Raw genomic sequence first — 57,671 nt, 5'->3', positions numbered from 1 at the left:
TCTTGAAGAAGGTCAAGAAGTTGAATTTGAAATCGTTGAAGGTAACCGCGGACCACAAGCAGCTAACGTTACTAAACTATAATTAAAACAAACACAAAGGCTTATCTCGGTTGAGATAAGCCTTTTTATACATTTTAGGGAAGTTTTTCATCATAAAACAAATGGTGGTGTATAGTATGAGCTCATTTGATTGGGGAATGAAATCAAAAAAAGAATGGGATAGTCGTGCTGCATTTTGGAACAGTAAAAGTCAGGGGATGTGGGAAACAGGAAGTAGGAAAGATATTATTCCTTTTATACATCAATATCTTGAGGCGGGTTCTAATGTGTTAGATGTGGGCTGTGGTGATGGCTATGGTACAGCCAAATTACATAAACTAGGTCATGATGTAATGGGCATAGATATTTCGGATGAAATGATTACGAATGCAAAAGCAAATGCAGAAAATATTTCCTTCTCTACTGGAGATGTTTGCGCGATTCCAATGGAAGAGTCGTCTTTTGATGGTGTAATGTGTATTAATGTACTAGAATGGGTGGAGATACCAGAACAAGCCCTTCGGGAATTGAAACGAGTATTAAAACCAAATGGTGTGCTCTGTGTGGGGATATTAGGACCAACGGCTGGTCCAAGAGCGAGTGGGTTTCCAAAAGTATATGGGAAACCAACGATATGTAATCATATGATGCCATGGGAGTTTTTCAAGCTATCTAGAGAGCTAGGATTTGAACCAGTTGATGAGTTTGGGGTATATAAAGAGGGTGTGACAGAGAGAAATTATCAAGATTTATCCATTGTATTAAAACAAGCATTAAGTTTTATGTGGGTATTCTTACTCCGAAAAGTTGGTGATGAAGATGAATAAAGAAATGGAAGACTATATCATAGAAAAATATCAAAAAGATGAGAAGTTAATGGTACTAATCTTTGCTCAATGGTGCATTAATCATGAGTTGAATCCGATGGAATTATATCAATTAGCATATCCGTCTCAACCAAATAATCAAGCATTAGAAGAGGCAATAGAATTAACTGTTCCCAAAAATGAGTCTGATGAAATATCTGATGAGACTGTGTTATCTGTACTGCAAATTTTTGGGAACGATGATTTAGCTTTTGTAGTTCAACAAGAGATTGAAAAGCGTAGAAACTAAAAAGATGAACTAAATAGTTTAATCAACGCCTGTGTACCACTGTCAGCTTCGCCTTTTTCAGCTAATTCTTGATAAAGCTTGAGAGAAAGGGATAATCCTGGAGTGGAAAGTCCCATCTCCTCTGCCGATTCAATGGCAAGGGTCATGTCTTTTATAAAGTGTTTTACATAAAATCCTGGTGCAAAGTCACCTGAAATCATTCTAGGCGCAAGCTTCGATAAAGAGAAACTCCCAGCAGCTCCAGTAGTAATACTATCCAAGACACGAGCAGGATCTAATCCAGCCTTCTTAGCATATACAATTGCTTCGCAAACGCCAATCATATTAGAAGCAATAGCAATTTGATTACTTATTTTTGTATGCTGTCCAGCACCTGCAGGCCCTTGTAAAATGATGTTAGTTCCCATTATATCTAGGATAGGCAACACAGCATCAAATGCTTTCTTTTCGCCACCGACCATAATGGCTAAGGTGCCACTTTTAGCGCCTATGTCACCCCCTGATACAGGCGCATCAAGTGCATGGATATTGTTCTCCTTGGCTCTTTGATAAATTTCTTTCGCAAGTGACGGCTTAGAAGTTGTCATATCAATAATATAAGTGCCTGGATTGGCATTTTCAATAATCCCATCTGCCCCAAAATAAACTTCTTCAACATCTTTTGGGTAACCGACTATGGTGATGATAACATCAGTGTGTACAGCAATTTCTGCCACAGTATCGTACCACGTAGCGCCTTGCTGAATAAGTTCATCGGCCTTTGCTTTTGTGCGAGTATATATGGATAGAGGGTAACCTGCATCCATTAAATTTTTGGCCATACTTTTCCCCATTACACCCGTACCAATAAATCCAATTCTTGTTTCCGTTGTTAACATTATGCACACTCCCCTTCATGGTTTTACTATATAATTATTTTTCCATTAATTAAAGGAAAAGAAATCTAGAGGAAATGTGAATTTAGACACGCTTACGACTTGGGGAGAGCTGAAAGTTGCGCGGAATTTCGTTATAGTCACTCCAAAAGCCCAATACTCGCAAGACTTCAGGGAAAGGTTGCGCCAGTAACATCATCTCGCGTGATTTATCGCTATGCTCGAGTGAGTAATTGAAGGGTCCACGCGAGAATTAGGAGAAGTGGAGTAACTTACTAAAAATGTCGCTCGACATACAAGCTGAGTCCCTCAGCTTTAATATGCTAACACAAAACAATTAGTATACTGATTAGTATTTACTCATTATGCACCTTCAATATAATCATTTAAAGGGTAGCATTCCACATATTGTCATGTTTCCAGCCCTAAATTAGAGAATCAATATAATGCTTTTACACATAGTATTATTAGCAACCTTTTTCACGTCATAATCGTATTTAGAAGGAGGCTAATACATGATTACAGGTGAAAAACTGAATCAGTGTAAGCAAGTATTATTGGCTCGACAAAATGAATTAATCGAGCATGTCCAAGACCACTACGGTTTATCCGTTGAATTTATAAAAGAGTCCATGGGTGAACTTTCAAATTATGATAACCATCCTGCAGACCATGGTACCGAACTATATGAAAGACAAAAGGATTTAGCTCTTAATGAGCACACTGAAAAGGAACTAGAAGAAATTAATGAAGCACTTCATGCTATCGAAGAAGGAACGTATGGAATCTGTAGGGAATGTGGTGCGGATATTCCTTTTGAGCGTTTACAAGCAATCCCTACAACAGACCGTTGTATTAATCATGCGGAGCGGGACACGTTTGAACGTAATCGTACGGTGGAGGAAGAAGTCTTCAGTCCAAATATCAATCCAGATGAAGTGACAGATGAAGAACAAGTTGGATATGATGCGGAAGATGCATGGCAAGATGTTAGCCGTTATGGAACATCAGAAACTACTGCGGACTTTTATGGGGATAAGGAGCATTACAACGAAATGTATCCAAATAGTGATGAGAATGTTGGTAGTGTAGAGGACATTGAAAGCTTTGTGGCAGCAGATCAACATGGTAATTTTATTGGTGTCACACCAAATCATAATAAATATGAGGAAGAATTAGAGCAAGATTAGCAAAGGTTGTGCACGTATATATGCGTGCACTCTTTTAATTTGTTGGAACCTTTCTTTTCTGATAAACGTATTTCAGTTATAGGTTAAAAAGGAGTGATTGGTGCTTGAGAGATGCGAAGGGTTGTTTAAAATGTGGGAGTAGAAGGGCTGAACAAAAAGAGGTTGCAATGACAGGAACGGGTCTTTCTAAGATGTTTGATATACAGCATAATCAATTTATTGTCGTCTATTGTAGGGATTGTGGTTACTCTGAATTTTATAATAAACGAAGTTCTTCCGGAAGTAATATTTTAGATATGTTTTTTGGATAGAAAAAAGCAGGGGGTTATATTACCCCTGCTCTATTCATATCTCTCCATTAGCTTTAAATCAATAATTTGTTTTTCTCCGTTACGATAAACCTCTAATTTGACAGTATCACCAACTTGAGTTTCAGAATACATATATTTCCTAAGCTCTAAAGCTGTTGGAGTATCATGTTCATCGATTTTGGTAATGACATCAAATTGCTGAAGCCCAGCTTCATCTGCAGGAGAGCCTGGTTCGACACTTGCGACAACCATACCATGCTCTACCCCTTCAGGTAAGATGATATTGTGACGATATTGCATTGGAACTTGGTTAATGGTTGCCATACTGATTCCAATGAATGGGCGTTGAACTTTTCCGTTCGCTTCTAATTGTTCCATAATTGGCAGTGCCGCATCAATAGGAATAGCAAAACCAATTCCCTCTACTTGTGTACTTGCAATCTTCATGGAGTTGATGCCGATGACCTTGCCACTAGTATCAACTAAAGCTCCTCCACTATTACCTGGATTAATTGCTGCATCGGTTTGTATAACCTCGGTGATCCAGTCAGCTACATTGTCTCCATTTGTATCAACTGACACAGAACGCTCTAAACCACTAATAATTCCTTTTGTTAAAGAGTTTGCAAATTCGATTCCTAAAGGGTTCCCGATGGCAAATACAGTTTCTCCTACTTGTTTATTATCCATTGATCCTAGAGAGGCCACTTTGCTTACCTTTTCTCCATCAATTTGTAATACAGCCAAGTCGGTTAATTCATCTGTCCCTAAAACCTTAGCCTGGACTCTTTCGTCATTAGATAGAACTACTTCGACCTGTTCAGCACCGTTTACAACGTGATGATTTGTCACTACATATGCTTTTCCATCTTCTTTCTTATAGATGATTCCAGACCCGGTTCCTGCTTCTTGACTGTCGGTCCAGATACTTTGTCTTTGAAGATTCGTTACACCAACAACTGCTTCAGAGACTTCCGCTAGATTTGTTGAGGACTCTGTATCTTCTTCGGCCATCGTTGTGATAATTTCAGGTTCTGATTTATCTTCTAATGCATTATGAACACCGTCATTTGAATCATCCCCAAAAGAAATGACGTCATAAGATAATAATGCAATTAAGACAGCAACGGGAATCAACCCACCTAATAGGCCAAACAGGAATGCTCTCCAACCGGAAGTGCTCTTTACTTTTCCTTTTGGTCTGTATCGGATTGTTCAGTTTTAATAGCACCACCGACGGTTTCTTCTGCAGTAGGAGAATTGTTATATTCATTAGAATAAGTACGATCCTCTAAATTTGAATCTAGAGGCTTATCTTCATTATGTTCCATTATGTTCACCCTTTCGCGATGTTAAAGCTGGAGGAAATCTCCTCTTCCATATATGATGATTTACAATTATTATCTTATCCATAAGACTCGGAATAGCTTTGGTATAATTGTGGAATAAATGTGGAAATAAGCATAAGCTATTGTTTCTACCTCAGATTTTTGTGAAAATAGAATCAAAAATAGTTAAAGCGGTGAGGATAATGAGTTATCATATTGGGGTTATTGAGGATGATCCAAACATTCGTAATATCGTTTCCGCCTTTTTAAAAAAAGAAGGATATGAAGTATCGCTAATGGATTCAGCTGAAAAAGGGTTAAATCTCTGGGAATCAAATCCTCCAGATATGTGGATTGTGGATATTATGCTTCCCGGAATGGATGGGTATGAATTTTGTAAGAAGATACGTAATGAAAGTGAAGTTCCTATCATTATTGTTTCTGCTAAAGATGAAGAAATTGATAAAATTTTGGGATTAGAGTTGGGTGGAGATGACTATCTGACAAAGCCATTTAGTCCGAGAGAGCTAATGGCGAGGATAAAACGCATCTTTAAACGTTATCGTCCGGAAGATAACAGGCAAACGATGGAGACAGAAAATTTAACTGTAGATATGCTAACAATTGATAAAGTAAATCGTCGTGTGTTTTGGGGGAATGAGGAAATTGATGTAACGACAAAAGAATTTGATATGCTACTACTTTTTGCCGAGAACGTCAATCGTGCTTTTTCTAGAGAAGAACTGTTAATGCGCGTTTGGGGAGAGGATTACTTTGGAAGTGACCGTGCGGTAGACGATTTGGTAAAGCGAATTCGAAAGAAATTTCAGGAACTCCCTTTAGAAACGGTTTGGGGTTTTGGTTACCGTTTACGGGATAATGAGGAATGATATGAAGCTTCAATATCAACTTAATGCTGCATTTACAGCGATGTTACTTATTATTATGGCGGTAACAGGTTATGTCATATATTCCCTAATTCTTAATTTGCTTATTCAAGATGAGCAAAGACAGCTGGAGCAAAAAGGGGAAATTCTAGTAAGTGTTCTAGATGAAGCCTTTATCTCAAGAGAAAATTTAATTGGTTTTAATGAATTTCTAAAGGAACAAGATTTACAGTTATTCTTATATGATCGCAACCAAAACTCCGTTCTATTTTCTACTTTACCAACTCAAGTTGTAACAGGACTATTTATGAATAACGACTTTAGCGATCAAAAGGAAGAGTTATGGGTATATGGGAATGAAAAGTATGTTACATCAAGGATTCTATTTGTTCCGCAAAGTCTTGGAATGGAGCTAATTCTTTTAACACCACTACAAGACTTACAAGTCGTGCAACAGAATTTCATACAACGGATGCTAATTGTTTTTCTGATTGGAGCAATCGTGGCTATTGGGCTTAGTTACTTCTTAACTAGAAAGCTTGTGACACCACTGACTAATCTGAAATACCAATTAAAGAAGATAGAAAAAGGAATTTTGATGAAATTGAACCAATCAAGGCTTCTGGTGAGGTGCGAGAGGTTGCACAAAGTGTTTATGATATGGCACATGAATTACAACGCTATATTAATTCACAGCAAACCTTTTTCCAGAATGCTAGCCATGAATTAAAAACGCCACTAATGACAATTCAAGGTTATGCAGAAGGTATTAAGGAAAAAGTATTTGATGAAGTAGAAGAGGAGAAGGGCTTAGAGGTTATCGTATCAGAAGTGAATAGGTTAAAAAAGATAATCAATGAAATGATTTTACTTGCTAAATTAGAAAGTGAGGAGACTTCATTTAAGAAGGAATCTGTCTCTGTAGAGAACCTTGTAAATCAGGTGTTGGAACGGGCACTTCCAATTGCTGCAGAGAGGAAAATTGAAATGCAGCAAAAGGTGGCACCTAATCTTCATTTAATCGGAGATGAAGAGCGATTACTAAGAGCCTTACTTAATCTGTCCTTCAATGGAATACGTCATGCGACAACAAAGCTATCGATTACTGCGCTTGAGGAACAAGGGTTAATGAAGATAATGGTTGAAGATGATGGTGAAGGGATATCCGATGATTTAATTCCACATATATTTCACCGTTTTGTGAAAGGTAAGAATGGGGAAACCGGACTAGGTCTGGCGATCTCAAGAGCAATAGTTGAACAAACTGGTGGAAAGATTGAAGTAGGTAAATCTAAATTGGGTGGCGCGCTTTTCACCTTAACTTTTCCAATAACTTCAAAAAAAATAAAGACAGTTAACCCGCTATGTGATATAATTGTCTAGTTTCATTCTACTCGGAAAAATAAGAGGAGCGTACTTTATGCAATTAAGAGAAGATATCCGTAATATCGCAATCATTGCACACGTAGACCATGGGAAGACAACCTTAGTTGACCAACTGTTAAAATACTCAGGTACATTTCGTGAAAATGAGCAAGTTGATGAACGTATGATGGATTCCAATGATATCGAACGTGAACGTGGAATCACAATTTTAGCGAAGAATACAGCGATAAGCTATAACGATAAAAGAATTAACATCTTAGACACACCTGGACATGCTGACTTCGGTGGTGAGGTAGAGCGTATCCTGAAAATGGTGGATGGTGTTGCACTTGTAGTAGATGCATACGAGGGTACTATGCCACAGACTCGCTTTGTATTGAAAAAGGCTTTAGAACAAAAATTAACACCAATTGTGGTGTTAAACAAGATTGACCGTCCTAATGCTAGACCTGCAGAGGTTGTTGATGAGGTATTAGACCTTTTCATCGAACTAGGTGCAGATGATGAACAACTTGAATTTCCAGTTGTGTACGCATCGGCTTTAAATGGTACGTCTGGATATGAGCCGGAAAACCAGCAGGAAACAATGGACCCTATTTTTGAAACGATTATCGAGCATATTCCAGCACCAGTTGATAATCGTGAGGAGCCACTTCAATTCCAGGTTACTTTATTAGACTATAACGACTATGTTGGACGTATAGGTGTCGGACGTGTCGTACGCGGTAAAATTCATGTAGGACAACAAGTAGTTGTTATTCAAAAGGATGGTTCTCAAAAATCATTCCGTATTAGCAAGCTATTTGGTTTCTTTGGATTAAAACGTATCGAAATCGAGGAAGCAGTTACAGGTGATATTGTAGCTATTTCTGGTTTGGAAGACCTGAATGTTGGGGATACCATTTGCCCTGCAAGTCATCCTGATCCACTTCCAGTATTGCACATTGATGAACCGACGTTACAAATGACTTTTGCAACGAACAATAGTCCATTCGCAGGTCGTGAAGGGAAATTTGTGACATCCCGTAAGATTGAAGAACGTTTATTGAAACAATTAGAGACAGATGTTAGTTTACGTGTAGACCCAACAGAGTCTCCAGATGCATGGATTGTTTCTGGTCGTGGAGAATTGCATCTTTCTATTCTAATTGAAAATATGCGTCGTGAGGGATATGAATTACAGCTTTCCAAGCCAAAAGTAATTCTTAAAGAAATTGATGGTGTACTTTGTGAACCAGTTGAACGTGTACAGGTTGATGTACCAGAAGAGCATACTGGTGGAATCATGGAGTCTTTAGGTGCTCGTAAAGGTGAAATGTTGGATATGGTTAACTTTGGTAATGGCCAAGTTCGCCTTGAATTCAAGGTTCCTTCTCGAGGATTAATTGGATATACGACAGAGTTTATGTCTCTAACACGTGGTTATGGAATTCTTAACCATACATTTGATGCTTATGAACCAATGATTAAAGGACAAGTCGGAGGTAGACGCCAAGGTGTGCTTGTTGCTTTAGAAAATGGAAAAGCTTCTACGTATGGAATTATGGGTCTCGAAGATCGAGGCATTATCTTTGTTGATCCAGGTACAGAGGTTTATGCAGGTATGATCGTTGGGGAGCACAATCGTGAGAATGACTTAACAGTTAACATTACGAAAGAAAAACACCTAACAAACGTACGATCTGCAACAAAAGACCAAACATCTGTAATTCGTAAATCTAGAAATATGTCTCTAGAAGAGGCATTAGAATATCTAAATGACGATGAGTTCTGTGAAGTTACTCCGGAATCGATTCGTTTGCGTAAGAAGATTTTAAATAAAAACGAACGTGAAAAAGCTGCAAAACGCTCTAAGTTGGTTTAATTACAATAAAGGATATCCAAAGGAATTTGTTCCTCTTGGTATCCTTTTTCTATTTAATGGAAAATATGCTTACCATAATACCTACAATCAATTACAATAAAATTAATATACGTACCGAGAGGAGTGGTGAATATTCGCATACTAATTTATTTTATGATGATAGTCCTATTAATCGGGTGTTCTACCAAAGAGGATGATCAAACCGTTACGAAGATAAATGATTCCGATTATCAGGTAATTGCAACAGGTTTAAAGATTCCATGGGAAATTGCCAAGGTGAATGACACAATATATATAAGTGAACGAGTAGGTTCCATTATTGAAATGAAGGATAACGAAATGACTCGTAGACAGGTAACATTAGAAAAAAATCTTTCTAATCAGCCTGAAGCAGGATTGCTTGGAATTGCCTTTCCGGAAGAATTCTCCAATAAGGCCTATGCTTACTACTCCTATGCCGATAATGATGGATATTTTCAACGTGTTGTAGAAATTCAAAAAGAGGAAAATAGTTGGCGTGAAACGAAGACCCTTCTTGATAGAATACCGGGAGGGAAATTTCATCAGGGCGGTAGAATAAAAATTGGACCTGACGATAAATTGTACATTACAACTGGTGATGCTACAATACCAGAACTAGCACAGGATGTAACAAGCTTAGCAGGGAAAATTCTAAGAATGAATTTAGATGGATCTATTCCAGAGGATAACCCATTTGAGAATAGTTATATTTATTCTTATGGGCATCGTAATCCGCAGGGGCTCGCGTGGGATGGTGAGGGGAATCTATATGCAACAGAGCATGGTTCCAGTGCCCATGACGAATTAAATCTAATTCAAAAGGGGAGCAACTATGGTTGGCCAACGATTCAGGGGGATGAAACGGAATCTGGCATGGTAACTCCTGTCATACACTCTGGTAATGATACATGGGCCCCTTCTGGTTTAACATATCTAGATGATAAATTGTACTTTGCTGCATTAAGAGGTGAAGGACTGAGAGTATATGACAGGCAGAATGGAACCTTAGAAGTGCTTCTACCTGAAATTGGCAGAGTTCGAGATGTATTCGCAACAGAACAGGGCATATATGTTATTACGAACAATACAGATGGCCGCGGGAATCCATCTCCGAATGATGATCAATTATTACTTATTCCAATTGAATATCTAACTATGCTATCTGAATGATTTATTCTTAAATAGCTTTTTTAACTGGCATTACAATACTTTTCGAAAGTGTTGTAATGCCTTTCTAATTTGTGGAAAGGATAAAAATATAAAAATGAAAACCTTTACAAACTTGTATATACAAGTTATACTAAAAAATGAAATCAACATGTATATACAAGTTTAAGGGCGGAAGGGGAGTTATTTCTGTGAGTAAAGAACAATTAATCTATTCTCCACTTAGTGGGAAGATAATAGCTTTAGAAAAAGTACCTGATCCAACTTTCTCGGAAAAAATGATGGGTGATGGTATCGCAATTGAACCAATAGATGGTGTTGTCGTAGCACCTTTCGATGGTGAAGTTATACAAGTGTTTCCGACGAAGCATGCGATAGGGCTTAAAGGTGAAAGCGGTATCGAGGTTCTCATCCATATTGGACTTGAAACCGTTTCACTGAATGGGGAAGGCTTTGAAACGTATGTCTCTGCTGGTGATAAAATTAAAGCAGGTGATAAGCTAGTAACATTTGATGTAGATTTCATTAGGAAAAATGCAAAAAGTATTGTAACACCAATCGTCATAACAAATGGTGATCAATTTGAACCTCTGAATAAGACGGATGAAAAAGATGTTGTGGCATTGGATTCTGTGTTATTAGGTACGAAGGTCAAAGTGCAAGGCAACTTTAGTCAGAGTAAAGAGAAATCAACTGGTATACAGTACGGTCAAGAGGCCAAAGACATTGTAAATGCAGTCGGAGGAATTGAAAATATTGCTGGTGCAACGCATTGTGTCACAAGGCTGCGTTTTGCATTACATGATGAAGAAAAGGTTGATAAAGATGCCTTGGAAGATATGAATATCGTAAAGGGCTCATTTTCAGCAAATGGTCAGTTCCAGGTAGTTATTGGGCAAGGGACAGTAGATAAAGTTTACAAAGCTATGGTGCAAAAAACAGGCATCCAAGAGGCTTCAAAGGATGATGTAAAAGCATTAGGGAGTAAAAAGCAGAATGCCTTACAACGTGGAATTAAGACGCTGGCAGATATCTTTATTCCAATATTACCAGCCATCGTGACTGCTGGTTTGTTAATGGGGATAAATAATATTCTAGTTAACCCAATTTTCTCTGACCAACCAATTGTGGAGATGTATCCATCTTGGGCTGGTATTGCAGATATGATTAATATTATCGCGAATACTGCCTTTACATTCCTACCAGCATTGATAGGATGGTCCGCAGTAAAGCGTTTTGGTGGAAATGAATTACTAGGTGTTGTTTTAGGATTAATTCTAGTTCATCCAGATTTGATGAATGCATGGGGATATGGTTCAGCACTTACGGAAGGTACTATTCCTACTTGGAATCTATTTGGATTTGAGATAGAAAAAGTTGGGTATCAAGGTCAAGTTTTACCAGTGTTAATCGCTTCATGGGTATTAGCGAAAATGGAAATATTCCTGAAGAAACGGGTGATTGATTCCTTACAATTATTAGTAGTAGCGCCGATTGCTTTATTAGTAACTGGATTCTTAGCATTTATTATTATTGGGCCAATTACCTTTACAGTTGCATCATGGATTACAGACGGTCTAGTTACTGTATTTGATGCATTTCCAATTATCGGTGGATTATTATATGGTGGACTTTATGCACCGCTTGTTATTACTGGTATGCACCATACATTCTTAGCTGTTGACTTGCAGTTAATTGGTAGCACAGGAACAACATTCCTATGGCCAATCGTAGCATTGTCTAATATTGCACAAGGTTCTGCTGTATTTGCCATTATGTTTGCTGCTAGAGATGAGAAATTAAAAGGATTAGCTGGTACTTCTGGTATTTCAGCTTGGCTAGGTATTACAGAACCTGCAATGTTCGGGGTTAACTTACGATATCGTTTCGCATTCTTCTCAGCGATTCTCGGAACAGCTATTGCTGGAGCATTCATTACGTTACGTGGGGTTCAAGCTAGTTCAATAGGGGTAGGAGGAATTCCGGCTCCACTATCAATCCTAGCAGAAGACTGGCTTTCATTCCTAATTGGAATGGCAATTGTTATTGTTGTACCGTTCCTACTTACTTTTGTAATGGCAAAACGTAAACTTCCGAAATAAGGTGACACTTCATTCAGTGGGGGAAATGCTCCCCCCTGAGTGATGCCTGTAATCAACGGACATTGACTTGCAGATTACCACTTAACATCTTTGTAACCTCATTTGCTTTAGTGGAGGTATCCGACATTTAGACGTAATGTTTATAGTCGGCCTGTGGAGTTAGATGCGGGATAAGACAGAAAAATAGGAGTGAATAGAATGCAGGAAGAAGCTTGGTGGAAAAAAGCAGTAGTCTACCAGATCTATCCAAAAAGTTTCAAAGACACTACCGGAAACGGTATGGGTGATATTCAAGGGATTATAGAGAAGTTGGATTATCTACATAAACTAGGTGTCGACGTTTTGTGGTTGACGCCTGTTTATCAATCACCGCAAAAGGATAATGGTTATGATATAAGCGATTATTATGAGATTGATCCAAGATATGGAACAATGGAAGACTTTGAACAACTATTGGAAGAAACACATAAACGTGGTATGAGATTAATTATGGACTTAGTCATCAATCATACTTCGACAGAACATGAATGGTTCAAAGAAGCATCATCTTCAAAGGATAATCCTTACCGGGATTTTTATATTTGGAAAGATGCTGTTGACGGGGATGTTCCGAATAACTGGGTATCAAAATTCGGAGGTCCTGCATGGCAATTTGATGAAAAAACAGGTCAATACTACCTTCACTTATTTGATGTTACGCAAGCTGATTTGAACTGGGAAAATGAACAGCTTCGTGAAAAAGTGATTGAAATGATTCAGTTTTGGGCGGAAAAAGGGATTGATGGTTTCCGCTTGGATGTCATTAACTTAATATCAAAAGATCAAGAATTCCCCAATGATACAACTGGTGATGGTAGAAAGTATTATACGGATGGACCTCGAGTTCATGAATATTTGCACTTGTTAAATCAAAAGGCCTTTTCTCCATATGGAATGATGACGGTTGGTGAGATGTCATCAACGACATTAGAAAATTGCGTATTATATACGAGGCCTGAGCGCCAAGAATTAGCGATGACGTTTCAGTTCCACCATTTAAAAGTGGACTATGAAAATGGTGAAAAGTGGACAAAGGCACCATTTGATTTCATTGAATTAAAGAAAATCTTATCTGATTGGCAAGTAGGCATGCATGAGGGTGGAGGTTGGAATGCGTTATTCTGGTGTAATCATGACCAGCCAAGAGTGGTCTCTAGACTTGGTAACGATAAGGAATATCGTCTGGAATCAGCTAAAATGCTTGCGACTGTTATTCATATGATGAAGGGAACTCCTTATATTTATCAAGGCGAAGAGATTGGAATGACTAATCCAAATTTCAACCATATAGATGACTATCGTGATGTAGAATCTTTAAATGCATATAAATTACTACAACAAGAAGGTAAAACTGAGGAAGAAATCTTGGATATCTTACGACAAAAATCTCGAGATAATGCTCGTACTCCTATGCAATGGTCGGCAGAAGAAAATGCAGGCTTTACTGATGGACAGCCGTGGATTCAGCCTTCTCCTAATTACCAGGAGATTAATGTAGAAGAAGAGCTAAAAACGCATAATTCTACCTTTAATCATTATCAAGCCTTGATCGATTTACGGAAGAAATATGATATTATTACCTATGGGGATTATCAATTACTACTAGATGATGATCCACAAATATTTGCTTATACACGCAACTGGAATGGGGAACAGTTGATCGTTGTAAACAACTTCTACGATACGGAAGTTGAAGTGAATCTACCGTTGCAATTAAAAGAAGGAACTGAGATTTTACTTTCCAATTACTTCGATTCTCCTATTTCCGCTCGTTTACAGTTAAGACCGTATGAGTCAATCGTGTACTATGCAAAATAAAAGAGGGAAATAATGCAAAAAAAATATGTAAAGATCTATGAAGAATTGGCTAATAAAATCGACCATAAAGTATGGGAAGCTAATGATATGCTACCTTCAGAAAATGAACTAGCAGAAACCTATAATACATCCAGAGAAACAGTCAGAAAGGCACTTAATTTACTATCCCAGAATGGCTATATTCAAAAGATTCAAGGGAAGGGATCTATGATACTTGATGTTCATAAGTTCTCTCTCCCTGTATCTGGGATTGTTAGCTTTAAAGAAATAGCTAACAATTTGAATTTAAGAAGTAAAACGATAGTCGAATCAATCGAATACATAGAAAAGGGCCATGCTGTTTATAATCAATTGGATATTAATAACCAGCCTGTTTGGGGAACAAAAAGGGTGCGTGAAATATCCGGTGAAAGAATTATTTTGGATAAGGATTATTTTACAGAAGAATATGTTCCTCTTCTCCCTGTGGAAATTTGTCGAAATTCTATTTATGAGTATATCGAGAACGAGTTAGGACTCTCTATCGGATTCGCTCATAAAGAAATTGTAGTAGAAAAAGTAACCGATGAAGATAGAATGCTATTAGATGTGGATGGTTATAACGTAATAGTGGTCATTAAAAGCTTGGTTTATTTAGATGATGCCAGCCTATTCCAATATACAGAATCAAGACATAGGCCAGATAAGTTTCGCTTTATAGATTTTGCGAGAAGAGTAAAGTAAGGGGGATGTCTCTAGGTATGATGCCATCAAATAGAGACATTCCTCTTTTTGGTAGTTGAGAATTGGTATGAGAACGTTGCATAACGATCAGTGAGGTTATGGTGACTTATAAATCATTGGAGGGATACAACATGAAGAAAGCATGGTGGAAAGAATCAGTCGTCTATCAAATTTACCCAAGAAGTTTTTATGATAGTAATGGAGATGGTATCGGGGATATCAATGGAATCATTCAAAAACTAGATTATCTAAAAGAACTTGGAGTTGACGTTATTTGGCTATCTCCAGTATACCAATCACCAAATGATGATAATGGCTATGATATATCTAATTATCAAGCGATTATGAAAGAGTTCGGCACTATGACAGATTGGGAAAAACTTTTAGAGGAGATTCATCAACGTGATATGAAATTAATGATGGATCTTGTGGTGAATCATTCATCTGATGAGCATCAATGGTTTATTGAATCCCGAAAATCAAAGGATAATGCATACCGTGATTATTATATTTGGCGACCTGGAAAGGAAGGGAAGGAGCCTAACAACTGGAAATCTACATTTAGTGGCTCCGCTTGGGAGTACGATTCAGAAACAGATGAGTATTACCTACATATTTTTAGTAAAAAACAACCCGACTTAAACTGGGAAAATGAAAAACTTCGTGATGAAATTTATTCAATGATGAGATGGTGGTTGGATAAAGGAATTGATGGGTTTAGAATGGATGTCATTAACTTTATTTCAAAGGTTCCTGAACTTCCAGATGCCCCTAATCCAAATGGCGAGCCATATGTTTCAGGTAGTCGTTTCTTTAAAAATGGACCGCGAATACACGATTATCTGCAGGAGGTGCACCAAGAGGTACTTTCCAAATATGAAGTCATGACAGTTGGTGAGATGCCTGGTGTTGATGTAGAAGAAGCGAAAAAATATACCAATCCAGAACGAAATGAACTAAATATGGTATTTCAATTTGAACATATGGATCTTGACTCTGGACCAGGTGGGAAGTGGGATCTTAAGCCATTAGATTTAAGGGACTTAAAAAGTAATATAACGAAGTGGCAAACCGGTTTACATGGGGTTGGTTGGAATAGCCTATATTTGAATAATCACGATCAACCACGTGTTGTTTCAAGGTTTGGAAATGACACTACTTATCGTGTGGAATCAGCTAAAATGCTAGCTACATTCCTCCACATGCTACAAGGTACCCCCTATATTTATCAAGGGGAGGAGATTGGTATGACAAATGTAAAATTTGCTTCCATTAATGACTACCGAGATATTGAGATTTTAAATATGTATAAAGAAAAGGTCCTAGATAGACAGGAAAACCATGATCAAGTGATGCAATCGATATATGTGAAGGGGAGGGATAATGCCAGAACTCCTTTCCAATGGAATAATAAACCTAACGGTGGATTCACAACTGGTGAGCCTTGGATTAACGTGAATTCCAATTATAAAGAAATTAATGCGGAAGCGGCAGTAGCGGATCCGAAGTCTATTTTCCATTATTATCGAAAGCTCATCAAGCTAAGAAAACAACATCCCATTATTGTCTATGGAGATTATCAGTTAATGCATCCAGAAGATAAGGAAAGCTTTACTTATCTACGAACATTAGGGGAAGAGAAGTTATTAGTGATAACGAATTTCACGGAAAAAGAGATTACGTGGAATGTACCGGGGAATTTAGAGTTTAAGGCGAAAAAAATCCTTATATCCAATTATGCAAATCGAAACTTGAGTGAATTAAAAAACCTTACATTAAAACCATACGAAGCAATTGTATATTTAGGAGAATAATGATAAGGGCTAAGCTAGCAGGGACAATAATCATTCCGTGGGGGAGTAGCTCCCCTCACGGAATGATTATTATTTTCTTTTTTTAGACCGTTTTTCATCTGGGATATATTTCGTAAAATACGCTGCAAAAATTAAGCAAATCAGGGTTAGCCCCCATGTTACTGCTCCAGTCCATTGCAAATCTAATTGCAATCCAAACGTTAGTATTAATGCACCTAGAGCAAGGAAAATTGCAGTTAAAAAGCGTTTCATGTTAACACCTCAAAGGGAGACTTCCTTCAGAAAGGATATTTGTATATATTATATACCACAAAAATCACAATGTGTGAGTCTAATCTCCTATTTAGATAGATAGGAAAGAGTCACTATTTTACCGCACACGTAATGAGAAATACGGATTATATCTAGCCCTATTAAAAAACTTCCTGATTTGAGTTAATTCTCGAGTTGTTGTTTTGGTTTTCGAGCTAAACACAAGATACCAGCAATTAAGTATAGTATTCCACTTAGAATACCACCACCAACTGTGAGGATGACATAGAGAACCCCAGTTGCAATAAAAATTATCCCAGCTGCTACAGGTTGCTTGTTCCCTTTTATTAATACCATCGCTATAATACCTAAGATAATGGCTACAATCGGTAAAATAATAAGTAGAGTACCACCACGTGCTAAGTCAATGTTAAATATATTTTCTACAACATCTACCTCTGCTGGTGTTAACGGAAATTCCTCTGGGTTATTAAGCATGATATCTTGAATGTAACCTTTATTATTTTCGGCCCAAATTCTGATAAAACCAAAGAATAAAGAGATTAAATAAAAAACAGCACCGATAACGCCGAGTGTTACTTCTGCTATACGCCTCATGAGTTATACCTCCTTTTCCATATCTACTTCCATTCTATACGAAAAAGGTCCATTATAGTTTCATTTTAACTTAAATTTTTTCGGTGATATAATATATAGAATTGTTTGAATTTATAACCTATAATGTGAATGAAGACTTTGGAGGTGTAAGTATGCGAGAGGTAGTAATTGTGGACGGTATACGAACGGCTGTAGGACGAAAAGGTGGTGCATTAGCGAATGTGCGTCCCGATGATCTTGCTGCAATAGTATTAGATGCCTTAATGAAACGGACGAGTGTTCCGAAACAGAATGTGGAGGATGTTATCTTAGGATGTGTAACACAGGTCAATGAACAAGGTGGTAATATTGCACGAACAGCAGCACTTATTGCTGGTTTCCCCATCCATGTTCCTGGTGTAACAATTGATCGACAGTGTGGCTCAAGTCAGCAAGCAATGCATTTTGCTGCACAAGCTATTGCAGCAGGTGACATGGATATCGTCATCGCAGGTGGAGTAGAAAGCATGACACGAGCGCCAATGTTTTCCAATATGAAGGACATAAAACCAAGTGAAAAGTTACGTAAAAAATACTTGATAGTTAATCAAGGGGTATCCTCAGAAAAAATCGCGGAGAAGTGGGGTTTTACGAGAGAACAACTTGATGAATATTCCCTGTTGAGTCACCAGAAGGCTTTGGGCGCGATTGAGAAAGGCAATTTCAAAGCCGAAATACTTCCGATTGAAGTAGAGGATAAAGAAGGCAACCAATATACATTTCAAGTTGACGAAGGCCCAAGAAAAGACACGTCCATGGAAGCATTGTCGAATCTAAAGTCCGTTTTTCAAGAGGAAGGGGTTATTACGGCGGGAAATGCTAGCCAGATGAGTGATGGCGCAAGTGCTGTATTATTGATGTCTGGGGAGAAGGCAAAAGAATTAGGGTTAAAGCCAAGAGCTAGAATTGTAGCAAGAACGGTTGTTGGTTCAGATCCAACACTTATGTTGACAGGGCCAATCCCAGCAACACAACGAGTCTTAGAACTTTCGGGATTATCTATTACTGATATGGATAGATATGAGGTGAACGAGGCTTTCGCACCTGTACCAATGGCATGGTTGGAAGAGATAGGAGCAGACCCAGAGAAGCTTAATGTTAATGGTGGAGCGATTGCTTTAGGACACCCTTTAGGCGCCACAGGAACAAAGCTTATGACTTCTCTACTTTATGAACTGGAGCGAATAAATGGCCGATACGGATTATTAGCCATTTGCGAAGGGATGGGCATGGCAAATGCCACGATTATTGAAAGAATTGTATAGTCTATTTAAAACAACCGCAAAGATAGTGCGGTTGTCTTAATGTATAATATTCCTATCTTTCATAGGAATATTATACATTAGCAATTAACGACTTTTTCTCTAATTTTTTAACTATTAGTGGCTTATCATGAATGCAAACACTCGTTTAATGTCATATTAAGACTAATGATGTAGACAAGCATATGGAATTTTGTAGATAACTTGAAATAATAGGAAATTATTTCCTTAATATGTGATATAATTAGTAAAAAAGTATGAGAGGCCGTTTGCGATGATTAGGGATAATGCATTAGGAATCATTGTAGTTATGTTTTTAAGTTTCCTATTAGTTTCCTGTGGTGGAGATATAGACAAAAATGGTAAGGCTGATAATCGAACTGCGGGGTCCCACCCGAAAAAGGAAATTATAGAAAAGGAACCAAAAGAACCAATTGAAGTGAAACAAGAAATATCTATTGCCGCTATTGGAGATATGCTTATTCATAATAGTGTTTATAATGATGCAAAGGTAGAGAACGGTTATGACTTTAAACCAATGTTGGAGCGTGTAAAACCTTACTTAAGTAACGCCACTATTTCCATTGCAAACCAAGAAACTATGATTGGTGGAGAGGAGATTGGGTTATCCTCTTATCCTAGATTTAATAGTCCTACAGAGGTTGGTGACGTTTTAAAATGGGCTGGTGTAAACGTAGTTACATTAGCAAATAATCACACGTTGGATAAAGGAGAAGAGGCTATCCAACGGGCGATAGAGCATTGGGAAACAATCGATATGACCTATTCTGGAGCATATAAAGATTCTCAGGATCGTGATCGTATTCGAGTAGTGGAAACAAATGAAGGGATATCTGTAGCTATTTTATCTTATACCTATGGAACGAATGGGATTCCAGTACCTGAAGGAAAGGATTACCTTGTTAATTTAATTGATCGAGAAATGATTGCTTCTGAGATTAAAGAAGCAAAGGATTTAGCTGACATAGTCGTACTCGGTCTTCATTTTGGAAATGAATATGAACGGTTGCCTAACCAAGATCAAAAAGACTTAGTACAATTTGTTGCGGATGAAGGCGCGGATGTTGTTCTTGGTCATCACCCCCATGTATTACAACCAGTGGAATGGGTTTATGGTGAGAATGGTAATCAGACATTAGTTATCTACTCGTTAGGGAACTTCCTTTCCGGGCAGGATGAATTTTATCGCCAAGTCGGTGGTATGTTTAAGTTCTATGTCCGTAAAACAATAGAAGGAGGAGAAACAACCGTAGAAGTACATTCTCCGGAATTTCTCCCTACCTATGTGAGATATCAAAATTGGCGTGACTATGAGATTATTCCTATGTACCAGTTAACGAATGAAGAGTTACCAAATGCCAAGGAGCGGTACGAGGAAATTAAAGCCCATATGTCCATGTGGCTCCCGGAATTGAAGTTTATAGAGGATGAAGAATGAGACTAGGGCGGACCATATTTAGACGAAATTAAAAGCGAACAATAACTTAATTAAGCACCGGTAATATACGGAGACTCCTGCGGGAGGAAAGGCATAGGTGAGACCCCACAGTGCGCTAGCACGAGGAGGCTCACCAGCCGCCCGCGGAACGCGAAGTATATTTCCGGTGCGGTTTTTCCACTATCTATTGTATTGTTCAGATTCTAATTAGTTTATATCACTTTTATCCCAGCCTCATTCTTTTATTTTGTAATTCTATAACGTTTGTTTAAAATTATGGCTAAGAGGATAAATAATATCCCAATTAGCATGATAAAGATATTAGGTATATGAATGGCAACACCAAAATCTGGTATAAGGAATGGCATGAAGATGGTAAGTGCGATATAAGCGGTACAAATTAACCAAATTTGTAAAAACTCAACCCATTTATTTGGCTTTTTTTGCTTAAATGTTGAACTCTTCATCCATTTTAGGACAATAGCGACAAAAATAAATAGTAAAACTAGACCAAGTATGGTAACAACGATACCTTTGCCGAGTGTAAACGTGAATTGCTCATAGCCAATTTCAAACAAATGGTATATCCCATAATTAACTACACCGAAAACGGTAGCTACTAGACCAATCATTTGAAAGATTAGATAGGTACCAAATAGAAGAGTTTGTGACTTCTTCTCGCCTGGTATTTCCTTTATAACCTCTTCACAGTATTGTTTTAAATCGCTCCCGAATACATCTTTTGCAGATTTACCTTCCTTTTGTGCTTGTAGTAGATGCTCTAATAGCTCTAATAGTACTTCTTCTGTTTGTTGCTCTGATTTTTTAGCATTTAACCGAATGTAAACCAACATATCTCCGTAAATGGCTTCATTCTCTTCTGTAAGTTCTTTACGCATTTCATTATTTAGCTTAATAATATCCTTAGAGTTCATTTGTTTCTCCCCCTTTTTGTAAGATTTTTTCAACGGGCCGTTTAATGTTTTCCCATTGAATCATAAACTCTTTTAAAGATTCTTTACCATGTGCTGTTAGATGATAATATTTTCGCTTTGGGCCTAATTCTGATTTTTGCATCGTACCTTCAATTAACTTTTCCTTTTGCAGTCTTAACAACAGTGGATAGATGGAACCTTCACTTACATCCGATAATCCAAACTCCTGTAATCGTATGGAAAGTTCGTACCCATAGGTTGGTTGTTGGTCAATGATGGATAGAATACACCCTTCCAGTACTCCTTTTAACAGCTGGCTTCTTAACGACATGTCAAACACCTACCTTGTATAACAAGATACTTACGATAGGCTACCTTGCGATGCAAAGTAGCTACCTTAATTATACGATTTTTCTATAAAATGCAACTAAATTTTGGTAAGATAAAGATAGGTCTGTATAAAGGAGAAAAAGTAATGGAATGGAAAAATATTTATCGTGGCCTGATCATGGGCGCGAGTGACGTAATACCAGGTGTGAGTGGTGGGACGATTGCGGTATTATTAGGGATATACGATCGACTTATTGCTGCCATCAATGGGATATTTAGTAAAGATTGGAAAAAGCATTTAGCATTTTTAATTCCACTCGGATTAGGTGTAGGATTAGCAATCCTTCTGTTAAGTAGGCTGATTGAGTGGTTATTTGAGCATTACCCAGGGCCAACTCAATTCTTTTTCTTAGGCTTAATTGTTGGGATACTTCCTTATCTTTTTAATCAAGCAGAGGCAAGGATTAACTTCCAAACAAAGCATTATATTGTTTTAATTATAGGTGCGATAATAGTTGCATCTATGATGTTTCTTCATGAAAGTGAAAATGTCGTAATAGAGGAAGTTACCTTTTCCACATACGTAATATTGTTTTTCTCTGGATTTATTGCAAGTGCGGCAATGATACTCCCTGGTATTAGTGGTTCGTTTATATTACTTGTCATAGGTGTATATGCAACAGTCATCAGTGCGATTAGTAATTTACAGCTAGATATTATTGCTGTAGTTGGCATTGGAATATTTCTTGGGATAATAACAATGAGTAAAATTATTAACTACTTTTTGCAAAACTATCGAAATATGACATTTTCTCTTATTATCGGATTAGTGTTGGGATCTATTTTTGTTATTTTTCCTGGCTGGCCTGAAACGAGTAATCTTTGGATGATAAGTGTAGTGGCTTTTGCAGTAGGAATTTTTGTAGCTTATATATTGGGGAGAGTAGAGTATAAACAATAAGCAAACTATAAGACAAACGTTTGTTTAATGCGTACAATAGTGGTGTAAAGGAGAGATATCGATGGAATATATACAATCAATGGAAAAGTTTAATGAGGTAATTCAAAGTGAAAAGCCAGTAATTATAAAGTTCTTTGCGGATTGGTGTCCAGACTGTAAACGAATGGATATGTTTATTGATGGAATACTAGAAGAATTTAAGAACTATGAATGGTATGAAGTGAATACGGACGAGTTAAAAGGCATTGCTGAAAAGTATGAAGTTATGGGAATTCCAAGTGTACTTATTTTTCAAAACGGAGAAAAGCTAGCTCATCAACATAGTGCCTATACAAAGACTCCGGAATCCGTAACAGAGTTTTTACATCAACAATTAGGATAAGGGTTAATGAATCAAAAATCCGAACTATTATCATCAGCGATTGATATAGTTCGGATTTTTATATACCTTTCCTTACTCTAAGTTAAGTCAAAGGAAAGATTAGTATTGTTTTGAAACACTAACTTGGTGTTTTGTAATGTAAAATGATTCGTTAAGATCTTCTTGTTTTTTAGCTGGTAAATTTTCATAAATCTAGCTTTTTCTACTCCACCAATATTCACTTTGGATATTAATCGTGGATTAGCAAGGCTTTGTATAAATGGACCACCAAGAGGATTATTCCATTCAATGAGAAATGGCAAGATTTCTTTCCCTATCTCATACTTGGGAAAAAGCATTCTCCAGGATAATAATGTGCCGTCTGGTTTCATTCTTTCACCAGAAAAAGGACCGTCATATGGAATATTATTATGATGAAAGTGTTCGATATAATCATCCATTTGATCTGTACGGAGCGCAAATTGAAAAGGGCCGGTTTTCTCATGTTCGAGCATGTATACAAGATGTTTAATGAGAGGGTTGTCGCTTTTTCTCGCTATTTCATGGTGTTGAACACCGAGCCATTCGATATAAGCTTGATTTGAAAAATACGCGAGGTAATTATAGGTTCCCCAATCCGCATGCTCTCCTCCTTTGACAGCTTTTACGGCAAATCGCTTATTATAAGAAATGCTATCTTCTTCCGCATTCTTTCCGGCAATAACTATATGATCGAGTGCAAGCATGTCAATACCTCCCATGACTAAAAAGTACCATAAAAATAATATTAAAATATATTGTTTTCATTATTTATCTAATTCACTTGAAAAGCAATTATTTCATCTTTATTTCTCATCAATTTTTAATATTTCTTTGATATAGTAAATGAAAAAGGAATCATAAGTGGGTGAAAAAATGGAACAGCCAATCATCTTAATTGTAGAAGATGAAGAAAAACTAAGTAGGGTCTTACAATTAGAACTAGAGTATGAAAATTATCGTACTCATATTGCTGATAACGGAAAGGATGCTCTCCGTTTAATTGAAGAGAAGGAATGGGATCTCGTGTTACTTGATATTATGATTCCAGAGCTTAGTGGATTAGAAGTACTAAGAAGGATTAGACGTACAGATGAAAGTACACCGATTATACTGCTTACAGCAAGAGATGCCGTTCATGATAAAGTAAGTGGACTTGATATTGGGGCCAACGACTATGTTACGAAGCCCTTTCAAATCGAGGAGCTGCTTGCACGAGTTCGTGTACATTTAAGAAAACCAGTAGAACGAAAAGTAAAAAAGGATATACTTTCTGTAGGGGATTTATCAGTGGATTTAGGTGCGCATGAAGTATATCGGGATGGAAAAAGGGTTGAATTAACACCAAGGGAATTCGATTTACTTGTTTGTCTCTTGAAGAATAAGAATATTGTCCTGACACGTGATCAGCTAATTGAACAGGTTTGGGGCTATGATTATTATGGGGAGACGAATGTAGTAGATGTTTATGTGCGATATTTGCGTCAGAAAATTGATAAGGGATATCCAACTGCCTACATTCAGACAGTACGAGGTGTTGGCTATTCCATAAAGGAACAGTAATATGAAATTACGGACCAAAATACAGTTATTTACTAGTTTATTTATGCTTTTGCTTGTTTTACTTATCAACGCTTCTATTTATTTGCTGTTTTATCGGAATTCCGTCGATAGTGAGTTAAACGAGTTAACGGAACAAACTACGACAATAATCCAAACGATGAATAAAAATCAGGAAATACCTGCTAAAGAACTATTGGAGGCATTCCTACCCCCAGATGGAATGATTCGGGTCTTTCCTGAAAATGGGGATCCTTTAGTATCTTCGAAGCCTGGTATAGATTATCTAAATTTTCCTGGAAAATATTCTAATAAGGAAATACGACAGGTAATAACTTATCAAGGTGATCGTTTCGCAACTGTATCAAGGCCATTGATTTGGAGTACTGGTGAGATTGTCACTCTTCAAATATCCAAGCAATTAGTGGGCTTGGAAGAGAATATGAGAAATCTATTCTATGTATTAATCGTAGCTTCGATTATTATTATTATCCCAATTATTATTGCAGGAAATATACTAGCTAGATTTCTTCTGAGGCCAATAAAAACGCTCATAAGTACGATGAGAGAAAATATGAAATTTACAAAATGGCAAAAGATTGAGTTAAACAATCGTTCAAAGGATGAACTTTATGAAATGGAAAAAACCTTTAACGAGATGATTGATTCATTAAAGGAAAACTATGAAATGCAGGAAATCTTTGTTTCTGATGCATCTCATGAACTTAAAACACCAATTTCTATTATCAAAAGCTATGCCCAGCTATTAGAGCGAAGGGGAAAAGAAAATCCAGAATTAATAGAAGAATCACTAGAAGCGATTACTTCAGAGGCAAATCGTATGCAGAAGTTGGTAGAACAGATGTTAGCATTAGCTAAAAATAAGGAAATTCATAGTGCTGAGCGAATAGTGCTAAATGAGTTATTAGGAGAGACTGTAGAAGTTTTTAAAGGTGCGTATGGACGTGAAATTGAGTTTTTAGATGAAGAGAAGCAACTTCAAGTACATGGTAATCAAGACCAGTTAAAGCAAGTATTTTATATTCTCATCGATAATGCACTGAAATATAGTGATGATAAAGTAAAAGTGTCAATTAAGCGTGTCGATGAACAGGTTGCAATATCGGTTGCAGATCATGGAGCAGGTATACCTGACGAAGAGCAGGATCGCGTTTTTGAGAGGTTTTATCGAATGGATAAGGCACGGAGTAGAAATACAGGAGGAACTGGACTTGGTCTAGCTATCGCAAAGACGATTGTAAATATTCACGGGGGAACAATTACTGTGGAGAGTAAACTTGGTGAGGGATCGACCTTTACTGTAAGATTACCAATATATGATTAGATTCTATTTCTTTTCTCATCAAATTCTAATCTTTCTCTCACAGTGCTTTCATTCTTGGGGTATATGATAAAGACAACAAGAACGAGGAGGAAATAAAACATGAAAATGAATAAAAAAGTGTTAATTACAGTATCCAGTGTAGCAATTGCATCTGTTTTAGGCTTGGGAATTTATCAATCAAATGCAGCGCAAGCAGAACCGAAGTTAAATAGGGATGAGATAAAAGAACTTGTTAGTGCACAATATCCAGGAACGATAACGGAGATTGACATTGATAAGGGATTTAATAAAGTGATTTATGAGGTAGAAGTAGAAAACGGTGGTACGGAATATGAAATTGAACTAGATGGTAATACCGGAGAAATATTAAGGTTAGAGGAAAAGAAAACATATAAAGCAAAACAAGATACAACTGATTTAGCTATTAAAGAAAAAGAACAAGAAAAGTCTAGTGAGAGTATTAAAGACGATTCTACAACTACAGATGATTCAAAGAAAGAACAAGAAAATAACACTAAACAAACAAATAGTAATAACAGCAGATCACGGGTTGTAATAAGTACTGAAGAAGCCAAGAAAATTGCACTTGCTGAATTTGATGGAAAAATTAAAGAATTAGAGCTTGATGAAGATGATGACCGATATATTTATGAAATCGAGATTAAGAGCTCAACAGGAGAGGCTGAGTTGGATATCGATGCTTATACTGGTGAAATCATTTCCATCTCCATTGATAGTGATATCTCAAAGCCGAAAACGAACACGAATACAGAAAAGCCAGCAACCAATAAACCGTCCACTAACAATCCTATAAATAATGATGATGACGATGACGATGACGATGACGATTATGATGATGACCAAGACGATGACAATGATGACGATTAATATGGAATAGAGAAAGGAGCTACCATATAAGTGGTAGCTCCTTTCTGTCATACTCCTCTAATATGGAAGTTTGGAATAACTTCAGCCTTGACGGTCTTATGCTTTTCAAAATAAGCATGAATTAATTCAACCATATCTTTTTGAATCTCTTTTACGACAGGTTTATTTCGAAACATATGATAATTGCCTCCACCTGTTGCACGGTAATTGTTCATGACGACATGGTACGTTTCATGATCGTTTAATGCTTCTCCTTGGAAGGAGACATGCATTATCCGTTCCCCTATAGGTTTTGCTACATCGATGGTATAATTGATACCTTCCCACATATCGTAATTATAATGTTGGGCTTTAGGAGTAATATAAGTAGGATTAACACTTATGTTATTTTGATCGTCTAAAACAAAATATTCGGCTGTTTTTTCTAATGCCTGTTTAATATCCATGCCGCTGAGTTCTAAGACTACAAGCGTGTTAGGATAAATATAGTTCGATACAACATCTCGCATGGTTATGGTTTGATTAAACCCTTTTGCTTCATTATTTAGGAGGGCAGTTACCGAGATGTTTGCTCCACTTGCCTCCATCTGTACCTGTTGTATGAATTGAACAAATGGATGCTTGGATACTCTTGCTTGAAAAGGGTCACTAATCCTCATATCACCATCAATATAACCGATAGGCTGGTCTAACCAGTTTTGGGTGGAATTTTCGAGTTCCTCCATATACTGAAGAATCTCCTTATCGGCTGGTACATCACCGACGGGGTATATCGCTGCTTCTTTCTCCTTTATGACCCATTTACTCTCTTTCTGTTCGAATTGGATATCAATATCTCCGTACATGATTCCATTGTTTCCTGGTTGTGCAACTAAAACACCGTTAACTGTTCCAGTAAGCACCCGGTGTTGATGACCAGTTAGTAAGACGTCAATTCCTTCAATCTCAAGGCACATAGCATAACCTTGATTCTCTCCTGTTAGGGATTCTGTAGGTTCTCCAGTTTCCATATCTCTCTCTAAACCACCATGATAGGAAGCAATCAGTAAATCTGGTTTTTCTTCTTTTCTAATATGGTCCACCCAATACTGCAACGTCATTAATGCATCTTTAAAGTGAATTCCTTCAATATTCCCGGGAGATTCCCAGTTTGGTATATAGTGTGTTGTAACACCAACAACAGCGACACGTACCCCATTAGGTAAGGTTTTCATGATATAAGGCTTTCCAAAATAAGGATCACCTTGCTCATTGACTAGATTAGCTGATAACCATGGATAGGTGGATTCACTAATTGCATCGGCTAGTATCTCTTTACCAAAGTTAAATTCATGATTACCGATCACCCCTGCATCGATTCCAATCCGATTCATGATACCAATCATCGGATTTTCCTTATCCGAATGAGCTTTAACATAATGAGTCATTAGGGGAGTTCCTTGAATTAAATCTCCATTGTCTAATACTAGAACATTTTCATATTGCTCACGAATCTTTTTTACGATTGTGGCATATTTTGCTAGTCCTAAATCGCTATGTTTGTTTGTTCCGTAGGTAATTGGCATGGCATTGCCATGTACATCGCTTGTGTAAATAATTTTTAAGGTACTTGTATTCACCAAATTAGTAGTACATCCTTTCTTAGAAGAGATAGTTTTCTTATGCGGGCGAGAAAGATTTATATACTTTCCTATCTACCAACGAAAGAAACGAAATTAAAGAATGATCCATCTTCAATCTCGTTTCCGATAATAAAATTTATACTATTTTACGTCTAATTCTTGCAGAAGCGAAGTCGATAACCGTTACTACGATAATGATACCGAATAAGATCATTCCCATCTCGTTCCAGTTACGGTTACTAGACGCGAATATAATCATAGTACCGATACCACCAGCTCCAACAATACCTAAAATGGAAGATGCACGAATATCTACTTCAAAACGATAAATGGCATACGATAGGAATTCTGGTGTGATTTGTGGAATAACACCATAGAACAAGATTTGGATCTTGTTAGCACCATTCGCTTCCATCGCTTGCACAACTTCCATATCAATGGATTCGATGATCTCTGAGAACATCTTTCCAAGCATACCAGTTGAACCAATTGCGATAGCTAATACCCCGGCAAATGCGTTCGGTCCAACAGCTACTACGAATAAGATGGCTAGAATTAAGTCTGGAAACGCACGTATCGCAGATAGAATCCATTTACCGATAGTAGAGGTAACTTTTCCACCCATCATATTTTGAGCTGCTAGGAAAGCAAGTGGCACAGCTAGAATGGCTGCCATCAGGGAACCTGCAAAAGCAATAAATATTGTTTCTAACATTGCCTCTCCAACTTCACCGGCCGCAGCCCAGTCAGGACTAAATAACTTCGGAATTACTCTGTGGAAGTTGTTAATCGACCGTTCGATAGCCCGACCCCAATCGATATCGATAGTTACAAACGTCCATACATATAAGGCTAGCACTAATAATAAAATAATTAATGCTCTGGTTTTTTTAAACAATGACTTTTCGGGTTTTGGAGGTAATTGAAGATTTTCCATTATAGCAATGCCTCCCTTAGCTTGTTACTAATGTATTCGATAATCAGTACAGTAACGAAAATCACAATGATAATGGTCATGGCATTTGGATAGTTATAGAATTTAATTTGTTGATTTAAAACTAGTCCAATTCCACCAGCACCAACCATACCTAATACAACAGAAGCACGTACATTTATTTCAAACACGTACAGTACTAGAGATGTAAATTGTGGTGCAACCTGTGGAACTAAAGAATACCAAATAACCTGAAATACGTTTCCGCCAGAAGCACGCATGGCTTCTAATGGATTCATATCCACTGATTCAATCGTCTCACTAATTAGTTTTGCTAAAATACCTAAAGAGAAAACAGTTAATGCTAAGATACCTGGAAATACCCCGACACCGAATAGACCTACAAAAATTACCGCAAGTACTAAATCTGGAATCGTACGTAATAAGTTTAAAAATGTTCTTGTTAAATAATATAATGGCTTAAAGGTTGTAATATTTTGGGCAGATAGAACTGCTAATGGAACGGTAATAATTGCTGCAATCGTTGTTGCAATAATAGCCATTTTAATTGTTTCTAGCATTGAATCCCAAATTGCTGAAAGAATCGTAAAGTTGGGTGGGAAGAACTTTTCAATTACCACATACATATTTCCTAAAGCCCCGGAGATTCCACCAACCATATCTTCCTGTGTTCGGATCATACTAAATAGATAGAATCCTAGGATAACAAGAAAAATAATAGTAACTTGCATTTTGGTCTTGGCCGGATATAGAGGTATTGACTTTTGTGTAAGAGAATTATTTTTTGTCACTATTCCTCTGCCCCCCCACGCAAGTCATCTTCACGAATAGCCCGGCCATAAATTTCTTCAAAAGTCTTTTCGGTAACTTCAGAAACAGGTCCGTCAAATACAACCTCACCTGCGCGCATACCAATAATTCGATCTGCATACTCCATCGCCATGTCAATGAAGTGTAAGTTTACAATAGTGGTTATGTTATCTTCTTTATTTATCTTTCTAAGATAAGTCATTACCTGATGAGAAGTTGGTGGATCAAGTGAAGCAACAGGCTCATCGGCTAATATATAATTTGGTTTTTGCGTTAATACGCGAGCAATACTAACACGTTGTTGTTGGCCACCACTTAGTTCATCTGCACGATTATAGATTTTTTCATCGATATTGACTCGCTTAAGATTATTATATGCTAGTGCTTTATCTTCTTTGGAATAAAGATTAAAAATCGAACGTAGTGTGCCGGTGTGACCTAATCTACCTGCTAGTACATTCTTGAATACGTTAGAACGTTTTACTAGATTATAGTTTTGGAAAATCATACCGACTTTAGTACGGAGCTTGCGAAGATTTTTGCCTTTATATTTTAATATATCTTCGCCATCTACTTGAAGAGATCCAGAAGTAGGTGTTACCAATCGATTAATACTACGGATGAACGTAGACTTACCAGCGCCCGACAACCCAACAATAACAACGAATTCCCCGTCGTTTATTTTTACATTGATGTTCTTTAAACCTTCTGTTCCATTTGGATAGACAAGGCCTACATTCTTAAATTCTATCATTACAAATCCCCCATTAAAGGCATAGTTTTTCCTATTGTACCATTTTTCGATTAATTCTAACATATTTCTTACATAATAAAAGGGAAGTTAAGTAACCTTCCCTTTTATTTGCTATTAAACTAATTCTTAGTCTAGACCAACTGTATCTTTGAACTTAGCATAAGTATCCTTAACTACTTGATATTCAGCATCTTCTGCTTCATCAATAGCATCCCAGTTGTATACTTCGTTCATGATTTCAATCATTTCTTTATCATCATTGAATGATAGGAAGACGTCTTTGATCTTTTGGACGAATTCTTTATCCAGTTCTTTTGTTACCGAAATAGTATCATTTGGAATTTCATCTGTATATGTTAATACAGTTAGTTTATCCATGATGTCTGGATAATCTTCTTCTAACTCTGTACGAACATCATCAAAAGTAGTTGCTACATCAGCATCCCCTTCATAAACTTGAAGAGCAGCATTATCATGTCCACCAGCACTGATAGTTTCACTAAAGAACTCTGTTTCTAACTCAGCAGCCGTAGCAATATCAAACTCTTCCATAAGTTGGTTTGCAGGGAATAAATATCCTGATGTTGAACCTTGGTCACCATATGCCCAAACTTTACCTTCTAAGTCTTTAAGGCTTTCAATACCTGAATCAGAACGTACTAGGTATTGAGCTTTATATGTACCTGAACCATTACGGATTGATTTTAAGATTACTTCAACTCCATATTGCTCGTTAGCTAGTACATATCCAAATGCTGGGATAAAACCAATATGTACTTGGTTAGCCCCCATTGCTTCAACTAGTGCGTTGTAATCTGTCATTACTTGACTTTTTACCTCGATATCTAGTTCTTCACCTAAGCGATTAGCTAATGGTTCTACAGTATCCGCAATCGTATCAGAATCTTGAGATGGAACAAATCCAATAACTAATGTTTCTGGGATCATTCCTTCACTTGAATCTCCATTTGACGATCCGTCTGATGCATTATTTTTCTTATCATCAGAACTTCCACATGCTGCCAGTACAAGTGCTAATCCTAGAATAAGCACTAGACTATAAAGTTTCTTCATTGTGACCCTCCTAAAATTTAAAAAATTATTTAAACTCACTACTTAATTAAATAATAAATTGAACAAAAAAGCTAGACTTTTTTGCTCAATTTACACCTATTTTACATGCTTATTATTATAAATAGACAAAGTTTGATGTATATTAATAGTGTTTCTAATTGCAATAGTATGGCACATTATACTATCTGAAACTTAATCTTATGTTATCTCGTAATACTTCATGGATGGTGATTATTTTGAAAATATTAGATGTGAAAAACTTAGAGGTCGACGTAAAAACTACTAAACTATTAGATGAAGTTTCGTTCACCTTAAATGCGGGGAAGGTTACTGCTTTAGTTGGCCATAATGGTGCTGGTAAATCAACATTAATGAAGACTATAATGGGCATTCAAGAGAAGACGGCTGGAGAAATCATAATTCAACAATCATTCGACCAGGATAATGATTTTCTGGAATATAAAAGAAGGATTGCGTTTATTCCAGAAGAGCCTATGCTTATGTCGGAGTTAACTGCAATGCAGCATTTTCAACTTTATGGAAAAAGCTATCAAGTAGAGGAATCTGAATTAATCAACCGGATAGAACGCTATGTTGAAGGATTTGAACTTCAAGGGAAACTAAATGAGTTTCCAGAGTCACTCTCTAAGGGAATGCGTCAAAAGGTGCAAACGATTTGTGCTATGATTCCGGATGTTCCGCTATTGCTAATTGACGAGCCTTTTATGGGATTGGATATATATGCAGTGGATTACTTTGAAGAGATGATGAAGGAAAAAATAGAAAGAGGAACAAGTATTTTACTAACAACCCACCAATTAGAACGGGTTAAAGGAATTGCAGACCAATTTATTATGTTACAAGACGGCAAACTTCTACATCATGGGGCAATCTCAGACTTTGATACGATTAAAAGGAGAAGTGACGAAGTATGACATATCCTTCTACCTTAAAGTCATACTTGTTTTTAAAACGAAATAGGGCCAAAAAGAAACGAGCGGTAAAAAAACAATTATGGCAAATGTCTATGGATAAAACAACCGCTTTTTACTTGGTTATCTTAGGTGCGTATGTATTTGCAAGTATCTTTATTTTTAATGATTATTTAAAAGTGTTTGAGGATGAATTTATCTTTATTGAGAAGCTATTAGCAGAACGCTTTTGGCTTATATTATCAATTGTTCCAATACGTTATGTGTTTCAGGCTTTTCGACATCCAGGCGTGCTCATCACTAGTTCAGAATACCAATTAGCAATGCTGCCACATTCTATTAAGAAAATTGCTCTCTATATTGCACTGGAAAAGTGGATAAAGCTATTGCTTCAATATTTACTGGTTAGCATGGTAGTTATTATGATTACGCCAATTAATTGGTTGTTAGTATGTAGTTATTTCCTGTTATTTTGGTGTGTAGAATTGTTCATGACTATACCGCAGTGGAAGCTATTTCAGTCTCATCTATTCGTGAAGGTAAGTTATCTCGTACTTATAGTCAGTTTGTCTATGATCGGAGAATTAACAGATAGCAACCAAATAATTGGTACGGTCACGATAATAGGAGTTCTAGTCGCGAATATCTATTTTGGAAGAAGTTTATTTGATAATGTTCATTGGGGAAGAGTTACAGAGGTTAATGATTATTTGGTTTGGAATATGCCACTAGTATCAAAAGCAATAAAGGTAAAATTTAAGAGACAGAGAAGATATAACATGTTTCAAAATAGAGCATCAAGAAGAAAACCGTTTCAATATCATCATCATTCGATCCATAAACGGTTATGGTTACAATTGTTTAGGGAGAATGTTGAATATATTTTACAAGTAATAGCCGGTTTATTTAGTGCCATTATTATATTTGCATTTATTAGTGAATTGGTGACATTTATAGGAATCGCGATTAGTGTACATGTTTACACTAGCTTTGTAACAAGTATATATAGAGAACGTTTTGTTTCGGGGATTGTTCAGATTTTACCATGGGATGTAGTAGGGTATCGTCATACGATTACACGATGGATATATGTTGGGTTTGTTCCGATTATGATTCCAATTATCATATATGCTATCATTCATTATTCTTGGTGGAGTATTGGATTAATTGGTTTAGTAGTAAGTGTGTTTTTACTTAATGTAGAAACTAAATTGGACAATATGGCCCTTCAATTAGATAAGAAACTTGGTGAATTTGCGATAAAGGATTTCGTTTCTTTTGGGAGTTTGGGTTTCATTATCTTGTTCTATCTTAATCCATACTATTCCCTTCTATCAATAATCATCATTTTATACTATATGTATCAAAAAAAGGGTTACTAAAGGATAAGAAGCACGAGTAGCGAATCTCGTGCTTTCTTCCTTTTAGGTTCAAACACACAATTCCTATCCTTGCATACTATAAAAATAAAAAGGTAAAAGGGAAAGGGTGTGTCATGATGAGACAATTTGGGCATCCTCCATATCATAATCGTCAAAATTATCCATACTATAGTGGGCAAATGCAACAACCTTTCCATCCCTCACCATATTATCAACCACAGCAAAATTACTACCAGCAACCCCAAACCCCCTTTGAGGCATTTGCAAAACCAAAGCAACCACAAGATTGGTATACGAATAATGAAACTCAAGGTGATTATCAACAAGCCCAACAAGGTATGACATCACAAATTCAGGGTCAAAATACTCAATTGAATTTGGATAAAGTGCTAACGACGGTTAGTCAAATAGCCAATACCTACCACCAAGTATCACCGATTATTAAACAATTTGGTGACTTTATGAAAACATTTCGGTGAATCTGCTTTATTGATACAGGGACAAAGAATATGAGATATCTGTATGATTTAGCCAACTATAGGGCAAAAGTAAACTACAAGCTCAGGGTCAACTAGATTTTTCATAAAGGAGAATAATTCATGATAGGTTGTCTAATTATCCATGGGTTTACCGGTGGTCCTCATGAATTAGAACCACTCACAGAGTATTTAAAGGAACAAACAGATTGGCATATTTCAGTCCCAACATTACCTGGTCATGGGAGAAAACTTGCACTAGAAGATGTCGATTATAAAAGCTGGATTGAAGCGGCTGAAGTTTCACTCAAACAGTTAAAGGAAGATTTTGATGTTATTTATGTGATTGGTTTTTCGATGGGTGGAATGATCGCAGCATATCTAGCTGCAAAATATAAGGTGGATAAGCTTGTACTTTTGGCTACCGCTGGAAAATACTTATCATTTAAACAAATTAGTGTCGATACTTTTGAAGTTATTAAGGATGGTTTAACTGGGAAGCTAGGGCAAAATAAAATCTATCGCCACTATAAACGTAAATTAGGTAGTGTACCATTGAAGGCTAATCTGGAGTTTTTGAAATTAGTTCGCTTAACAAGGAAATCATTAAAGGATGTTGAAGCGCCTGTATTAATCGCACAAGGACAGATGGATAGTATGGTTCCTTATAAGACTGCTTATTATTTAGATAAAGAAATTCCAGCAAAAAAGAAAGAAGTTGTCTTTTTTGAGCGGTCAAGACATTTAATTTGTTTAGGAAATGATAAGGATACATTAAATCGAATGGTACATGAGTTTCTAGAAAAAGCACCAGAGGTAAAAGAAGTTTCAGCAGATTTTATATAGGTATATGGAAAAACCAACGCATTCGTGGTCAAATGCTGCGAATGCGTTGGTTTTGTTATGGTGATTAATCCTTAAAGAAAGAGATTACTAAGGCACCTTCACCACCATAGGTAGAAATAAGGGGACCAGTTTCCGTTACGTACGTTTCTTTAAAATTATATTTTGCTTTTATTTCCGCAAGTACGGACTTAGCTCTTTCTTTCGCGTTACAATGCGTCATCACTAAAACTTTATCCTCAAATGTTTTTGCGTATTCCCCAAGTTGGTCAACAAAACGACGAATGGATTTTTTCTCTCCTCGAACTTTTTCCGTTACTTCTATAGTTCCTTCTTCGCTTGCCTTCATGAGTAATTTGATATTCAATGTTTTAGCCAATGTTCCCTTTAATTTATCAATTCTGCCACCTAGAACAAGATTTTCTAATGTTTGTAGGACGAAAAGTGTAGCCGTTTGTTTAACCATATGATGAAGATGTTCCACAATCTTTTCGAAGGAATTTCCTTTCTGAATCATCTCATATGCTTCAAATAGCAGTAATGCTTGTCCGCAAGAAGCTGTCTTGGTATTAATTACTTCAATTTTTCGGTGTGGCTCTTCTTCGAGAATCATATCTCTCGCTGCTACTGCATTTTCGTATGTACTGCTTAATCCACCAGATAAGCTTATCATGATTATTGGTTTATCTGCTTCAACCTGTTTGTATCCCTCATAAAAGTCATTTGGGCTAGGTGCAGCCGACCGAGGTAATTCCTTCGTTTCTTCAATTTTTTTATAGAACTTCTCTAGATCGAGTTCAACCCCACTCTTATACTGCTGGTCTTTGAAATTTAAATATAACGGAATCACGTTAATATCAGTAGCTGCTAACAATTCCTTTGGGATATCTGCCCCGCCATCAGTCATTAACTGTATTGTCATCGAATCACCTTTTTCTACAGTAGTTATTGTTATTATAACGATTATTAGAAATTTAATATAGTTACATCTTATTGACTCTTTTTATGAATTGTAACATTGGACTTCTTAGTAGTGCTCATAATGAAGAGGAATAACCCGAATATGACAATGGTTCCACCTAACCACTGAGACCAGGTGATTTTCTCACCTAATATGAAATACGCGAGAACTGACGCTCCGATAGGCTCGAACACGATGGCCATACTAATAGTAGAAGTGCTCAACCATTTTAATGCCCAGTTAAATAAGGTGTGGCCAAAGAAAGTTGGGAAAATAGCTAATGCTAAAAATATTAACCAATGATCCGCAGAATAACCGAAAAATGGATTTTGTAAAACAATATTATAAAGAACTAATGTAATGGAACTAACTCCATAAACTACATAGGTATAAGTCATCAAAGAAAGACGACGACGTGCATTTTGACCAAACAGGAAGTATACAGTGATGGCAATTGCACCGATGAATGCTAGAATATCACCAAATAATGCCATTCCACTGATTTGGAAATCTCCCCAACTAATAATCACACTTCCTAATAGAGCGATTATCATACTAATAATGGCACCAGCAGTAAATCGTTCCTGGAAGAATAAATACGTTCCTAAAAAAGCAAATATAGGTTGCAAGGTAACTAATACAACAGAACTAGCCACAGAAGTATAATTTAGTGATTCAAACCAGAGAATAAAATGAAAAGCCAGAAAAATCCCAGCAAGACTTGATAGTAACCAGTCTTTCTTTGTGATTAATCTAAACTCGTGACGATATTTCCATATCATAATGGGAGTCATTAATAAAACAGCTATTAGTAATCGGTAATTGGCAATAATTGCAGCAGGAGCATTCTCTGCTAACTTTACAAGTACTGCCGATGTAGAAACAGCGATAACCCCTATTACTACTGCCATATAAGGATTGAATGGAGGTAATCTCATTCTCGTATCCTCCTACTAGTTCAATTTTTTGTGTCAAATTTTCAATTACCTATTTTACCATGTTTATTGGTAAAAATCATTTGCAACTAGCTTGTACTATTCTACCTATGTTATCATAAAATAACGGTTTAATTTGCCACGGTGCTTATCGTCTGATATGACAGACTTTATAGCCTCTTAAAAGTAAAGTGCTTTTAAGTTGGAATCAGACAGGCTGGAACAGTAATTTGGTTAATCTAAAATAGTGCATGTTTCGCCACTATGAGTGTGTATTTTAGTATGTTTCGGTCTCTTTACCTTATCTTGTAATGGGGAATTTCATTAACATTATCTAAGGAAATGTTCAAAAACTTATAAGGAACATGTAAGATTTTATATAATGGATAAGATATGATAATAGGGTGATGTTTTCTCGGTATAGGCATCACGGCAAGTTCAAGCGCTAATACAAAATATAAATTTTAGCACAAAGGAGAAGTAAAAGCGTGACAACATTTAATGAATTAAATATTTCAAGCCCAATTATGAAATCGTTAGAAAAAATGGGTTTTGAAGAAGCAACACCAATTCAATCAGAAACAATCCCTTTAGCATTAGCAGGTCATGATGTTATTGGTCAAGCACAAACAGGAACAGGAAAAACTGCCGCGTTTGGTATTCCGATGTTGGAGAAAGTGGATACATCTGCAAGAAAAGTACAAGGACTTGTGGTTGCACCAACGAGAGAATTGGCAATTCAAGTTGCAGAAGAATTAAACAGACTAGGTAGGTTTAAAGGTGTACGAGTTCTTCCTGTGTATGGTGGAGCACCGATGGATCGACAAATCCGTTCATTGAAAGACGGTCCACAAATCGTCGTTGCAACTCCAGGAAGATTATTAGATCATTTTAGAAGAAGAACAATTCGTGCAGATATTGTCAATACGGTTGTTTTAGATGAAGCGGATGAAATGTTAAACATGGGATTCATTGACGATATTCGTGAAATTCTAAAACAAGTTCCATCTGAGAGACAAACATTATTGTTCTCAGCTACGATGCCAAAGGAAATTCGTGATATAGCAACAAACCTCATGAATTCACCTAAAGAGGTTAAGGTTAAAGCGAAAGAGATGACGGTTGAGAATATTGACCAACAATTTGTAGAAATTCCTGAGAAATATAAATTTGATACACTTACGAATTTACTAGACATGCAAAATCCAGAGTTGGCTATTGTGTTTAGTAGAACCAAAAAACGTGTAGATGAGATTACTGAGGGACTTCAAGCAAGAGGATTTCGTTCAGAAGGAATTCATGGAGACTTAACACAAGGAAAACGTATGTCTGTTTTAAATAAATTCAAAAATGGACGTGTAGATGTACTGGTTGCTACAGACGTTGCCGCTCGTGGACTTGACATTTCTGGTGTTACCCATGTATACAACTTTGATATTCCACAAGACCCTGAAAGTTATGTACACCGTATTGGGCGTACAGGTCGTGCTGGTCGTACAGGTGAAGCAATTTCATTTATTACTCCTAGAGAAATGGCACACTTACGTCTCATTGAGAAAGTTACGAAGAGTAAAATGAAACGTATGGTTCCTCCAACCAATAAAGAGGCTCGTATTGGACAACAACAAATTACCGTTGAGAAGATATTAGCAACTATTGAAAAAAATGAACTTGATGCATATCATCAAACAGCCAATGACCTACTGGAAGAACATGATTCAGTTACAATTGTTGCTGCAGCGCTTAAAATGCTAACAAAAACGAGAAGAGATGTTCCAGTTCAAATTTCTTCTGTTGCTCCTATTAGCGTGAAGAAAGCGCAGCAAGGTAAGTCACGTTCCAATAATAAACGTTATTATGGTAAACGAAATCAAGGTAATGGTGGAAGAAGTCAGGATGGACGTAATCAAGGTGGAAGAAACCGTAAAGGGAATTTCCAAAAAAGAAGAAATCGTGACTAACTTCTAGAAAAAGCTCCTAATGTTTAGGAGCTTTTTTGTACGTTTAGAGTGAAAATAGAGTACCATGAAAGCTATTAATCGTAGTATTATTTAGTATAGAATTACAAAAAGGGAAAATACTGGTTAGTTTTATGACATATATCATAAAGGGGGGATGGTGACTTTATGAGGAAGCCACCAGTACATACAATATCCAAAGATGCGATAAAAGCATGGAAAATCACAGCCGCGTTATATGAAATTATTGTTTGGCTAATAAGCATAGTGGCGATAGTATTGCATTTTGTCTTAGACTTTCCACTGTGGATCGTACTAATATTAATTCTAACAAGTATCGTTAGTACATACTTAACTGTATTTTTACTACCAAAGCTTCGCTGGAGAAGATGGCGTTACGAAGTGTTTGATCAAGAGATTTATATTCAACACGGAATACTAGTTGTTTCTAGAACACTTATCCCAATGATTCGTGTACAGCATGTTGAAACAGAACAAGGTCCAATCTTAAAAAAGTTTGACCTAGCAAGTGTTTCGATATCGACAGCTGCTACCACACATAAAATACCGGCACTATCAAATGAAATTGCTTCAGACTTAAGGGATAGGATCTCTACTCTAGCAAGGGTGGATGAAGATGATGTCTAAGCCAGAAAAGTTACATCCAGCCACGATTGTATTTAATTTGATTAAGGGGATAAAGGATTCCATCTTTTTAATTATCCTAGTTTTTGTCACGATGTTTGATGATCATCTACTTTATGCCATATTTATTGTGTTTTTTCTTCTCTTATTGATAACAGGAACAAGTATTTTATCCTGGAGTCGATTTACTTACAGGATAGATGGGGATGAATTAAGACTGGAATACGGTATATTCATTCGAAAAAAACGGTATATATCCAAAAATCGAATCCAGTCTATCGATTTAACACAAAACTTATTACATAGAATCTTTAAGCTTGTAAAGGTAGAGATTGAAACTGCAGGTACAGGTTCAGAAGCAGAGGCATCACTCCTTGCGTTGTCGTTAGAAGATGGCGAGGCATTACGTGCAGAATTAAAGACGCTTAAGAAAAATGAGGAGGTTGAAGAGGAGACTTCTACTGTACCGGCTGAGACGATTTCTCGAAAACGTTTGATTTTTGCAGGAGCTACCTCGGGCAGTATTGGGGTAATCTTAGCATTAGTGGGATTTGTATCATCGGAAGTAATTAGATTTATCCCAAATAGTTTTTATGATGAAGCATATAAATGGCTAATTGGCTTAGGGCTCTTATTGATGATACTAATGGGAATTGGTGTCTTACTTCTGGTTTGGTTATTGGGCATATTAGGTACGATGACCAAATATTGGAACTTCACGGTCTCAAAAGTTGGAGAGGACATTGTAATTACCCATGGATTGATTGAGAAAAAACAAATAACTATCCCAATAAGACGTATACAAGCAGTAGGCCATGTCGAGAGTGTTTTTAGACAGCCATTTGGTTATTGTACAGTAATAGCAGAAATTGCAGGAGGTTCAAATGAAAAAGGAGAGCAATTCTCCACTGTTCTATTCCCGGTATTAAAAGTAGACGAGTTGAACTCCTTTCTACAGAAGTTTCTACCAGAATATCAAGCAGACAATAGAAAAATGCATTCCCTTCCTAAGCGCGCTTTGAAATACTATATAGCACGAGTGTTCTTCCCTGCATTACTATTATTGATAGCAGTAGGGATTGTGGTCCCGCATTTTATCTGGGTCCCGATTTTGTTGCTGATTGGAAGTATAATACTTGGGGTTTTACAGTATAAAGATACTGGTCACGTAATGGATGGAAGAAAATTATCTATTCGATACCGAACCTTAAGTAAGACTACGATGGTTATGAACCATAAACGAATACAAGCCTTAAATAAAAAGCAACATTTTCTTCATAAACGGGAAAATTTAGCCACGATAAAGCTTTCCATTGTTGGGAAAATGGGGTTAGGGAAACATTACTTTGTGAAAGAGTTAGATGAAGAAGAATTGCATCATGTAGCCGATTGGTATTCTTATCGAGGGGTATAACGTAACCCCTCGATATTTTTAAATTAGATAACTAAGTAATCCAATGATGGCAAGCACTATTATAATAATCCACAATGGATTTTGTTTCATTTTCCTGGAGAACCTTTTTCTTTTCCACCGATTAGGATTGAAGCGGATTTCACCATCATCATGATGTGTTCGACGATATTGCGAAGCATAGAAGGGCTTGGCTCTTACTAATACTAGTGGAGCAATAAGAAAGCCTGCAGCAAATCCAAGGATATGTGCGTATTGATTGATCCCGGGTCGGATGAACGTCATGATGAGTCCGATTAGAAAGATAACAGTTACAATTTGTGCGTTTTGGGAATCAATCAATGATTTACGAAACACTACCATAAAGATATAAATTCCAAATAACCCAAATATTGCTCCGGATGCACCTACATGGGGGAACATAAATGATGGATTTATGAAAAATGTTGTGATATTCGCTAATACTCCGGCTCCTAGATAAGCTATTAAAAACATGCTCTTTCCAATCATTCGCTCTAGAGCCGGTCCAAATAAAACTAATGAAAATGAATTGAATAACATATGCATTAGTCCACCATGTAAAAAAATCGGTGTGATAAATCGCCAATACTCCCCCTGGTGAATCATATAATGGTGGCCAACCCCTAAGTCATATAAACGTTCGAATAACGGTATCGATAATGCATCGCTCAACAGCCATATGGCAATATGGATAATAATGATTCCTGAAACGACAGGATAGTTTGCCATAAACTCCTTCAGACTTCTTTCATTCCGAATAAACATTTTTTCCCTTCTTTCTATTCGGGTATCGTATTTTCATGGTTAGATTGGTTATGATTAAAGTATGTACATTATTAGATTACTATAATACTATACTTAGATAAAATATATACACGTATGTGTTAGGAGATACCATAATGATAAAAGGAATAGGAATCGATATTATTGAACTTAATAGAATAAAGGAAAGCATCAAAAATGACCGATTTATTGATCGGATTTTAACAGATGTAGAAAAACAAAAGTATACATCCATCCAAAGCGATCAAAGAAAAATAGAATATATAGCGGGTAGATTTGCGGCAAAAGAGGCATTCTCAAAAGCGATGGGAACTGGTATTGGAAAACTTAGTTTTCAAGATATTGAAGTGCTTAATGATGGAAAAGGTGCACCGTACATTAAGGTTTCTTTAGAAGAAAGAATGAATATTTTCGTATCCATTACCCATAGTAGAGAATATGCGGTAGCTCAAGTAGTTCTAGAAGTCTAAATTACTTGTTTACGGGATAACATCTGCATAAAAGGTAAGGTTGTCTCATATATTTTATTGCGGGCATGAGGGAACAAGCTATTGATAAAACACCACAAAAGAAAGTAGCGATTTGGCCATTATTCATGTATCTTCAGTGAAATTAAGGCAGAGGTATACAGAGGATTCGGATAGGTGGTAGAGGAATAATAAAGGAGAGGGTGGAATGAAGAGGATGATAGTATTGCCTTATTAAAGGAGAAGTGGTCATGCCTATTTTCTTTTGATGGGAAAGAGTTCCCTTTGTATAAATCGTAATAAGCCTATTTGGTTAGGTTTGTAATTTTAGACAAGGGAGATATGTCCATGATAAAAAAATCACGTCTGTGGATGATATTAGGTATTGGGATTCTTTTATTCTTAGCTGCCTGTGGTGAGCAGTCCCAGGAAGACGTAGTGAAAAAGCTTGGTGAGAATGTAGAAGATTTAGCGGGTTATAAGGCAAATGTTGAAATGAAAATGAATACAGGGCAAGAGGAGCAATTGTTTAATATTGATGTTTGGCATAAAAAAGAAGCGTTTTATAGAGTTGCACTATCTAGTAATAAAGAGGATAAGGGTAGTCAAATCATTTTGAAAAATAAAGACGGTGTATTTGTATTAACACCAGAGCTGAAGAAGAGCTTTAAGTTTCAATCGGATTGGCCTGATAATAGTAGTCAACCATATCTTTATCAATCACTTGTAGAAGATATCATAAATGATGAAGAAGCAGAATTCACGAAAGATGAAAATAACTATATCTTTAAAACCAAGACGAATTACCAAAGCAATAACAATCTACCATATCAAGAAATCTATTTTGATAAAGAAAACTATACACCAACAATGGTGAAAATATTAGATACGGATGGAAATGCGATTGTTGAGGTAAAGTTCAAAAGCTTCGAGTTAGATCCTAGCTTTAATGACAAAGATTTTGAGATTGAACAAAATATGGCAAGTGCTACTCCAGAGGACATGCCGACTTCAGGCGATGGGGTAATTGAGGAGCTAGAAGTAATGTCACCGGTAAACACTGCTGGGGCAGAGCTTATCGATCGAGTTGAAGTGGAATTAGATAATGGTAAAAGAATTATATCTACTTTTCAGGGTGAAAAAAATTTCACTTTAGTACAAGAAAAGAAGGATGTAGTTGAAACTCTTTCATCACCTGTCGAGGTAAATGGTGATATCGTGAATCTTGGTTTTGGTGCTGTCGGGGCACTATCTGATAATGCATTAGAGTGGGATTATAACGGTATGAATTTTTATCTGGCGAGTGATCAACTAACAAGAGAAGAATTAATCGAAGTTGCGCAATCCGTGCAAGTGCAAGGTCAAGAAGTGAAATAATATAGGAAAATTGGGCAGGCTCATAGAATAGAGTCTGCTTTTGTTTTATAATGAAAGAGACTGGAACGAAGCTGAATTTTACATCTAGAACTACGAACAATGTAGAATTTCCGGAGCGGGTGCTTATAGTAATATCATTTTGTTTGTATTTTACTAGAGGAAAATACATGTCCCAGCCTCTTGATCTAAGAAGGGAGCAATCTATTGTGGTAGATGAATTTTATCGCGATACGTGGATTGAAATAAATCTTGAAGCAATTAAGTATAATATTACCCAAATGAAGGAAAAACTACCGCAAGATAGTAATATTATTGCAGTAGTAAAAGCGAATGCTTATGGACATGGGATAGTACCTGTCGCAAAAAAAGCAATTGAATCTGGTGCAAATGGTTTAGCTGTTGCGTTGTTAGAGGAAGCTATCAAGCTTAGAAGGGCAGCTATTGATGTCCCAATTCTTGTGCTTGGTTTGGTTCCACCACGATATGCACCGATAGCAGCGGAAAATAATATCACCTTACCCTTTTTCCAAAGGGAATGGTTGGATGAGATTAATCAGTATGATTTAAAGAAACCTCTCCATTTACATCTTAAATTTGATACCGGAATGGGCCGAATTGGATTGCGAACGGAGGAAGAATTAGAGGATGTGTTACAGGGGTTAATTGGTAACCCTAAGGTACAGCTTACAGGAGTGTTTACACATTTTGCTACTGCTGATGAAACCGATCTCAACTTTTTCTATGAACAGAACGAGCGATTTAATCGTTTATTAATGGTTTTTAAAGAAAAATGGGATTTACCTGTGACGATTCATATTGGTAATAGCGCTGCTTCGATACGTTTTCCAAAAAGTGTGCATAATTGTATTCGCTTCGGCATATCCATGTATGGGTTGTATCCTTCCGCGACCGTAAAAGAGGAACATCAAATCAATTTGAGACCGGCCTTTTCATTACATAGTAAACTGGTTCATGTGAAGAAATTGTCAAAAGGGGAGTCAGTTAGCTATGGAAGAACGTATATTGCGGAAGCAGATGAATGGATTGGAACAGTCCCTATAGGATATGGGGATGGATGGAGTAGAAAACTTCAGGGTATGAGTGTTTTAGTGGAGGGCAATAGAATGCCTATTGTTGGCCGGATTTGTATGGATCAATTAATGATAAGAATGGATAGAGAATACAAGATTGGTACAAAGGTAACCCTAATTGGAAAGCAAGGCAACGATAATATTGAGATAGATGAAATTGCGGATTACTTAGAAACAATCAATTATGAGATACCTTGTATGCTCAATGAGAGAATTCCAAGGGTCTATGTAAATTAATGAAATGGGTATTAAAAAGGTGTGGAATTAATACCTAATATTTTTCAGGAAAAAGCCTAGAAGCCTTTGCAATTAGAGCTATACAATGATATTATTAAATTTGATAAAAAAGTAGAAAATAGAAACGATCGTTCAGGCAGTTGGCGGAGGTGCATGGTTTTGTCAGAGAGCTTACAAGAAGTGATGGTACGGCTACCGAAAAACCTACTAAATGAGGTGGATGGATTAGTGAAGAAAGAAAACAGGGACCTTAGTGATATCATATGTCAGGCTACTAGAACCTATTTAGAAACGAAAAAAGAAGAATATATCCAGAACTTTTATCAATCCATGCAAAAAGGCTATCAAGAAATGGCTAGAATTAATCTCTCTATTGCTTCTGAAGCTTTTCAAGCGGAAGAGGAGGCTGAAATTACTCTAGAGCGCTCTGTGATCGGGGTGTAGGATTTGATTGTTCAGAGAGGCGAAGTGTATTTCGCTGACTTATCCCCTGTAGTTGGATCCGAACAAGGGGGCGTTCGTCCTGTATTAATTCTCCAAAATGATATTGGGAATCGATTCAGCCCAACTGTTATTGTTGCTGCTATTACTGCCCAAATTCAGAAAGCAAAACTACCTACTCATGTGGAAATAGATGCAAAGAAATATGGGTTCGATCGGGATTCTGTTATTCTTTTAGAACAGATTCGAACGTTGGATAAACAGCGACTAACAGATAAAATAACAAAGCTAGACCAAGTCATGATGCAAAAAATAAATCATGCATTGGAAATAAGTCTTGGGCTTAAGGACATGTATGGTCAATAAGAACTCATAGTTAATGTTATATAAGCTATGGGTTTTTTTATGCCTAGAATATATTGAATACTCTTAAAACTACATATAAATATTCTCTGCTGTATCTGTATAGTGGCAGTGCTTATTTTATTTGCATTAATAAACTTATCGTGTGACAATATTTATAATATTTTATATTTCGGGGGGACTCTTGAAATGGGTAGGGATTTAAAGGAAGTCGCTATTAAAAATAAAGAGCATATCATAAAAGAATGGAATAAGGAAATTAGCAGATTAAAAGATGTTAACTATACAGCTGAAATATCAGCAGAGTTATTTGAAAGTAATAACGAGGAATTTGTTAATGTTATTCTTAATAGCATTAGAGGAGATGGAACACCACAAGTAATAAAAGACTTCTCAGATAGAATGATCCATTTAGGTTGGCCATTAAGTTATATAACGGATGGTCTTTTAGTGTTTCGAAAAGTGACATTAGACACGATCTTACATCATATTGACCAGCCGGAAGGGGAATATATTTCGGAAGTATTAAAGTATGTAGATTCGTGGGTAGAACCAATTATAAGGCAATTGGTTAATGAATATTCTGTTAGTTGGGAGCATGTTGTATCCCTTCAGCGCATAGCATTACAGGAGTTATCCGCACCCTTAATCCCGGTTATGGATAACATCACAATTATGCCGCTTATCGGAACAATCGATACAGAGCGGGCTAAGTTTATCATGGAAAACCTTCTAGAGGGAGTTATGCGCCATAATGCAGAAGTTGTGTTAATTGATATTACTGGTGTTCCAGTAGTGGATACAATGGTTGCACACCACTTGTTCCAAGCCACAGAGGCAGTGAGGTTATTAGGAGCGAAGTGTATTCTTGTTGGTATCCGTCCAGAGATTGCACAAACAATCGTTAACTTAGGAATTAACTTTACTGATTTGCCAACCAAAAGCACCCTTAAAAAAGGATTTTTACTTGCACTGGAAATAACCAATAAGAAAATTCTAGAAGTAGAAAATAAAACGCAAAGTATTGATAAATTATTAGGACTTGATAAAGGGAGTGAGAAAAATTAATGCGAATACCGATATTGAAGCTACATAATTACTTGCTGATTTCAATTCAAACCGAATTAGACGACCAAACTGCGATACAATTTCAAGAAGACTTGCTAAAAGAAATACATCAAACAGAAGCAACTGGAGTTGTTATCGACTTAACTTCTGTGGAGGTAATTGACTCTTTTATTGCAAAAGTATTGGGCGATGTAGTATTAATGTCTGACCTTATGGGGGCGAAAGTCGTATTAACTGGCATTCAGCCAGCTGTTGCAATGACCTTAATTGAATTAGGTATCCATATGCAAAATGTTCCAACCGCGCTAGACTTAGAACAAGGCTTGCTGAAATTGCACCAGGAATTGGGGGAATAGTCGATGGATTCCAAATCCTGTGTAAGAATTATGAAAGAGTGGGACATTGTTGCTGCTCGCCAAATGGGGCGTGAGATTGCTAAAAACTTGGGCTTTGGAACGGTTGACCAAGCGCGAATAACAACAGCAATATCAGAACTTGCTCGGAATATTTATTTATATGCTGAAGAAGGGAGAATTTATTTTGAAGCGGTCGAATCCCTAGAACTAAAAGGTATAAGAGTAACAGCAGAAGACACAGGTCCAGGTATTAAAGACTTAAGTCTTGTAATGGAAGATGGTTATTCTACATCAGGTGGACTTGGTGCTGGCTTACCAGGGGTTAGAAGGCTTATGGATGAATTCGATATTGAGTCAGAAGTTGGGAAAGGAACGAAAATTGTCACTGTAAAATGGGTTAGATGACTACCATATCTCTATCAGTATCTATTGCATCTTTTAACATGTGGATAATTAATTATATGAACTCAGAAATTAGCTTCCTTATATAGAGAATAGGAGAGGCCGTTATGGATACGAAAGATCTAGATGCTAGAAATTACACGGAATTGTTAAAAGGTTACGTAAAAACTCGAGATGAGCGAGCACTGTATGGTGCGGAGCAAATCTCCAAAACCTTTATAAAAAATAATATTTTACCAGAAGAGATTGTAAACTTACATATACAAGCTTTATTAGAAATTTATCCTGAATTACATGATAAGATTCAATCATCTATGAACTTTTTACTCGAAGCCATGATTTCCTATGGTTTGGCACATCAGGAATATCAGATTTTGAGAGAGAAACAGTTTGAAATAAAATCAGAAATACATGTAGCAGCAAGGATGCAAAAGATGCTGTTGCAATCAAATATACCGAAATTAGAAGATATTGATTTGGGAATTATTAGTGTACCTGCAAACCAGATGAATGGAGATTATCATCATGTTGTAAAGGGAAAAGATGGTTCAATAAGCATTGCCATTGCAGATATTATAGGAAAAGGAATACCTGCTGCATTGTCAATGTCTATGATCAAGTATGCACTTGATAGTTTCCCTGAGAATATTATGTCTACGGATGCAATTCTTGCTAGTTTAAATAGAGTAGTAGAACGGAATATTGACCCTAGTATGTTTATCACCATGTTCTATGCACAGTATAAACCTGATACAGGTAAGTTCTATTATTCTTCGGCAGGTCATGAACCTGGTTTCTTTTATCACAGCAAGGAGAATAGTTTTACAGAAATTGAAGCGAAGGGTCTAGTATTAGGCGTGAATCCCGATACGACTTATTTGCAATATGAACAAGAAATTGTAAAAGGCGATATGATTATCTTATTGACAGACGGTGTAACAGAGTGCCGAAAAGGGGAACAATTTATTGAGAGGGAAGAAGTGCTAGAAGTGATAAGAACCTTTATGCATTTACCAGCTCAAGAAATTGTTAATCAAGTATATCGGTATTTTGAACGTCTCCAGAATTTCCAGTTAAGGGATGATTTTACGCTTGCAATCTTAAAAAAAGTGGTTTAACACTAGCTGGAATTGGGAAAATAGAAGTATGAACAATGATTATTAATTGAGTGTTATGGGGGGAAAACTATGAATCTACAAATCCAAATAAATGAACAGGAAAACAAATCAATTATTCATTTATCTGGCGAAATTGATGTTTATACAGCACCAAAGTTAAAAGAAGCGCTACTCCCATTAACAAAAGAAAAGGATACAATAATAGAAGCTAATTTAGAGCATGTCAGTTACATGGATAGTACCGGATTAGGTGTTTTTATTAATGCCTTAAAGCTTTCGAAGGAGTATGAGTCAAAGCTAAGGCTTGTTAATTTACAAGAAAGAGTATTTCGTTTATTTCAGATTACTGGATTACACGAAATAATGGATATACATTCTACGATTCGAGGTGTGGATGGATAATGGAATCGTTTGACTTTATTGAGATGAAGTTTCCTGCCAAACCAGAGTATGTCGGTGTCATTAGATTAAGTATTTCAGGAATAGCAAGTCGTATGGGTTTTACTTATGAGGATATTGAGGACTTAAAAATATCCGTCTCTGAAGCCGTAACCAATGTTGTTAATCACGCATATCAAGAAGGGGAAAATGGTGAGGTGACAATTGGCTTTGCGGTCTATGAGGATCGGTTGGAAATCATGGTTGCTGACCGTGGTGACAGCTTTAAGTTAAATGAGGTTAAGGCGAAAACTGGACCATACAATAGCGAGAATTCTGTTGAAGACCTTCGTGAAGGGGGTTTTGGATTATTTCTAATTGATGCCTTAATGGATAAGGTGGAAATTAATAATAGTACCGGTGTTATTGTATTGATGACCAAGTACCTAGAAAAACAAGGGGTGGGGTTACATGACGACCGCGTCTCAACCAGGGAATAAAGGAAGAGATGAGGTTTATGAGTGGATAAATGAGCTTCAAAAAGACCCTACAAATGAAGATACCCAGCAAAAAATAATTCTAGCCTATCAAGATTTAGTCGAATCGATTGCTCGAAAGTACTCTAAAAATAGTTCGATTCATGAAGACTTAGTTCAAGTGGGAATGATAGGGCTTTTAGCAGCCATTAATCGCTTTGACGCCTCGTATGGAAAGACTTTCGAATCCTTTGCAATCCCTACCATTCTTGGAGAAATTAAAAGGTTCATCCGCGATAAAACATGGAGTGTTCACGTACCTAGGAGAATTAAAGAACTTGGTCCAAAAATAAAGAAAGCAGTCGATGAACTTACCACAACTAATCAAAAATCACCAACTGTACATGAAATTGCTAACTATCTAGGTGTTACTGAGGAAGAAGTTTTAGAAACAATGGAAATGAATCAGAGCTATAAAGCCCTTTCTGTTGATCGTAGTATTGAGGGAACCTCGGATGGAAGTACCATTGCGATTTTAGATATGATAGGGAAAAACGAGGATGGATATTCACAAATTGACCTCAAGATTCTATTAGAAAAGGTTCTACCAATTTTAAGTGAACGAGAACAACAAATCATTCGTTGTACCTATTTTGAAAATATGAGTCAAAAGGAAACTGGCGATTTATTAGGGATATCGCAGATGCATGTTTCACGTTTACAACGAAGAGCATTGAAAAAACTCCGTGAAGCAATTAACTCAGATAGTGCGGAGGTCTTAAAATAATTATGAATAAAGTAAAAGTAGCAGTCTATCAGAAGGCGAAAGATGGTAATGCCGAATGTGGAGATAGTTATTACTATTGTGAGACTGAAAATGAATTTGTTTGTGCTCTTGCGGACGGATTAGGTAGTGGAGTATATGCAAAAGAATCGTCTCAAATTGTCATCAATATCATTAAAGAGAATGCAGCTTATACGGTGGAAGAAATCGTCAGGAAATGCAACGAAAAGTTATTAGGCAAGCGTGGTACGGTCCTCGCTATATTCAAGATCGATTTTACCACAGGATCCTATTCTATTTCATCAATAGGTAATATTGGCTTTATGACGATAACGAGCGATAAAAGACAACGAAATATTCCGAATGCGGGTTATTTAGCAGGATATAAGCGGGAGTTCAAAGTTATTCGTGAACCATTAGAGAATGAGATGAATTTTATCATGCACACAGATGGTGTTACTAATAAAGAGTTGGCGGAGAATTACTTCTTTGATAAAGATGTGGAAAGAATTACGAAATCCTATGCACTAAGAAGTGAGCACCTCCGAAAAGATGATACAACATTAATAGCAATCCGATATGATAATCAATAAAGAGGCTGGCAATGTCAGCCTCTTTTGTCATTTAGTATAGTATTCTCGGTATGATGACAGAGGCTCAATTATGTAAAACTTATATAAATGCAGAAAGCAATATAAGAGCGTTGTATCTCCCGAGAGAATGGAAAAGATAGAACTAATGAACGAAATTAAGAGAATTTCACGAGTTTCTTTTAATCTTAAGAGGCTTTTTTGATAGAATAGAATTGATATAAAGGAGGAACTACATTGTCAGATACATTAAAACAAGAATTAGCGTTGTGGGTGTCTAAAGAGACATCGATTCAGACGAATGTTGTACATAAAGTGGTAGCATTACTTGAAGAGGGAAATACGGTACCTTTTATTGCCCGTTATCGTAAGGAGGTAACTGGTGGTCTTGACGAGGTACAAATAAAATCTATTCAAGATAAATGGCAGTATGCCTATAATCTGTCACAAAGAAAAGAAGAAGTCATCCGACTTATTGATGAACAAGGGAAGTTAACTCCTGAGTTAGAAAATGAAATTAGGAAGGCCATGCAACTTCAACGTGTAGAAGATTTGTACAGACCATATAAACAAAAGCGTAGAACCAAAGCAACCATAGCGAAGGAGAAAGGATTAGAACCACTTGCTGAACTCATTTGGAAGCAAGAGATAATCTCTATTAGTCAAGAAGCTAATAATTACTTATCAGAAGAACATGACCTTCATACCATTGAAGATGTATTACAAGGTGTAAATGATATTATGGCAGAATGGATTTCTGATGAACCGGAATATCGCGAATATATTCGAAATGAAACCTTTAAACGTGGATTAATTCAAGCTGAAGTTAAAAACCAAGATAAGGACGAGAAAGGCATCTATGAGATGTACTATGAGTATAGTGAGGCAGTGCGTTCCATCGTATCTCACCGGATACTTGCGTTAAATAGAGGAGAAAAAGAAGAGGTAATAAAAGTTTCGATTACCCCTCCTGTAGAAGGAATTGTAAATTATTTAAAAAGGAAGATCATTAAGGCCAAAACAAATAAAGAAGTAAGTGATATTATTGCAATGGCTATTGACGACTCTTACAAACGTTTGATTGAACCCTCCATTGAACGTGAGATACGGTCAGCTTTAACCGAAAAAGCAGAAGAACAGGCTATTTCTGTATTTGCAACGAATCTAAAAAACCTATTATTACAGCCGCCATTGAAAGGACGTACAGTTTTAGGTGTTGACCCGGCATATCGAACAGGATGTAAGTTAGCCGTTATAGATGAAACGGGTAAACTACATCAGGTTGGTGTCATGTATCCAACCGCTCCAAAGCATGATGTAGTTGGAGCAGAAAAGATTGTTTTACAGTTCATAAAGAAATATGACGTCGAATTAATAGCAATTGGAAACGGTACTGCATCAAGAGAAACCGAACAATTTATATCTGATGTCATTTCTAATAATGATTTAGATATCCCATATATTATCGTAAATGAAGCAGGAGCAAGTGTTTACTCTGCATCTGAACTTGCTAGAGAAGAGTTTCCGGATTTGCAGGTTGAGGAACGGAGTGCTGCTTCTATTGCTCGTCGTGTTCAAGATCCATTAGCAGAACTGGTAAAAATAGATCCGAAATCAATAGGTGTTGGTCAATACCAACATGATGTGAGTCAGAAGGCATTAACAGAGTCACTAACATTTGTGGTAGAAACGGCTGTAAACCAAGTTGGGGTTAATGTTAACACGGCATCCCGCTCATTGTTACAGTATGTATCAGGTCTTTCTAAAACCGTGGCAGGCAATATTGTAACGTTAAGAAATGAAAATGGTAAATTTACAGACCGTAAACAGCTTAAGAAAATACCTAGACTTGGTGCAAAAACGTATGAACAAGCTATAGGGTTCTTGCGGATAATTGATGGTGATAATCCGCTAGACCGTACACCGATTCACCCAGAAAGCTATGGGCATACTGAAAAGTTATTGGCTATGGTAGACTGCCGAATAGAGGATATTGGATCTGCTGAGCTGAAGGAGAAAATCAATAATTTAAATAAAGCAGAAACTGCGGAGAAACTAGGAATCGGAGAGCCGACTCTAGAGGATATCATGGAAGCATTAAGTAAACCAGAGAGAGACCCTAGAGATGAATTTCCTCAACCTTTGTTGAAGAAGAACGTATTGTCCTTGGAAGACTTAAAACCAGGAATGGAATTACAAGGGACGGTTCGCAATGTTGTTGACTTTGGTGTGTTTGTCGATATAGGGGTTAAACAAGATGGTTTAGTACATATTTCAAAGATGTCTAAAACATTTGTAAAACATCCAATGGACATTGCCTCCGTTGGTGATGTTGTTACCGTTTGGGTTGATAGTGTAGACACGAACAAAGGAAGAGTTGCATTATCAATGGTTCAATAGTTAAGTTTTCTCTTTCGATTAGGAAAACTAATACAGTAAAGTAAAAGAGGCATTGCAAACGCAATGCCTCTTAATTATGTTATAAATTATTTTATATCACTAGCAGCTTCAACTTCACTCATAGGAACTCCAAGAGCATTAGCTACACCTTCACCATAAGCTGGATCGGCTTTATAGCAATGATTGATATGTTTAAGTTGAACTTCTTTAGTCGTTCCTTGCATTGCACGAGCTGTGTTTTCGAACAATCTTTGTTGTTCTTCCGCAGTCATTAGTCGGAATAGGTTACCTGGTTGCTCGAAGTAGTTGTCATCATCTTGACGGAAATCATAATAATCAACGTCGGCAGCAAGTTGTTGTCTTGGATCTTGATGTTCTTGGCTATCTTGCCACTCACCATAGCTATTCGGGCTGTACGTTATATTTTTGCCGTGTGGCATAACACGCATTGCTCCGTCACGATGGTATGGGTTGAAGTTTTTCGCGTTTTTAGGGTAGTTTACTGGGATTTGCCAGTGGTTAACACCTAAACGGTAACGCTGTGTATCTCCGTAAGAGAATAAACGTCCTTGTAACATTTTATCGGGTGAGAAACCAATACCAGGAACAATGTTAGTTGGAGCAAATGCTGCTTGCTCAACTTCTTCAAAGTAGTTGTCTGGATTGCGGTTAAGTTCAACCTCACCTACTTCAATTAGAGGGAAGTCGCCTTTAGGCCATACTTTTGTTAAATCAAATGGATTGTATGGTACTTGTTTAGCTTCTTCTTCTGTCATTACTTGGATGTATAGAGTCCACTTAGGGAAATCTCCTTTTTCGATTGATTCGAAAAGGTCACGTTGATGACTTTCACGGTCTTTACCAACTACTGCTTCTGCTTCTTGGTCAGTAAGGTTTTTAATTCCTTGTTGTGTACGGAAGTGGAATTTAACCCAAATACGCTCATTATTAGCGTTGATTAAGCTGTATGTGTGACTTCCAAACATATGCATATTTCTATAAGATGCTGGGATACCACGGTCACTCATGACGATTGTAACTTGGTGAAGTGCTTCAGGTAATCCAGTCCAGAAATCCCAGTTAGATTGAGCATTATGCATATTAGTTCTTGGGTCACGTTTAACAACGTGGTTTAAGTCAGGGAAACGTTTAGGATCTCTAAGGAAGAATACAGGTGTGTTATTACCAACTAGATCCCAGTTACCTTCCTCAGTATAAAATTTCATAGCTGCACCACGGATATCACGCTCGGCATCAGCTGCGCCACGCTCACCTGCTACAGTAGAGAAGCGGACGAACATATCTGTTTTCTTGCCTACTTCTGAGAAAATACTTGCTTTTGTATATTTCGTAATGTCATGAGTTACAGTAAAAGTACCATATGCACCTGAACCTTTCGCATGCATACGACGCTCAGGAATAACTTCACGATCGAAGTGAGCTAATTTCTCTAGGAACCAGAAGTCTTCCATTAATAGTGGACCTCTTGGACCAGCTGTTTTTGAATTATCGTCATTCGGTACTGGAGCACCGAATGCAGTAGTTAACTTTTTCTTGTTTTCACTCATTAAATGTGTCCCTCCTGTAAGATAAAATACAATTATTATAGTATCATAGTAATTATGAGATTACTAAGTAGATAGATTGAGTATACTCCTGTTGCAAGGATTAAAGTATACTAGACTATCCTCCTTTCAACTCAGTAATTAAAAAGCTATAACTATATTATAATGATTTATAAACAAAAATACAATTTTTAATTATAATAATTTTAAATAGCGTTATTAACTCTTTGTAATTACGGTAATAATGCTTCTAATACCTGGACAAGTTGAAGGATGTTTTCGCAAATGAAACTTTTAAGTGAGAAAGAACTTAATGAATTAGTCAATGAAATTTCTATTAACTATTTTAATAAGCCATTCACTGATAAGGTGAAATTTAATAATCGTCTTAGGACTACAGGAGGGAGATACCTGCCCTCTAAAAGAGTTGTGGAGTTAAACCCGAAGTATTACCTTGAAGCGGATTACGAGGAATTCGTTGGGATTATTAAACATGAACTATGTCATTATCACTTACATATAGAAGGTAAAGGATATAAACATGCTGATCCGGAGTTCAAAGCCTTGCTGAAGAAAACGGGATCTCCAAGACATTGTAAGCCATTAGCTTCTAATCTAGACAAGATTAAATATCGATATGAGTGTCAGCAATGTAATCATATTTACAAGAGAGCAAGAAGGGTAAATATAGAGCGATACCGATGTGGAATATGCAAAGGTAGATTAAAGGAAGTTTAAATGTAAAAATCACATTATATAGGAAAGAATGCGGGGTGGAATAATTTTCCGCCTCCTATTCAATAAAATAGATTGACGAATTGGATGAGCCGTGGTAAATTATATTAAGTCTTAGAACACACATTATTTCATCGAGAGAAATAATAATAAAAATAATAACAAAAAGTATTGACATTGTTATTGAAATGTTATATGATATTTCTCGTCGCTGAAATTATTCGTTCACGACAACTTATATTATTCCACAGTAGCTCAGTGGTAGAGCAATCGGCTGTTAACCGATCGGTCGTAGGTTCGAATCCTACCTGTGGAGCCATATGGAGAAGTACTCAAGTGGCTGAAGAGGCGCCCCTGCTAAGGGTGTAGGTCGGGTGACCGGCGCGAGGGTTCAAATCCCTCCTTCTCCGCCATTCTAATATGGCCCGTTGGTCAAGCGGTTAAGACACCGCCCTTTCACGGCGGTAACACGGGTTCGAATCCCGTACGGGTCATCTCTTACAAATAAATAATTGGTCCGGTAGTTCAGTTGGTTAGAATGCCTGCCTGTCACGCAGGAGGTCGCGGGTTCGAGTCCCGTCCGGACCGCCATTAAATTGTTGGGCTATAGCCAAGCGGTAAGGCAACGGGTTTTGGTCCCGTCATTCCTAGGTTCGAATCCTAGTAGCCCAGCCAATTTTTTGTTTGTGAGAAGCTTAACAAAGTTCCACTCATTAACATGAGCCATTAGCTCAGTCGGTAGAGCATCTGACTTTTAATCAGAGGGTCGAAGGTTCGAATCCTTCATGGCTCACCATTAATCAATTTAATAATGCGGGTGTGGCGGAATTGGCAGACGCGCTAGACTTAGGATCTAGTATCTTCGGATGTGGGGGTTCGACTCCCTTCACCCGCACCATAATGTATTCTGTTTTCGCGAAATGCGGTCGTGGCGGAATGGCAGACGCGCTAGGTTGAGGGCCTAGTGGGAGTTAATCCCGTGGAGGTTCAAGTCCTCTCGGCCGCACTTGTTCCAGAAAAAGAATTTTTAAAAAAGCTTGAGTATTCCCTTTAAATGTGATATATTTAAAAATGTCGCTTTTGCGCCCGTAGCTCAATTGGATAGAGCGTTTGACTACGGATCAAGAGGTTAGGGGTTCGACTCCTCTCGGGCGCGCCATTTTAACCGGGAAGTAGCTCAGCTTGGTAGAGCACATGGTTTGGGACCATGGGGTCGCAGGTTCAAATCCTGTCTTCCCGATTTTGCTTCCTAATAATAAATTAATTTTATTTATATGCGGGTGTAGTTTAATGGTAAAACTCCAGCCTTCCAAGCTGATGTCGAGGGTTCGATTCCCTTCACCCGCTCCATTACTAAAAACATGGGCCTGTAGCTCAGCTGGTTAGAGCGCACGCCTGATAAGCGTGAGGTCGGTGGTTCGAGTCCACTCAGGCCCATCATTCAACTACAGAATGAAAAAAACATATTGACAACAATAAGTCATTATGATAATATGAATAAGCTGTTAAAAAAAACAGTAATGAATATTTGC

60 protein-coding genes and 12 tRNA genes (1 of these 72 running past the window's edge) are annotated in these 57,671 nt (G+C 37.0%); 55 read left to right on the top strand and 17 right to left on the bottom strand.

The annotated features are described in order from the left end of the window. The 3 genes from cspD to G5W_RS0115840 form a co-directional block, all read left to right on the top strand. On the top strand, nt 1-82 hold the end of the coding sequence (cspD, locus tag G5W_RS0115850) for a cold-shock protein CspD (protein ID WP_010098168.1). It extends 116 nt beyond the left edge of the window; only the last 82 of its 198 coding nucleotides appear in the window; its start codon lies off the left edge, out of view; its stop codon occupies nt 80-82. Nucleotides 83-161: 79 nt separating this feature from the next. Next, nucleotides 162-866: a class I SAM-dependent methyltransferase gene (locus G5W_RS0115845; RefSeq protein WP_138919065.1), complete on the top strand. Its 705-nt coding sequence runs from the start codon at nt 162-164 to the stop codon at nt 864-866. Further along, entirely contained in the window at nt 859-1,155 is a 297-nt protein-coding gene (locus G5W_RS0115840; RefSeq protein WP_010098166.1) for a hypothetical protein, read from the top strand. The genes G5W_RS0115845 and G5W_RS0115840 overlap by 8 nt, the downstream gene beginning before the upstream one ends. On the opposite strand, the gene G5W_RS0115835 is transcribed toward G5W_RS0115840, so the two are convergent. After that, nucleotides 1,152-2,033: an NAD(P)-dependent oxidoreductase gene (locus tag G5W_RS0115835; protein ID WP_010098165.1), complete on the bottom strand. Its 882-nt coding sequence runs from the start codon at nt 2,031-2,033 to the stop codon at nt 1,152-1,154. The genes G5W_RS0115840 and G5W_RS0115835 overlap by 4 nt on opposite strands. Nucleotides 2,034-2,545: 512 nt before the next feature. On the opposite strand from G5W_RS0115835, the gene G5W_RS0115830 reads away from it, so the two are divergent. Continuing rightward, a complete protein-coding gene (locus G5W_RS0115830) occupies nt 2,546-3,220 on the top strand; it encodes a TraR/DksA C4-type zinc finger protein (RefSeq protein ID WP_010098164.1) in 675 nt (224 codons plus the stop codon). A gap of 104 nt (nt 3,221-3,324) precedes the next feature. Next, nucleotides 3,325-3,531: a zinc ribbon domain-containing protein gene (locus tag G5W_RS0115825; protein WP_010098163.1), complete on the top strand. Its 207-nt coding sequence runs from the start codon at nt 3,325-3,327 to the stop codon at nt 3,529-3,531. 30 nt (nt 3,532-3,561) lie between these two features. Here G5W_RS0115825 and G5W_RS21395 read toward each other — a convergent pair whose 3' ends face one another. Both G5W_RS21395 and G5W_RS23830 read right to left on the bottom strand, forming a co-directional pair. Further along, nucleotides 3,562-4,668, bottom strand: a complete 1,107-nt coding sequence (locus tag G5W_RS21395; protein WP_010098161.1) for a S1C family serine protease — start codon at nt 4,666-4,668, stop codon at nt 3,562-3,564. Between the two features lie 47 nt (nt 4,669-4,715). Next, a complete protein-coding gene (locus tag G5W_RS23830; RefSeq protein ID WP_010098160.1) occupies nt 4,716-4,862 on the bottom strand; it encodes a hypothetical protein in 147 nt (48 codons plus the stop codon). 200 nt (nt 4,863-5,062) lie between these two features. On the opposite strand from G5W_RS23830, the gene G5W_RS0115810 reads away from it, so the two are divergent. The 9 genes from G5W_RS0115810 (at nt 5,063) to G5W_RS0115775 (ending at nt 16,680) form a co-directional block, all read left to right on the top strand. After that, complete coding sequence (locus G5W_RS0115810; RefSeq protein WP_010098159.1) at nt 5,063-5,749, top strand: response regulator transcription factor; 687 nt, start codon at nt 5,063-5,065, stop codon at nt 5,747-5,749. A gap of 1 nt (nt 5,750) precedes the next feature. Next, nucleotides 5,751-6,476: a hypothetical protein gene (locus G5W_RS24715; protein WP_337445676.1), complete on the top strand. Its 726-nt coding sequence runs from the start codon at nt 5,751-5,753 to the stop codon at nt 6,474-6,476. Then, entirely contained in the window at nt 6,407-7,129 is a 723-nt protein-coding gene (locus tag G5W_RS24710; protein WP_337445675.1) for a sensor histidine kinase, read from the top strand. The genes G5W_RS24715 and G5W_RS24710 overlap by 70 nt, the downstream gene beginning before the upstream one ends. 37 nt (nt 7,130-7,166) lie before the next feature. Further along, nucleotides 7,167-8,996, top strand: a complete 1,830-nt coding sequence (gene typA / locus G5W_RS0115800) for a translational GTPase TypA (RefSeq protein ID WP_010098158.1) — start codon at nt 7,167-7,169, stop codon at nt 8,994-8,996. Between the two features lie 126 nt (nt 8,997-9,122). After that, nucleotides 9,123-10,187, top strand: a complete 1,065-nt coding sequence (locus G5W_RS0115795) for a PQQ-dependent sugar dehydrogenase (RefSeq protein ID WP_010098157.1) — start codon at nt 9,123-9,125, stop codon at nt 10,185-10,187. Nucleotides 10,188-10,375: 188 nt separating this feature from the next. Further along, nucleotides 10,376-12,286 carry a PTS system trehalose-specific EIIBC component gene (treP, locus tag G5W_RS21385; RefSeq protein ID WP_010098156.1) on the top strand — a complete coding sequence of 637 codons (1,911 nt, stop codon included), beginning with the start codon at nt 10,376-10,378 and terminating at the stop codon, nt 12,284-12,286. 198 nt (nt 12,287-12,484) lie between these two features. Continuing rightward, nucleotides 12,485-14,143 carry an alpha,alpha-phosphotrehalase gene (gene treC / locus G5W_RS0115785; RefSeq protein ID WP_010098154.1) on the top strand — a complete coding sequence of 553 codons (1,659 nt, stop codon included), beginning with the start codon at nt 12,485-12,487 and terminating at the stop codon, nt 14,141-14,143. 12 nt (nt 14,144-14,155) lie between these two features. Continuing rightward, the gene (gene treR, locus G5W_RS0115780; protein WP_010098152.1) at nt 14,156-14,866 is read left to right on the top strand and encodes a trehalose operon repressor; all 711 of its coding nucleotides are present in this window, start codon (nt 14,156-14,158) and stop codon (nt 14,864-14,866) included. A 131-nt stretch (nt 14,867-14,997) separates the two neighbouring features. After that, nucleotides 14,998-16,680 (top strand): glycoside hydrolase family 13 protein, encoded by a 1,683-nt coding sequence (locus tag G5W_RS0115775; protein ID WP_010098151.1) that lies wholly within the window; start codon nt 14,998-15,000, stop codon nt 16,678-16,680. A 69-nt stretch (nt 16,681-16,749) separates the two neighbouring features. On the opposite strand, the gene G5W_RS0115770 is transcribed toward G5W_RS0115775, so the two are convergent. Continuing rightward, on the bottom strand, nt 16,750-16,932 hold the full coding sequence (locus G5W_RS0115770; RefSeq protein WP_010098150.1) for a hypothetical protein: 183 nt from the start codon (nt 16,930-16,932) through the stop codon (nt 16,750-16,752). Between the two features lie 183 nt (nt 16,933-17,115). Further along, the gene (locus tag G5W_RS0115765; RefSeq protein ID WP_010098149.1) at nt 17,116-17,550 is read right to left on the bottom strand and encodes a DUF4064 domain-containing protein; all 435 of its coding nucleotides are present in this window, start codon (nt 17,548-17,550) and stop codon (nt 17,116-17,118) included. 152 nt (nt 17,551-17,702) lie between these two features. Between G5W_RS0115765 and G5W_RS0115760 the strand changes: the two genes are divergently transcribed. Next, nucleotides 17,703-18,854, top strand: a complete 1,152-nt coding sequence (locus G5W_RS0115760) for a thiolase family protein (RefSeq protein ID WP_010098148.1) — start codon at nt 17,703-17,705, stop codon at nt 18,852-18,854. Between the two features lie 271 nt (nt 18,855-19,125). Further along, the gene (locus G5W_RS0115755) at nt 19,126-20,310 is read left to right on the top strand and encodes a CapA family protein (RefSeq protein ID WP_010098146.1); all 1,185 of its coding nucleotides are present in this window, start codon (nt 19,126-19,128) and stop codon (nt 20,308-20,310) included. Between the two features lie 242 nt (nt 20,311-20,552). On the opposite strand, the gene G5W_RS0115750 is transcribed toward G5W_RS0115755, so the two are convergent. Together G5W_RS0115750 and G5W_RS0115745 are read right to left on the bottom strand one after the other, a co-directional pair. After that, a complete protein-coding gene (locus tag G5W_RS0115750; protein WP_010098144.1) occupies nt 20,553-21,245 on the bottom strand; it encodes a DUF1129 family protein in 693 nt (230 codons plus the stop codon). Next, nucleotides 21,235-21,576, bottom strand: a complete 342-nt coding sequence (locus tag G5W_RS0115745) for a PadR family transcriptional regulator (protein WP_010098142.1) — start codon at nt 21,574-21,576, stop codon at nt 21,235-21,237. The genes G5W_RS0115750 and G5W_RS0115745 overlap by 11 nt, the downstream gene beginning before the upstream one ends. A 144-nt stretch (nt 21,577-21,720) precedes the next feature. On the opposite strand from G5W_RS0115745, the gene G5W_RS0115740 reads away from it, so the two are divergent. Together G5W_RS0115740 and G5W_RS0115735 are read left to right on the top strand one after the other, a co-directional pair. Then, a complete protein-coding gene (locus G5W_RS0115740; RefSeq protein ID WP_010098140.1) occupies nt 21,721-22,536 on the top strand; it encodes a DUF368 domain-containing protein in 816 nt (271 codons plus the stop codon). Between the two features lie 61 nt (nt 22,537-22,597). Then, on the top strand, nt 22,598-22,918 hold the full coding sequence (locus G5W_RS0115735) for a thioredoxin family protein (protein WP_010098138.1): 321 nt from the start codon (nt 22,598-22,600) through the stop codon (nt 22,916-22,918). Nucleotides 22,919-22,995: 77 nt separating this feature from the next. Here G5W_RS0115735 and G5W_RS21380 read toward each other — a convergent pair whose 3' ends face one another. Continuing rightward, nucleotides 22,996-23,643, bottom strand: coding sequence for a VOC family protein (locus G5W_RS21380; protein ID WP_010098137.1), 648 nt, complete (start codon nt 23,641-23,643; stop codon nt 22,996-22,998). Between the two features lie 169 nt (nt 23,644-23,812). On the opposite strand from G5W_RS21380, the gene G5W_RS0115725 reads away from it, so the two are divergent. The 3 genes from G5W_RS0115725 to G5W_RS0115715 all read left to right on the top strand — a co-directional run bounded on the left by G5W_RS0115725 (nt 23,813) and on the right by G5W_RS0115715 (nt 26,729). Beyond that, nucleotides 23,813-24,499, top strand: a complete 687-nt coding sequence (locus tag G5W_RS0115725; protein WP_010098135.1) for a response regulator transcription factor — start codon at nt 23,813-23,815, stop codon at nt 24,497-24,499. Between the two features lies 1 nt (nt 24,500). Further along, nucleotides 24,501-25,841, top strand: coding sequence for a HAMP domain-containing sensor histidine kinase (locus G5W_RS0115720; RefSeq protein WP_010098133.1), 1,341 nt, complete (start codon nt 24,501-24,503; stop codon nt 25,839-25,841). 99 nt (nt 25,842-25,940) lie between these two features. Beyond that, entirely contained in the window at nt 25,941-26,729 is a 789-nt protein-coding gene (locus G5W_RS0115715; protein ID WP_010098131.1) for a PepSY domain-containing protein, read from the top strand. A gap of 47 nt (nt 26,730-26,776) precedes the next feature. Here G5W_RS0115715 and G5W_RS0115710 read toward each other — a convergent pair whose 3' ends face one another. From G5W_RS0115710 to phnD, 5 genes are all read right to left on the bottom strand, one after another. Next, complete coding sequence (locus G5W_RS0115710; RefSeq protein WP_010098130.1) at nt 26,777-28,351, bottom strand: bifunctional metallophosphatase/5'-nucleotidase; 1,575 nt, start codon at nt 28,349-28,351, stop codon at nt 26,777-26,779. A 136-nt stretch (nt 28,352-28,487) separates the two neighbouring features. Continuing rightward, the gene (phnE, locus tag G5W_RS0115705) at nt 28,488-29,288 is read right to left on the bottom strand and encodes a phosphonate ABC transporter, permease protein PhnE (RefSeq protein ID WP_010098129.1); all 801 of its coding nucleotides are present in this window, start codon (nt 29,286-29,288) and stop codon (nt 28,488-28,490) included. After that, nucleotides 29,288-30,097: a phosphonate ABC transporter, permease protein PhnE gene (phnE, locus tag G5W_RS0115700; protein ID WP_010098128.1), complete on the bottom strand. Its 810-nt coding sequence runs from the start codon at nt 30,095-30,097 to the stop codon at nt 29,288-29,290. The genes phnE (G5W_RS0115705) and phnE (G5W_RS0115700) overlap by 1 nt, the downstream gene beginning before the upstream one ends. Then, the gene (gene phnC, locus G5W_RS0115695; RefSeq protein ID WP_010098127.1) at nt 30,097-30,870 is read right to left on the bottom strand and encodes a phosphonate ABC transporter ATP-binding protein; all 774 of its coding nucleotides are present in this window, start codon (nt 30,868-30,870) and stop codon (nt 30,097-30,099) included. Before phnC ends, phnE (G5W_RS0115700) begins: the two co-directional genes overlap by 1 nt. Nucleotides 30,871-30,996: 126 nt before the next feature. Next, nucleotides 30,997-31,944 carry a phosphate/phosphite/phosphonate ABC transporter substrate-binding protein gene (gene phnD, locus G5W_RS0115690; RefSeq protein ID WP_010098126.1) on the bottom strand — a complete coding sequence of 316 codons (948 nt, stop codon included), beginning with the start codon at nt 31,942-31,944 and terminating at the stop codon, nt 30,997-30,999. Nucleotides 31,945-32,180: 236 nt separating this feature from the next. Here phnD and G5W_RS0115685 point away from each other — a divergent pair, with 236 nt between their 5' ends. The 4 genes from G5W_RS0115685 (at nt 32,181) to G5W_RS0115670 (ending at nt 35,580) form a co-directional block, all read left to right on the top strand. After that, entirely contained in the window at nt 32,181-32,879 is a 699-nt protein-coding gene (locus G5W_RS0115685; protein WP_010098125.1) for an ABC transporter ATP-binding protein, read from the top strand. Next, entirely contained in the window at nt 32,876-34,258 is a 1,383-nt protein-coding gene (locus tag G5W_RS0115680; protein WP_010098124.1) for a hypothetical protein, read from the top strand. Before G5W_RS0115685 ends, G5W_RS0115680 begins: the two co-directional genes overlap by 4 nt. Before the next feature lie 116 nt (nt 34,259-34,374). Continuing rightward, nucleotides 34,375-34,737, top strand: coding sequence for a YppG family protein (locus G5W_RS21375; protein ID WP_050801690.1), 363 nt, complete (start codon nt 34,375-34,377; stop codon nt 34,735-34,737). 120 nt (nt 34,738-34,857) lie between these two features. Next, on the top strand, nt 34,858-35,580 hold the full coding sequence (locus G5W_RS0115670) for an alpha/beta hydrolase (protein ID WP_010098121.1): 723 nt from the start codon (nt 34,858-34,860) through the stop codon (nt 35,578-35,580). Between the two features lie 64 nt (nt 35,581-35,644). On the opposite strand, the gene G5W_RS0115665 is transcribed toward G5W_RS0115670, so the two are convergent. Continuing rightward, on the bottom strand, nt 35,645-36,499 hold the full coding sequence (locus G5W_RS0115665; RefSeq protein ID WP_010098120.1) for a DegV family protein: 855 nt from the start codon (nt 36,497-36,499) through the stop codon (nt 35,645-35,647). A gap of 68 nt (nt 36,500-36,567) precedes the next feature. Then, complete coding sequence (locus G5W_RS0115660) at nt 36,568-37,476, bottom strand: DMT family transporter (protein WP_010098119.1); 909 nt, start codon at nt 37,474-37,476, stop codon at nt 36,568-36,570. Between the two features lie 485 nt (nt 37,477-37,961). On the opposite strand from G5W_RS0115660, the gene cshA reads away from it, so the two are divergent. The 3 genes from cshA (at nt 37,962) to G5W_RS0115645 (ending at nt 41,490) form a co-directional block, all read left to right on the top strand. Further along, nucleotides 37,962-39,434 carry a degradosome RNA helicase CshA gene (cshA, locus tag G5W_RS0115655; protein ID WP_010098118.1) on the top strand — a complete coding sequence of 491 codons (1,473 nt, stop codon included), beginning with the start codon at nt 37,962-37,964 and terminating at the stop codon, nt 39,432-39,434. A gap of 165 nt (nt 39,435-39,599) precedes the next feature. Then, complete coding sequence (locus tag G5W_RS0115650) at nt 39,600-40,079, top strand: PH domain-containing protein (protein WP_010098117.1); 480 nt, start codon at nt 39,600-39,602, stop codon at nt 40,077-40,079. Then, nucleotides 40,069-41,490, top strand: a complete 1,422-nt coding sequence (locus G5W_RS0115645) for a PH domain-containing protein (protein WP_237706227.1) — start codon at nt 40,069-40,071, stop codon at nt 41,488-41,490. Before G5W_RS0115650 ends, G5W_RS0115645 begins: the two co-directional genes overlap by 11 nt. 18 nt (nt 41,491-41,508) lie before the next feature. Here the strand turns inward: G5W_RS0115645 and G5W_RS0115640 are convergent, their stop codons facing one another. Beyond that, nucleotides 41,509-42,273: a rhomboid family intramembrane serine protease gene (locus G5W_RS0115640; RefSeq protein ID WP_010098113.1), complete on the bottom strand. Its 765-nt coding sequence runs from the start codon at nt 42,271-42,273 to the stop codon at nt 41,509-41,511. 134 nt (nt 42,274-42,407) lie between these two features. On the opposite strand from G5W_RS0115640, the gene acpS reads away from it, so the two are divergent. The 14 genes from acpS (at nt 42,408) to G5W_RS0115570 (ending at nt 53,839) form a co-directional block, all read left to right on the top strand. Further along, the gene (gene acpS, locus G5W_RS0115635) at nt 42,408-42,761 is read left to right on the top strand and encodes a holo-ACP synthase (RefSeq protein ID WP_010098111.1); all 354 of its coding nucleotides are present in this window, start codon (nt 42,408-42,410) and stop codon (nt 42,759-42,761) included. A gap of 345 nt (nt 42,762-43,106) precedes the next feature. Beyond that, nucleotides 43,107-44,135: a LolA family protein gene (locus G5W_RS0115630; protein ID WP_010098109.1), complete on the top strand. Its 1,029-nt coding sequence runs from the start codon at nt 43,107-43,109 to the stop codon at nt 44,133-44,135. Nucleotides 44,136-44,302: 167 nt separating this feature from the next. Then, nucleotides 44,303-45,463, top strand: coding sequence for an alanine racemase (alr, locus tag G5W_RS0115625; protein ID WP_050801689.1), 1,161 nt, complete (start codon nt 44,303-44,305; stop codon nt 45,461-45,463). Nucleotides 45,464-45,622: 159 nt separating this feature from the next. Then, nucleotides 45,623-45,907: a CopG family ribbon-helix-helix protein gene (locus G5W_RS0115620; RefSeq protein ID WP_010098107.1), complete on the top strand. Its 285-nt coding sequence runs from the start codon at nt 45,623-45,625 to the stop codon at nt 45,905-45,907. Between the two features lie 3 nt (nt 45,908-45,910). After that, nucleotides 45,911-46,270: a type II toxin-antitoxin system PemK/MazF family toxin gene (locus G5W_RS0115615; protein WP_010098106.1), complete on the top strand. Its 360-nt coding sequence runs from the start codon at nt 45,911-45,913 to the stop codon at nt 46,268-46,270. Between the two features lie 186 nt (nt 46,271-46,456). Next, nucleotides 46,457-47,335, top strand: coding sequence for an STAS domain-containing protein (locus G5W_RS0115610; protein ID WP_010098105.1), 879 nt, complete (start codon nt 46,457-46,459; stop codon nt 47,333-47,335). Beyond that, on the top strand, nt 47,335-47,691 hold the full coding sequence (locus G5W_RS0115605) for an STAS domain-containing protein (protein ID WP_010098104.1): 357 nt from the start codon (nt 47,335-47,337) through the stop codon (nt 47,689-47,691). The genes G5W_RS0115610 and G5W_RS0115605 overlap by 1 nt, the downstream gene beginning before the upstream one ends. A 3-nt stretch (nt 47,692-47,694) precedes the next feature. Further along, the gene (locus G5W_RS0115600; protein ID WP_010098102.1) at nt 47,695-48,096 is read left to right on the top strand and encodes an anti-sigma regulatory factor; all 402 of its coding nucleotides are present in this window, start codon (nt 47,695-47,697) and stop codon (nt 48,094-48,096) included. Between the two features lie 104 nt (nt 48,097-48,200). Continuing rightward, nucleotides 48,201-49,211: a PP2C family protein-serine/threonine phosphatase gene (locus tag G5W_RS0115595; RefSeq protein WP_010098100.1), complete on the top strand. Its 1,011-nt coding sequence runs from the start codon at nt 48,201-48,203 to the stop codon at nt 49,209-49,211. A gap of 69 nt (nt 49,212-49,280) precedes the next feature. Then, on the top strand, nt 49,281-49,613 hold the full coding sequence (locus G5W_RS0115590) for an anti-sigma factor antagonist (RefSeq protein ID WP_010098099.1): 333 nt from the start codon (nt 49,281-49,283) through the stop codon (nt 49,611-49,613). Further along, nucleotides 49,613-50,089: an anti-sigma B factor RsbW gene (rsbW, locus tag G5W_RS0115585; protein ID WP_010098098.1), complete on the top strand. Its 477-nt coding sequence runs from the start codon at nt 49,613-49,615 to the stop codon at nt 50,087-50,089. Before G5W_RS0115590 ends, rsbW begins: the two co-directional genes overlap by 1 nt. Then, complete coding sequence (gene sigB, locus G5W_RS0115580) at nt 50,061-50,852, top strand: RNA polymerase sigma factor SigB (RefSeq protein WP_010098097.1); 792 nt, start codon at nt 50,061-50,063, stop codon at nt 50,850-50,852. The genes rsbW and sigB overlap by 29 nt, the downstream gene beginning before the upstream one ends. Before the next feature lie 2 nt (nt 50,853-50,854). Then, on the top strand, nt 50,855-51,442 hold the full coding sequence (locus tag G5W_RS0115575; protein ID WP_010098096.1) for a SpoIIE family protein phosphatase: 588 nt from the start codon (nt 50,855-50,857) through the stop codon (nt 51,440-51,442). 234 nt (nt 51,443-51,676) lie between these two features. Then, the gene (locus G5W_RS0115570) at nt 51,677-53,839 is read left to right on the top strand and encodes a Tex family protein (RefSeq protein ID WP_010098095.1); all 2,163 of its coding nucleotides are present in this window, start codon (nt 51,677-51,679) and stop codon (nt 53,837-53,839) included. A gap of 86 nt (nt 53,840-53,925) precedes the next feature. Here G5W_RS0115570 and G5W_RS0115565 read toward each other — a convergent pair whose 3' ends face one another. Beyond that, nucleotides 53,926-55,407 (bottom strand): catalase, encoded by a 1,482-nt coding sequence (locus tag G5W_RS0115565; protein WP_010098093.1) that lies wholly within the window; start codon nt 55,405-55,407, stop codon nt 53,926-53,928. A 282-nt stretch (nt 55,408-55,689) separates the two neighbouring features. Between G5W_RS0115565 and G5W_RS0115560 the strand changes: the two genes are divergently transcribed. The 13 genes from G5W_RS0115560 to G5W_RS0115500 all read left to right on the top strand — a co-directional run bounded on the left by G5W_RS0115560 (nt 55,690) and on the right by G5W_RS0115500 (nt 57,576). After that, the gene (locus G5W_RS0115560) at nt 55,690-56,142 is read left to right on the top strand and encodes a SprT family protein (RefSeq protein ID WP_010098091.1); all 453 of its coding nucleotides are present in this window, start codon (nt 55,690-55,692) and stop codon (nt 56,140-56,142) included. A 241-nt stretch (nt 56,143-56,383) separates the two neighbouring features. Continuing rightward, a tRNA-Asn gene (locus G5W_RS0115555) sits at nt 56,384-56,458 on the top strand. Between the two features lie 3 nt (nt 56,459-56,461). Next, nucleotides 56,462-56,552, top strand: a tRNA-Ser gene (locus tag G5W_RS0115550). A 9-nt stretch (nt 56,553-56,561) separates the two neighbouring features. Continuing rightward, nucleotides 56,562-56,633, top strand: a tRNA-Glu gene (locus G5W_RS0115545). Nucleotides 56,634-56,653: 20 nt separating this feature from the next. Continuing rightward, nucleotides 56,654-56,730 (top strand) — tRNA-Asp (locus G5W_RS0115540). Between the two features lie 9 nt (nt 56,731-56,739). Further along, a tRNA-Gln gene (locus G5W_RS0115535) sits at nt 56,740-56,814 on the top strand. Between the two features lie 45 nt (nt 56,815-56,859). Further along, nucleotides 56,860-56,935, top strand: a tRNA-Lys gene (locus tag G5W_RS0115530). Nucleotides 56,936-56,952: 17 nt separating this feature from the next. Further along, nucleotides 56,953-57,037 (top strand) — tRNA-Leu (locus G5W_RS0115525). Nucleotides 57,038-57,061: 24 nt separating this feature from the next. Next, nucleotides 57,062-57,145: transfer RNA gene (locus G5W_RS0115520), tRNA-Leu, on the top strand. 76 nt (nt 57,146-57,221) lie between these two features. Continuing rightward, nucleotides 57,222-57,298 (top strand) — tRNA-Arg (locus G5W_RS0115515). 7 nt (nt 57,299-57,305) lie between these two features. Then, nucleotides 57,306-57,379 (top strand) — tRNA-Pro (locus G5W_RS0115510). A 36-nt stretch (nt 57,380-57,415) separates the two neighbouring features. Beyond that, nucleotides 57,416-57,489, top strand: a tRNA-Gly gene (locus G5W_RS0115505). A gap of 13 nt (nt 57,490-57,502) precedes the next feature. Then, nucleotides 57,503-57,576: transfer RNA gene (locus G5W_RS0115500), tRNA-Ile, on the top strand. Nucleotides 57,577-57,671 lie beyond the last annotated feature (95 nt).

The organism is Ornithinibacillus scapharcae TW25, from assembly GCF_000190475.1.
Lineage (GTDB): Bacteria > Bacillota > Bacilli > Bacillales > Amphibacillaceae > Ornithinibacillus > Ornithinibacillus scapharcae.
This window is presented reverse-complemented; position numbering and strand designations above follow the sequence as displayed.

Bases quoted from the DNA above. Each gene is read 5' to 3' on its own strand.
- G5W_RS0115645 (WP_237706227.1), top strand. From the start codon at position 40,069: ATGATGTCTAAGCCAGAAAAGTTACATCCAGCCACGATTGTATTTAAT.
- G5W_RS0115640 (WP_010098113.1), bottom strand. From the start codon at position 42,273: ATGTTTATTCGGAATGAAAGAAGTCTGAAGGAGTTTATGGCAAACTAT.
- alr (WP_050801689.1), top strand. From the start codon at position 44,303: ATGTCCCAGCCTCTTGATCTAAGAAGGGAGCAATCTATTGTGGTAGAT.
- G5W_RS0115735 (WP_010098138.1), top strand. From the start codon at position 22,598: ATGGAATATATACAATCAATGGAAAAGTTTAATGAGGTAATTCAAAGT.
- G5W_RS0115630 (WP_010098109.1), top strand. From the start codon at position 43,107: ATGATAAAAAAATCACGTCTGTGGATGATATTAGGTATTGGGATTCTT.
- G5W_RS0115835 (WP_010098165.1), bottom strand. From the start codon at position 2,033: ATGTTAACAACGGAAACAAGAATTGGATTTATTGGTACGGGTGTAATG.
- acpS (WP_010098111.1), top strand. From the start codon at position 42,408: ATGATAAAAGGAATAGGAATCGATATTATTGAACTTAATAGAATAAAG.
- phnD (WP_010098126.1), bottom strand. From the start codon at position 31,944: ATGAAGAAACTTTATAGTCTAGTGCTTATTCTAGGATTAGCACTTGTA.
- G5W_RS0115740 (WP_010098140.1), top strand. From the start codon at position 21,721: ATGGAATGGAAAAATATTTATCGTGGCCTGATCATGGGCGCGAGTGAC.
- typA (WP_010098158.1), top strand. From the start codon at position 7,167: ATGCAATTAAGAGAAGATATCCGTAATATCGCAATCATTGCACACGTA.
- G5W_RS0115830 (WP_010098164.1), top strand. From the start codon at position 2,546: ATGATTACAGGTGAAAAACTGAATCAGTGTAAGCAAGTATTATTGGCT.
- G5W_RS0115725 (WP_010098135.1), top strand. From the start codon at position 23,813: ATGGAACAGCCAATCATCTTAATTGTAGAAGATGAAGAAAAACTAAGT.
- sigB (WP_010098097.1), top strand. From the start codon at position 50,061: ATGACGACCGCGTCTCAACCAGGGAATAAAGGAAGAGATGAGGTTTAT.
- G5W_RS0115560 (WP_010098091.1), top strand. From the start codon at position 55,690: ATGAAACTTTTAAGTGAGAAAGAACTTAATGAATTAGTCAATGAAATT.
- G5W_RS21375 (WP_050801690.1), top strand. From the start codon at position 34,375: ATGAGACAATTTGGGCATCCTCCATATCATAATCGTCAAAATTATCCA.
- G5W_RS0115670 (WP_010098121.1), top strand. From the start codon at position 34,858: ATGATAGGTTGTCTAATTATCCATGGGTTTACCGGTGGTCCTCATGAA.
- G5W_RS0115610 (WP_010098105.1), top strand. From the start codon at position 46,457: ATGGGTAGGGATTTAAAGGAAGTCGCTATTAAAAATAAAGAGCATATC.
- treC (WP_010098154.1), top strand. From the start codon at position 12,485: ATGCAGGAAGAAGCTTGGTGGAAAAAAGCAGTAGTCTACCAGATCTAT.
- G5W_RS0115680 (WP_010098124.1), top strand. From the start codon at position 32,876: ATGACATATCCTTCTACCTTAAAGTCATACTTGTTTTTAAAACGAAAT.
- G5W_RS0115605 (WP_010098104.1), top strand. From the start codon at position 47,335: ATGCGAATACCGATATTGAAGCTACATAATTACTTGCTGATTTCAATT.
- G5W_RS0115760 (WP_010098148.1), top strand. From the start codon at position 17,703: ATGCGAGAGGTAGTAATTGTGGACGGTATACGAACGGCTGTAGGACGA.
- G5W_RS21380 (WP_010098137.1), bottom strand. From the start codon at position 23,643: ATGCTTGCACTCGATCATATAGTTATTGCCGGAAAGAATGCGGAAGAA.
- G5W_RS24715 (WP_337445676.1), top strand. From the start codon at position 5,751: ATGAAGCTTCAATATCAACTTAATGCTGCATTTACAGCGATGTTACTT.
- phnC (WP_010098127.1), bottom strand. From the start codon at position 30,870: ATGATAGAATTTAAGAATGTAGGCCTTGTCTATCCAAATGGAACAGAA.
- G5W_RS0115810 (WP_010098159.1), top strand. From the start codon at position 5,063: ATGAGTTATCATATTGGGGTTATTGAGGATGATCCAAACATTCGTAAT.
- G5W_RS0115775 (WP_010098151.1), top strand. From the start codon at position 14,998: ATGAAGAAAGCATGGTGGAAAGAATCAGTCGTCTATCAAATTTACCCA.
- G5W_RS0115745 (WP_010098142.1), bottom strand. From the start codon at position 21,576: ATGTCGTTAAGAAGCCAGCTGTTAAAAGGAGTACTGGAAGGGTGTATT.
- G5W_RS0115565 (WP_010098093.1), bottom strand. From the start codon at position 55,407: ATGAGTGAAAACAAGAAAAAGTTAACTACTGCATTCGGTGCTCCAGTA.
- rsbW (WP_010098098.1), top strand. From the start codon at position 49,613: ATGGAATCGTTTGACTTTATTGAGATGAAGTTTCCTGCCAAACCAGAG.
- G5W_RS0115765 (WP_010098149.1), bottom strand. From the start codon at position 17,550: ATGAGGCGTATAGCAGAAGTAACACTCGGCGTTATCGGTGCTGTTTTT.
- G5W_RS0115715 (WP_010098131.1), top strand. From the start codon at position 25,941: ATGAAAATGAATAAAAAAGTGTTAATTACAGTATCCAGTGTAGCAATT.
- G5W_RS0115665 (WP_010098120.1), bottom strand. From the start codon at position 36,499: ATGACAATACAGTTAATGACTGATGGCGGGGCAGATATCCCAAAGGAA.
- G5W_RS0115590 (WP_010098099.1), top strand. From the start codon at position 49,281: ATGAATCTACAAATCCAAATAAATGAACAGGAAAACAAATCAATTATT.
- G5W_RS0115845 (WP_138919065.1), top strand. From the start codon at position 162: ATGGTGGTGTATAGTATGAGCTCATTTGATTGGGGAATGAAATCAAAA.
- G5W_RS0115840 (WP_010098166.1), top strand. From the start codon at position 859: ATGAATAAAGAAATGGAAGACTATATCATAGAAAAATATCAAAAAGAT.
- G5W_RS0115600 (WP_010098102.1), top strand. From the start codon at position 47,695: ATGGATTCCAAATCCTGTGTAAGAATTATGAAAGAGTGGGACATTGTT.
- G5W_RS0115650 (WP_010098117.1), top strand. From the start codon at position 39,600: ATGAGGAAGCCACCAGTACATACAATATCCAAAGATGCGATAAAAGCA.
- phnE (WP_010098129.1), bottom strand. From the start codon at position 29,288: ATGGAAAATCTTCAATTACCTCCAAAACCCGAAAAGTCATTGTTTAAA.
- G5W_RS0115595 (WP_010098100.1), top strand. From the start codon at position 48,201: ATGGATACGAAAGATCTAGATGCTAGAAATTACACGGAATTGTTAAAA.
- G5W_RS0115755 (WP_010098146.1), top strand. From the start codon at position 19,126: ATGATTAGGGATAATGCATTAGGAATCATTGTAGTTATGTTTTTAAGT.
- G5W_RS23830 (WP_010098160.1), bottom strand. From the start codon at position 4,862: ATGGAACATAATGAAGATAAGCCTCTAGATTCAAATTTAGAGGATCGT.
- G5W_RS0115750 (WP_010098144.1), bottom strand. From the start codon at position 21,245: ATGAACTCTAAGGATATTATTAAGCTAAATAATGAAATGCGTAAAGAA.
- G5W_RS0115720 (WP_010098133.1), top strand. From the start codon at position 24,501: ATGAAATTACGGACCAAAATACAGTTATTTACTAGTTTATTTATGCTT.
- treR (WP_010098152.1), top strand. From the start codon at position 14,156: ATGCAAAAAAAATATGTAAAGATCTATGAAGAATTGGCTAATAAAATC.
- G5W_RS24710 (WP_337445675.1), top strand. From the start codon at position 6,407: ATGGCACATGAATTACAACGCTATATTAATTCACAGCAAACCTTTTTC.
- G5W_RS0115770 (WP_010098150.1), bottom strand. From the start codon at position 16,932: ATGAAACGCTTTTTAACTGCAATTTTCCTTGCTCTAGGTGCATTAATA.
- G5W_RS0115575 (WP_010098096.1), top strand. From the start codon at position 50,855: ATGAATAAAGTAAAAGTAGCAGTCTATCAGAAGGCGAAAGATGGTAAT.
- G5W_RS0115660 (WP_010098119.1), bottom strand. From the start codon at position 37,476: ATGAGATTACCTCCATTCAATCCTTATATGGCAGTAGTAATAGGGGTT.